The organism is Streptomyces sp. NPDC040545 (assembly GCF_055595065.1).
In genome coordinates this window covers 223017-270099 of sequence record NZ_JBVIWA010000008.1, presented here as the reverse complement: position 1 = coordinate 270099, position 47083 = coordinate 223017, and the positions used below count along the sequence as shown (strand labels likewise).

Below are 47083 nucleotides of genomic sequence, written 5' to 3'. Positions count from 1 at the left end.
CGTCGGGCTCAGGGCGTCGGGCTCAGGGCGTCGGGCTCAGGGCGTCGGGCTCAGGGCGTCGGGCTCAGGGCGTCGGGCTCAGGGCGTCGGGCTCAGGCGTACTTGCCCGCGAACCAGGACGCCGCCGCCTGGGTGTGCAGCGGGAAGGCCAGCGCCGACGGGGTGCGCAGGATGTGCCAGCCGGTGGTCTCGTCCGTCGGCCTCGAGGCGGGGAGGTCCGCGGCCGGGCGGACCGGGAGGAGGCCGAAGAGGAGGAGGTGGCCCGCCGGGGAGCTCAGGGCGTCGGCCAGGACGACCTCCGAGGCGGGGGCCGTGATGCCGGTCTCCTCGAAGAGTTCGCGGACGACCGCGTCGCGCCAGTCCTCGCCGAAGTCGATGAAGCCGCCGGGGAGTGCGACGCCGCCGAGGGCCGGTTCGATGGTGCGGGTGATGACCACGAGGCCGGTGCCGTCCGCGTCCTCGACGGGGAGGAGAGTGATGGCAACCGGGAGCGGATTGCGGTAGGCGGTCGCCCCGCAGGCCGCGCAGGTGCGGGGCCAGGCAGGGGTGGAGTACGGGGCTCCGCAGGTGGAGCAGTGCGAGTCCTTCAGCTGTGCCGGCATCCGGCGATGGTATGCCAAGGGGGGTGCGGGAGGCGGCTGTTGCGGGACCGCTGGCGGCCGCGGCGGGTTCGTACGCGGTGCGTGCGCCTTCCCGGGGGAGCGGTGGCGTTTCGCGTGCGGGCCCGAGGCGTGTCCCGGCGCGCATTTCGGCTCTCCGTGCCGCTGTCGCCGCCGTCCGGCCGTGAGTACGGTGCCCGCATGACTTTCACCTCGTACGAGGAATTCTGGCCGTACTACGTCGCGATGCACTCGCGCGCCGCCACCCGCTGGATCCATCTCACCGGCACCCTCACCGGTCTGGCCGTGACCGCCTACGGGCTGGCGCGCGGCCGCGGGCGTTACCTCGCGGCCCTCCCCCTGATCGGGTACGGGACCGCCTGGCCCGCGCACTTCCTGATCGAGGGGAACAACCCGGCCACCTTCGGCCATCCCGGATGGTCGCTGCGCGGGGACGCGCAGATGATCCGGATGATGCTGGCCGGGCGGGACGCGGAACTGGCCGAGATCGCGCAGAAGTGGCTTGCCGAGAACCCGTGTCAGGGCAGTTGACCCGTGGCAGACTTCTGACGATCCGTCAGATCACTGACCAGGGAGGGGCATCGTGGCACGCACACGCACACCCGTCGTGAGCGGGTGGTTCACCGAGGACGCGCCGGACGGCGGCGGCTTCCGGCTGCTCGGCACCCGCTGCTCGGCCTGTACCGCGGTGTTCTTCCCCCGCGAGGACGCCTACTGCCGCAATCCGCGGTGCCCCGGCGGCGGTGAACTCGCCGAGGTCCCCCTCTCCCCCCGCGGCCGGGTCTGGTCCTACACCGACGGGCGCTACCGGCCGCCCGCGCCGTACGTGTCCGACCCGGCCGCGCCCTGGGAGCCGTACACGCTGGTCGCGGTGGAGCTGGAGGCCGAGGGGATGGTGGTGCTGGGGCAGGCCGCGCCGGGGGTGGGGGTCGCCGATCTGGCCGTCGGCATGGAGGTCGAGGTGGTCGGAGGCGTGCTGAACGAGGACGCCGGGACCTCCGGGACCTCCGGGACCGACGGGTCCGACGGGTCCGACGGGACCGTCTGGACCACCTGGCAGTTCCGGCCGGTGGGGGGCGCCGAGTGAGCGCCGACGTCGCCGTCCTCGGGGCCGGTATGCACCCCTGGGGCAAGTGGGGCCGCAGTTTCGTCGAATACGGGCGGTCCGCCGCGCGGGCGGCACTCGCCGACGCCGGACTGGACTGGACGCAGGTGCAGTCGATCGTCGGCGCCGGCACCGTGCGTTCCGGCTACCCGGGCTACGTGGCGGGCGCCACCTTCGCCCAGGCGCTCGGCTGGCAGGGCGCGCGGGTCACCAGCGTGTACGCGGCCTGCGCGTCCGGCGCCCAGGCCATCGGAGCCGCCCGCGCGCAGATCCTGGCCGGCCTGGCCGACGTGGTGCTCGTGGTCGGCGCGGACGCCGCACCCAAGGGGTTCTTCGCCCCGGCGGGCGGCGACCGGCCCGACGATCCGGACTGGCTGCGGTTCCGCGTGCTCGGTGCCACCAACCCGGCCTATTTCGCGCTCTACGCCCGGCGCCGGATGGCCCTCCACGGGGACACTTTGGAGGACTTCGCCCAGGTCAAGGTGAAGAACGCGGCGGCCGGCCTGCTCAACCCGTACGCCCGCTACCGCAAGCGGGTCACCGCGGAGGAGGTCGCGGCCTCGGCGGTGGTCGCCGATCCGCTCCGGCTGCTCGACATCTGCGCCACCTCCGACGGGGGCGCCGCCCTGGTGCTCACCAGCATGGACTTCGCCCGGGCGCACGGGGTGGCCGATCCGGTACGGATCCGGGCCGTCTCGACGGTGACGCCCACCTATCCGCGGACGGTGCTGGACCTGCCGGACATCGCCACCGACTCGGCGGTGGCGGTGACCCCGGCGGCCGGCTCCTTCAGGTCCTCCATCGCGCGCGCCGCCTACGAGGAGGCGGGACTCGGTCCGGACGACCTCTCGCTCGCCGAGGTGTACGACCTGTCCACCGCCCTGGAGCTGGAGTGGTACGAGGACATCGGGCTGTGCGGGGAGGGCGAGGGGGCGAAGCTCGTACGGGAGGGGGCGACGGCGCTGGGCGGCCGGATCCCGGTCAACACCAGCGGCGGGCTGGCCTCCTTCGGGGAGGCGGTGCCGGCCCAGGCGATCGCGCAGGTGTGTGAGCTGACCTGGCAGTTGCGCGGTACGGCCGGGGAGCGGCAGGTGCCCGGCGCGCGGGCCGGGATCACCGCGAACCAGGGGCTGTTCGGGCACGGGTCGGCCGTCGTCGCCGTGCGCTGAACCGCCGGTGTCGTCCGAACGCTTGACGGCCCCCGGCGGCAGGTTCACACTCGCTCCACAGTCCCGCGCCGCGACCGGGACCCCGGTCCCCCCGTGAGAGCTGCGGCCCGTACCCCAGTCGGCGGGGGTACGGGCCGCCTCCGTGTCAGGCTCCGGCCGAGAGGCTCCGGCGCCGCTCGCGGGCCAGGGACATCGCGTGTTCCACGACGCCCACCAGCACGTCCTTCACGGATTCCCGGTCCCGTGCGTCGCACAGCAGCACCGGTACCCCGGGGTCGAGGTCCAGCGCCGTCCGTACGGTCACCACGGGGTGCCGGTCGGCTCCGTCGAAGCAGTTGACCGCGACGACGAACGGGATCGCGCGCCGCTCGAAGTAGTCGACGGCGGCGAAGCAGTCGGCGAGGCGGCGGGTGTCCGCGAGGACGACGGCGCCGAGCGAGCCCTGTGCGAGTTCGTCCCACAGGAACCAGAAGCGGTCCTGCCCGGGCGTGCCGAACAGGTACAGCACCAGGTCCTCGCGGAGCGTGATGCGCCCGAAGTCCATGGCCACGGTGGTGGTGCTCTTGCCCTCCACTCCCCCGGTGTCGTCGACACCGACGCCCGGCTCGGAGAGCCGTTCCTCGGTGCGCAGCGGTCTGATTTCGCTCACCGCGCTGACCAGGGTGGTCTTGCCCACCCCGAAGCCGCCCGCGACCAGGATCTTCAAGGTCAGCGGCTCGACCGGCGACACCGCGTGCATGGCACCGGTGCGGCTAAAGCGCCCGAAGGCCATCGATCACCTCACGCAGAATGGATTCATCGGGCAGTTCTGCCGGTGGTACCGGCCTGGTCACGTGGACCAGTTCCTCGTCGACCAGGTCGCCGATCAGGACGCGAACGACCCCGACGGCGAGGTCGAGATCGGCCGCGAGTTCGGCGACCGACTGCGGTCGGCCCCGGCACAGCCCGAGGATGTGGGCGTGTTCCGGGGAGAGGGTCATGTCCCAGACCGGATCGTCGGCCGCCGGTTCGGCGACGACGAGGGCGATCAGGTCGAGTCGGTGCTGGCCCGCGTGGCTGGTCCGGCCGCGGGTCATGGCGTACGGGCGGACGACGGGCCCCGCGTCGTCGTCGAACCAGTGCGCGTGGTCGGGGTCCAGGTGGTCGGGGTCGGAGGAGGACGGGTCGACGGTGAAGCCGGCCGGAATTCCGGTGGGGTGGTCCTGGCCTGAATCGCTCATGCCTTACGACTCACCCTCCGGCTGGCAGCCCGGTGCGCGGGGCGGTCGCCAGGTGGTCGCCGACGCGCTTGACCATCAGCGTCATCTCGTACGCCACCTGGCCGACGTCGGAGTCGGCGTCGGCCAGGACGGCCAGGCAGCTGCCGTCGCCCGCGGCCATGACGAAGAGGAAGGCCTCGTCGAGCTCGACCACGGTCTGGCGGACCCGGCCGGAGTCGAAGTGGCGGCCGACGCCCTTGGCCAGGCTGTGGAAGCCGGAGGCGACCGCCGCCAGGTGCTCGCTGTCCTCGCGGGTCAGGTCCTTGGAGCTGCCGGTGGGCAGGCCGTCGCCGGAGAGGACCACCGCCTTGCGGATGGAGCCGACCCGGTCGACGAGCTCGTCGAGGAGCCAGTTGAGCGGGCCGGAGCCGCGGCCCCTGGTGTCGTTGCCGGTCTGCGGTGCGGTCATCGACCGTCCCCTTCGTTCTCGTTCGCGGGACCGTCGGCGGCGGATGTGCCTGCCCCGGTCTCGGACTTCTGCTGTGCGTGCTGGTTGCGGCCCGCGGTCCAGCCGCGCTGGAGTGCGGACATGCGCGTACGTACGTCATCCGCGTCGCGGTCGGCCGCCTGGTCGGGGGCGGCGTCGGCGGGAGCGGCGGACGGGGACTTCTTGAGCTGGGGCGCCAGGCTGGCCTGGCGGACCCGGCGGGGCAGCCCGCCGATGGCGGGGCCGGGTGCGGCGGCCCCGGCATCGGCTCCGGGTTCGGATCCGGCCGTGGAGGCCGGGGAGGGCTGCGGGACCACGGACACCGGGCGGGGCTCCACCCGGCGGCCGTGCTCGGCGACCAGAGTCGGGGTCGGGCGGCGCCGCGGCAGCGGTACGGCGCCCTGGGAGCGGGGGCCGTCCGGACGCGGGGTCTCCACGCGCTGGGTGTCCAGCCGGACCGGGCCGGTGGGCGCGAGCGGCTCGCGGTCGCGGTCGCCCTTGCGGGAGCCGCCGCGGTCCGCGTGCCGGTCGGTGTGGGGCCGGTCCGCCGGGCGCAGGCCCAGGAGGGCGCTGCGCGGGATGCCGTTCGGCGGGGTCTCGTCGTCGAGCGTCGCCATGACCGGGCGGCCGGCGGCGCCGATGCGGCTCGTGATCGCCGTGGGGGCGTCATCGAGCGCGGCGGGGTCGTCGAGGCCGTCCAGCCGGTCCAGGCCGCCGGCCGGGAGCGGGGCTTCCAGCTCGACCGGTCCGCGCAGTTCGGCGGCGGGCAGCTGGCGGCCGGAGGACGCGCGCTCCATGGCGGCGGGGGTGGGCCGCTCGGACCCGGCGCGGCCGAGGTGGCCGACCTTGTCGGACCGGAGGGGCTTGGCGGCGGCGCGGGCGCCGTCGAACCGCGCGCCCGCGCCGTTGGTCTCGGGAGCCTCGGTCAGCAGGGCCGAGGGGAGGAAGAGCACCGCGGTGGTGCCTCCGTACGGGCTGGGCTGGAGGACGACCTTGACGCTGTGGCGCTGTGCGAGGCGGCTGACGACGAACAGGCCGAGGCGGTCGGTGTCGGAGAGCTCGAACTCGGGGGTCTCGGCGAGCCGGAGGTTCGCGTCGAGCAGCGCTTCCGGGGTCATGCCGAGGCCGCGGTCGTGGATCTCCAGGGTGAAGCCGTTGGCGACGCGCTCGCCGTGTACCTGGACCGCGGTGTGCGGCGGCGAGAACACGGTGGCGTTCTCCAGGAGTTCGGCGATGAGGTGGGTGATGTCGGCGACGGCCGGGCCGACGATGCCCAGGCGCGTGAGCCGGCGTACCTCGATGCGCTCGTAGTCCTCGACCTCGGCGACGGCGGCGCGTACGACGTCCATCAGCTGGACGGGCTTGCGCCACTGGCGGGAGGGCGCGGCGCCTGAGAGGATCACGAGGCCCTCGGCGTGCCGGCGCATGCGGGTGGTCATGTGGTCGAGGCGGAAGAGGTCGGCCAGTTCCTCGGTGTCCTCGGTACGGCGTTCCATGGTGTCGAGGAGGGTCAGCTGACGGTGCAGCAGCACCTGGTTGCGGCGGGCCAGGTTGACGAACACCTCGGAGACGCCGCGGCGCAGGTCGGCCTGCTTGACGGCGGCCTCGACGGCGGCGCGCTGGAGGGTGTTGAGGGCCTGGCCGACCTGGCCGACCTCGTCCTTCTCGTATTCGAGGTGCGGTGCCTCGGTCTCCACGTCCACGTGCTCGCCCGCGGCGAGGCGGCGCATCACGCTGGGCAGCCGGACGCCGGAGGCCTCGTGGGCCTCCTTGCGCAGCCGGGACAGGTCGCGGACGAGGTCGCGGCCGATGCGTACGGACAGCACCAGGGACACGATCAGGGCGAGGAAGCCGAGGACGCCGGCGGCGGCGGCCTGGACCATGACGTCCATGGCGACGGGCTCGATGCGCTCCTGGTAGCGGTTGCCGGCGTCGGTGTTCATGGCGGCCAGGTCTTCGAGGACCTTGGCGGAGGCCTCGTCCCACTGGGCGGCGGTGACGCTGCGCGGCTTGTTGACGGCGCCGCCGGCTATGAAGCGTTCCTCGGCGTCGCGCAGGGGCTGGGTGGCGGGGTCCTTCCAGTACTTCTCGAAGCGCTCCCGGTCGTCGGCGGGGAGGGTCACGAGGTTGAACTCGTAGAGCAGGCCGCGGTTGGCGGCGAAGTCGGAGACGCGGCGGACGTCGGGAGCGGTGACGTTGCGCGCGGCGAGGGCCGAGGCGATGACGGCGTCCTCGCGGGAGAGCAGTTCGCGGGCGCGGCTGATGCCGACGAGGGCGCGGCCTTCCTTGTCGACCTCCACGTTGTCCAGGCCGTGGAGGTTCATGAGGAAGTCGTAGCAGGGGTCGACCAGCCGGTTGTAGAGGTCCAGGGCCTGCGCGGGGTCCAGGGCGTTCTGGTCGACGGAGCGGCGCATGGTGCCGATGCCCTGGAAGGCGGCGACGATCGAGCGCAGGCGCCGGGCGCTCTGCGGGCTCAGCTCGTCGATGACCTTGGCGTCGCGGGCGCTGACGCTGATCTGCTCGACGGCCAGGTCGGTTTCGGCGCGGCGCTTGGTGAGTTCGGCCGTGGCGGTGGCGGCCCGGGGGTCGCCGAGGACGACCAGGGTCTGGCGCCGTTCCTTCTGGATGACGCGGGCTACGTCCTCGACGGGGTAGCCGACCTTGTCGATGATGTAGGCCACGTCGAAGAGTTGGACGGCCTCACGGCCGGTGATGACTGTCGCGAAGCCCCACAGGGCGGTCAGGGAGACGAGCGGCACAAGGAGCAACGCCACGATCTTCCGGCGGATGGACTTCCCGCGAAAGCGCATGGCCTCCCCAGCCTCCCCCAGGTCAACCCCGTTGCCGGGGGTCGGTGTTCCGTCATTTAAACGGCGTGAGCCTACTACTGCTGCGGGGCAGCTTCGAAGGCGTGTCCGGACGTTTTCGGCCTGACCCCGGTAGGAAGATCACCAGTTGTCCGACACTTCCGGTCAACTGCAGCCCGATATGTGGCAGATGACACTTGGTGGGGCGTCGGTTCCTGCAACCCGATGGATGGCTGGAATTATTCGTTCCGCGATCATTCCGGCCGGTGAAGGTATCCGCGATCCGGGAATCTCTCGGCACCGCCGAACGTCTGTCTGTTCGAGGGGGCGCGTCGCAGCGGACGTGAAGGGTGGACGTGGTGGGCAGACGTGGCAAGTAGGCAGGGCGAGCAGGCATGACGGACCGCGCGGTGGGGAGTGAGCGGACCATGAGCAGTGACGAGGGCGGCGGCGCGAGTGCAGGCCTGGGTGCCGGCGGGGCCGGGCGGGGACTGTGGGTCGAGGAGCCGGCCCGGCGGCGCCGGATGCCGGATTCGGTACGGACCTCCGCGGTACGGGCGGTGCTGATCGTGGCCGTGACCCTGACGCAGGCGACGATCACGTTCTTCCTGACCCTGGCGGGGTCCTGGCTGGCCCTCCCGATGGGGCTCGGCGCGATAGCGGGGACGATCGTGGCCACCTGGGGCGTGCTGGACGTGTGGATCACCCGGCAGACCTGGAACCAGCGGTACGGGGTCCTGTCGGAGCCGAGCAGCACGGCACGCAGCCGCCGCCGGGAGGCCCGTCGGGCGTCCCGGGCGGCCCGGGAGGCCCGGAAGGCCGCCGCGGGCCGAATACCCCGCGAGGACGGCCCTCTGGCGGCCTCCGGCCGCTATTCCGCGCGCTGACGCCCTGAGGGGTGTCTTGCCGATCAGGGCGGGCTCGCGCGTCAGGAAACGCCGCTGCGGCGGAACATGCGGGTCGCCGTGATCTCGCCGTGGATGGTCTCCGTCTCCGCGGACTGCTGCGGCAGCCCCGGGCGCAGGTGCTCCTCGACGCTGATGTACTTCAGGCCCGCCCGCAGGTCCGCGTCGTTGCGCAGGCGGATCACCAGCGGGAACTCGGCGAGGGCCGTGGTGTCGAACAGGCCGGTCGTGTAGAGCAGCTGGACGCCCAGCGCGTCGGAGACGGCCCGCTGGAGCTCCAGCAGGTACGTGGCGTTGGCACGGCCGATCGGGTTGTCGAGGAACAGCGTGCCCGCGTGCCGGTGCTTGTCGCGGCCGCGGTCGTTGCTGCGCAGCGCCGCCATCGTGCAGTACAGCGCGATCGCGGCGGTCAGCAGCTGCCCGCCGGAGAACACGTCACCCATCTGCCCGACCGGCACCCGCTCGGCGCGCAGCACCGCGTCGGGCTTGAGGATCTCCACGGAGATGCCCTTGGGCTCCAGGGCCGCCTGGACGCCCCTCAGCAGCAGGGACATGCCGTCACGGCGGCCTTCGCCGAAGGAGGCGCTGCTGTTCTTCTTCACGGCGGCGCGGGTGGCCTCGTCGATGACCTCGCCGAGCCGCTCCGTGAGCGTGGCCTGGTCCGGCTCCTCGAACCGGATCCGCAGGAACTCCTGGCCCGACCATTCGCCGAGGCCCTCCGGGAGCTGCGAGAGCCGCTGCGCGGAGCGGAGCGTGGCCAGGGCCGATTCGACGAGGCCGCGCAGGCGGTCGACGATGCTGTCGCGGTTGCGCTCCAGCTGGGCCAGTTCGTCGGTGAGGACGCGCAGCCGGGGTGCGAAGGCCGCGGCCCAGGCCGCCGCGTGCTCGGGCAGGGCGGAGGCGGGCAGTTCGCGGATCTGCTGGCGCGCGGGGGTGCGTACCTGCTCGTACCGGGTGGCGTTGGCGTGGCGGACCAGGATGTCGCTCGCCTCGCGCACCGCGGCCTCGGCGGCCGAGAGGTCGGCCGAGCAGCCGCGCAGGGAGCGGCGGGCCTCGGTGGCGGACTGGCGGGCCTCCTCCAGCGTGCCCGCGTGGGGCACCGGTTCCTGCTCGTCGTCCTGGTGGGCGTGGTCGCGCAGCAGGTCCCTGAGCATCGCCGCGGTCTCGTCGAAGCCGCCGGCGCCGTCCTCGGCGGTGCGGTGGGCGCGCAGCAGGTCCGCGTGGGCGGCCCGGGCGCTCTCCACGGCCGCGGTGTGGGCGGCGAGCTGGGCGCTGGCCGTACGCAGCAGGGCCTGGGCCTGTTCGACGTCCTCGGGGACGAGCTCCTTGGGGAGTTCGGTGTGCGCCTCCCCCTCGGTGGGAGCGTGCCGTTCGGCCTCGCCGCGCAGCCGGCCGAGCTGCTCGCTGGCGGTGGACGCGCGGGTCTCCAGCATCTGCACGAGGGACTCGGCGCGGGCGGCCGCGGCCTGCCGGGAGGGGCCGTCGGCACCGTCGGTGCCTTCGAGGAGCTGGGCGGCGCGGGTACGGACCTTGTTGGTGAGGCGGTCGAGTTCGGCCAGGGCGGCGCTCTCGTCGCTCTCGGCGCGGGCTTGTTCGGCGCGCAGGTCGGCGCCGACGCCGACCTTCTCGTAGAGCTGGGAGGCCGCGCGGTAGGCCTCGCGCAGGTCGGGCAGCGGCGCCCGGGGGCCGTCACCGCCGCCGTCGGGCAGCTGGTCGGGGGCGCCGGCGATCTCGGCGCGTTCGGCGCGCAGGGCGCGGGCGGTGCGGCGGGCGTCGTCGGCGGCGCGCTGGGCGGCGCGGCGGTCCTCGTCGGCGGCGCGGGCCCGGTCCAGGCACACCTCGGCGCGGGCCTCGGACTCGGCGGCGTCGTCGGCGAGTTCGCGGAGCCTGGCCTGCCAGCCGGCGCGCTCGCGCAGCCGGAAGGCGAGCCCGGCGAGGGCGTCGGCGGTGCGCCGGGCTCGCTGGGCGGCGTCCTGGCGCTCCTCGCGGACCCGGGCCGCGTCGGCGGCGGCCTCGTCGGCCTCGGCGCGTACGGTACGGGCCTCCGCGAGCTCGGCGTCGGTCTCCTCGGCGAACATCCGGGCGGCGGCAGCCGCTTCCGCGAGTTCGGTGAGGCGGCCGGGCGGACAGCCGGTGCGCCAGGAGCCGAGGCGGGCGGCGAGCTCGCGGTCACCGCCGAGGCGGGCTGCGAGGTCGCGGATCTCGGTGTCGCGGGCGGCGGCGCGGGCGCGCAGCGCCTGGCGCTCCTCGTCGGCGGCGTGCTCGTCGTGCATGGCCGGGTTCGGCGGTACGAGGAACACCCCGGAGTCGTCTCCGGCGTCGGCCGGCGGCAGCGGGGCCAGCAGGGCGGCGGCCGTGCCGACGGCGACGGTGGAGCGGGGCAGCAGGGCGGCGCCGGAGAGCACCTCGCGGGCCCGGCCGTGGGTGTCGGGGTCGGTGATGACGACGCCGTCGACGAGTTCGGGGCGGGCGGCGAGGACGGCGGCGTGGTCGGCGGGGTCCACGGACTGGGCGAGGTAGCGCCAGCCGGGGAGGGCGGGGATGCCGTGCTCGCCGAGGTACTCCACGGTGGCCAGGACGTCCGGGCCGGGCGGCAGCAGGCCGCCGTCGCCGAGGGCGCCGAGGATGCGGGCGTCGTCGGCGGCCGCGGTGCGCAGTTCGAAGAGCTGGCGTTCGGCCGCGGCGACCCCGTCGGTGAGCAGGGTGCGCAGGTCGTCGGCGTTGCGGTCGAGGTCGGCGACGGTGAGCCCGGCGCCTCCGGCGGCTTCGGGGCGGCCGGCGGGACCGGCCGGGGCGAGGCCGTGCCCGGCGGATCCGTGCGCGGCCCCGGCCGACGCGGCCTGCGCACCGGAGCCGGCGAGGGCGCCGGAGGTACCGCTCTGCGTGCGCGGGTGGGGAAGGAAGGAGGCGGGGACCGAGGGGAGGCCCAGCAGCTCGGCCAGGCGCGGGGCGGTGGCGAGGGAGGCCGCGGCCCGGTGCTCCGCGTCGTGGGCGGCCTCGGCCGCGTCGGCGGCGTCGGCCGCGCGGGCGGCGGTGAGCTCGGCGCGGGATTCCGCGGCGGCCGCCTCGCGGGCGGCCTCGGCGGTGGCGCGGGCGGCTTCCCGGGACTCGTCCCAGGCGGCCACGGCGGTCTTCTCGGCGTCGGTGGCGGCGAGGGCCGCGCGGGCCGGGTCTGCGTCGGGGGCGGTGTCGTCGAGCCAGCCGGCGCGCACGGCCTCGGCGGTCTCCTGCTGGACCTCGGCCAGCCGCGAGCGCAGGTGCTCGGCCTCGCTGCGGGCGCGCTGGGCGGCCGTGGCGGCGGCGGTGGCGTCGCGGTGGGCGTCCTCGCCGGTGGCCTGGAGGGCGGCGGAACGCTCCTCCTCCTCGTTGGCGAGCCGCTCGCCGTGCTCGGCGGCGGTGTGCAGGGCGCGGACCAGCTCACCGGCGGCGGTGGCGCGGGCGGCCAGGGCCGGGGCGGCGTCCCGCTCGGCCTCCAGGATCGCGGCGGCGACGCGCGCCGAGCGGTCGGCGGCGGCCCGGTGGCGCAGCACGTTCTCGGCGGCCTGCCACGCGGAGTGCAGGGTCCGGGCTTCGAGGAGTTCGCGGCGCTGGGCCGCGGCGGCCTTGTCGGCGACGGTCAGGGCCAGCGAGGCGTGCCGGTAGGCGAGTTCGGCGGCGACGGCGGCGCTGCGGGTGCGGGCGGACTCGGCGGCGGTGACCTGGTGGGCGGCGCCGGTGACCTGCTGGGCGAGGTCAGCGGCCCGGCCGCGCTCCTCGGCGGCGCGTGCGGACAGCCGCCGGGCGAGGGTGCGCGTACGGCGTTCCGCTCCCGCGTGCACGTCGCGCAGCCGGGAGCGGGCTCCGGCGGCCTCGACGATGCGGGTGAGCAGGTCCACCGAGCCTGCGGTGAAGTCCCGTTCGGCCATGAGCTCGGCGCGGCGGCCGAGCTTGTTGCCGAAGCCGTGGACGAGGTCGGCGAGGCCGTCCGTGTCGCGGGTGTCGGTGACGGCACGCAGCAGGAGGTCGGTGAAGTCGGAGTCCTTCTTGACCGCGAAGAGGCCGGCCGCCTCGCCCTCGTCGGCGTTCATCTCGCGCTGGTAGCGGAAGAGTTCGGGGTCGAGGCCGAGTTCGGTGAGGTGCTCGTTCCAGCGGTCGTGGATCTCCTCGAAGTACACCTCCAGGTGCGGGTACGCCTTGCCCGCCTCGGTGAGGGAGTCGCGGAAGCCCTTCATCGTGCGGCGGCGGCCCTGGGCCCCGGAGGCGCCTTCGACGGGCGGGCGCACGGAGGTGGCCTCGGCGACCGGCAGGCTGTCGAGGCTCAGGCCGGGCCCGGGGCGGAAGGAGTACCAGGCCTCGGCGAACTTGCGCGGGTCGTTGGAGACCTGGCGGCCCCGCCATTCGCTGACCTTGCCGACGACCACGCACTCGCCGGTCTGGGTGTGCTGCCACTCCAGGGCGACGTGGCCGCAGTCGTCGGCGAGCAGGAACTTGCGCAGGACGCCGGAGCTGGCGCCGCCGAGGGTGTTGCGGTGGCCGGGGAGCATCACCGAGAAGATCAGCTTGAGGAGGACGGACTTGCCGCCGCCGTTCTCCAGGAAGAGCACACCCGCGGGCGCGGGCCGGCGCGGCGGGCCGGTGGGCTCGTCCTCGAAGAACTCCGCCTGGGTCGGCGCCGGGTGGGGCACCGGCTCGCCGACTCCGCGCAGGTCGAGCACGGTGTCGGCGTAGCGCGCACCGGCGGGCCCGATGGAGTAGAGGCGGATCCGGGACAGCTCGTACATGGCGGCGGACTCTCGTGGTGTCTTGGTGAGGCAGGACGTACGGGGATCGGGGCGCGGGCCGCGGGCCCGGGGGCTCAGGCGTGGAACGGGAGTCCGGCGTCGGCGGCCAGTTCCAGGTCGTCGCCCTCGGGCGGCGGCAGCAGGGTGGCGGAACCGTCGCTGACGGGGACCACGCCGAGCTCCAGGAGCTCGGCCATCGCCGCGCTGCCCGCCATGTCACGGACCTGGAGCTGGTAGCGGGGGGTGGTGCGGTAGGTGCCGCCGGCGTCGTCCCCGGTGCGCTGGAGGAAACCGGAATCGGTCAGGAAGGCGGCCGCCTTGCCGACGATGCCGGTGGTGGAGCCCGCGAGGCGGCGGGCGTCCTTGGTGGCGCCGGTCGCGCTGCGGCGGGCGTAGACGCGCCAGGCGGCCTCCAGGCCGGGGGCGTCGGAGGCCGGGTCGGTGTTCTCGCCGAGCTCCTCGGCGCGCTCCTCCAGGCGGCGGCAGGTCTGCCGGACGAAGGCGTCGACGCCGTTGACGGTGACGCGGCCGATGTAGCCGTCGTCGGCGAGGTCCTCGGGGCGCGGGAAGGCCAGGGCGGCCACGGCGAGGTGCGCGAGGCCGTGCAGGAAGCGGTCGGCGGAGTCGGCGGCGGTGCGGCGGGCGTAGTCGCCCATCCGGACGGCGAAGACGGAGTCCTCACCGGCGGCCACGGCCATGCCGGCGCGCGGGGACACCTCCAGGACGACGAGGCCGAGACCGGTGGCGACGGCGTCGGCGAGCCGGGCGAAGGCGGGGTCCTCGCGGTAGCGGCGGAGCAGCTCCGCGTACTCGGCGTCACGGGCGGGGAGCAGCTTGGGCTGCAGCCCGAAGGCGACGAGCCGGGCCGCGTCGGCGGCGTCGGCGGGGGTCACCGGCGCGGCGGCCTGGACCGGCGCGGCCGGGGCCGCCTGCACGGGCTCGCTCCACGCGGGGTGCTCGGCGTGGTGGTCGCTCACGGGTGGGTCTCCTCGGCGGTGCGGGTCGTTCGGGCGGTGCGGGGTCCACTGCGTGGAGCCGGACATTCAAGCCTCGCCGGCGTTTGAGGCGCGGGGTCCGGGGCTGCGCCCCGGGAAACCCGGCTCCGCCGGGCACCGGGCTCCGCCCGGACCCTCCCCCAGCTACCGCTGGGAGGTGCCCCCTCCTCGAACGCCAGAGGGGCTGAATCGGGAGCCGGCGGGGCTGAAACGGCCGGGGCGACGGCGGTCACGACGCCTCCGCGCGGTCCGCCGCCATGCCGGCGGCGTCCAGGAGGGCGGTGCCGACGATGAGGTCGGCGCCGCCGAATTCGGGGTCGTCGAGCTGCGTGCCGTCGTCCACCGCGAAGAGGAGCCGCTCCTCCCCCTGCCGGTAGGCCGTGCCGACGGCAGGGCTCGCCGCGTGGACGGCCAGCAGCGCCACCAGGTACGGCAGTTCCGGATCGCTGCGTCGCGCCTGCGCCAGGAGCCCGGACAGCCGCCTCGGGGCGTCGTGCGGGAGGTCCAGCAGCTCCATCGCGGCGGCGAGCTGCTCCTCGCTGAAGCGGCTGTCGTCCGGGGTGGCGATGAGGTCCGGCTCGGGCATCTCCGCGCCGAGGTGCTCGCGCTCCACCGGCGGGGTGAGCAGGATCTCGACCAGGTCGGCCACCCGCACCGAGACGGGCGTGCGCAGCCCCGCGCCGGCGGCGAAGAAGGCGGCGGTCACCCGGCTCGCCTGCTCCAGCGGGAGCGGCAGGAGCGGGGCGACGAGCTGCCCGTACAGGTCGATGCCGGAGCGGGGTGCCGGGGCGGCGAAGGCCTGGCGGTCCTGTTCGGCACGGAACAGCGGGCCGGCGTCCAGCAGCCGGGACTGGAGCTGGGTGTGCCGGCGGATGCAGTCCTTGACGATGTCGACGAGTTCGGCCGCGCGCCGCTTGTTCTCCGGTTCCTCCGCCTCGTCGCGCGCCTTGCGGATGTTGGTCAGGATCGCGTTCTCGTGGCGGTAGCGGTCGGCGACGTGGTCCAGGGCCTCGGCGATCATGTCGGGCACGGCCTGGAGCCAGTCCACCGCCCGGACGTTGCGGCGCGTCGCGTCCAGCGTGCGGCGCAGGGTCTCGGCGTACTGGACGGTCCGGTAGCGGGCCTGCTCGGCGGCGAGCTGGGCGTCGGCCAGCCGGCCGCGGCTGATCAGCACCTCCAGCTTGACCTCGGCGGCGATCTGGGCGCTGGTGACGTCCGTGTCGAGGGCGCCGACCAGGACGTTGACGGCCTCGTCGGTGGTGCGCAGGTAGACGACGCCGCCGTAGCCGGGGACCTCTTCGATCAGCTTGAAGTCGTAGTCCCGGCGCACGTAGACGCCGTCGGGGCCGAAGGTGCCGTAGATCGCGCGGAAACCGCGGTCCACGCTGCCGACGTTGATCAGGTTCTCCAGCACCCAGCGGGCCACCCGCTCGTGCTCGGCCGCCGGGCGGGCGGGGGCCTGGGCCGCGACGCGGGGCAGCAGCCTGGCCACTATCTGCTCGTGGTCGGCGCCCGTGTCGAAGTCCATGTTGAGCGTGACCAGGTCGATCGCGGCCAGCGCGACCTCCGCCATCGCGTAGACCCCGTACTCGCCGGCCAGATTGGCCTTGCGTACGTCGAGGTCGTGGAGCGGGGCGGTGCAGGCGAGGGCGCGCAGCCGCCGGGCCAGGCCCTCGTCGGCGGCCGGGCCCGGCGCCGGGGACGGAAGGGTCTTCGCCGGGGCGGGGAGAGTCACGGACAAAGACTAGGTCCTGTTACTGACAACATCCCAAACGGCATGGTTCGGCCGGATCGTCCCGGCGTCCGCTGCGGCCGCCTGCTCTACGCTCGGCGCATGGATTCCATGATCGCATCCGTTCCCGTGATCGACCTCAACGCCGACCTCGGCGAGGGCTTCGGGCGCTGGACGCTCACCGATGACGAGGCCCTGCTCTCCGTCGTCACGAGCGCCAATGTGGCCTGCGGCTTCCACGCCGGTGACCCGTCCATCATGCGCCGCGTGTGCGAGCTGGCCGCGGAGCGGGGCGTACGGATCGGCGCGCAGGTGTCCTACCGCGATCTGGCCGGCTTCGGGCGGCGCTCCATGGACGTGCCGCCCGGCGAGCTCGCCGACGAGGTGGCCTACCAGATCGGGGCGCTGGAGGTGTTCGCGCGGGCGGCCGGCTCCCGGGTGTCCTACGTGAAACCGCACGGCGCGCTCTACAACCGGACCGTGCACGACGCGGGCCAGGCCGCCGCCGTGGTCGCGGGCGTCCGGCTGGCGGCCGGGTCGGGTGCCACCGGGGGGCTGCCGGTGCTGGGGCTGCCCGGGTCGCTGCTGCTCGCCGCGGCCGGGGAGGCCGGGCTGGCTCCCGTACCGGAGGCCTTCGCCGACCGCGCCTACACGCCGGCCGGGACGCTGGTCCCGCGCGGCGAGCCGGATGCCGTGCTGCACGACCCGGAGGCGGTCGTGGCGCGGGCCGTCCGGATGGCGGCCGAGGGGGCGGTGACGGCGGCCGACGGGTCGCCGGTCCGGGTGGCCGCGCGCTCGCTGTGCCTGCACGGGGACACCCCGGGGGCGGCCGGGCTCGCCCGCCGGGTCCGGGAGGCGCTGGGCGCGGCCGGGGTCCGGGTGGAGGCCTTCGCGTGAGGCCCCTGGTGGTGGGCGGCGAGGCGCTGCTGATCGAACTGGACTCGGCGGACGAGGTCGCCGCGCTCCACGCCGAGCTGCTGCGCCGCCGGGACGCGGGCGAGCTGGGGCCCGTACGGGACCTCGTGCCGGCCGCGCGGACCGTGCTGCTGGACGGCGTACGGGACCCGGCGGCGCTCGGCGCCAGGATCGCGCGGTGGGAGGTGCCGCCGCTCGCCCCGGCGCGGGGGCCGCAGGTCACCGTCCCGGTGCGCTACGACGGCCCGGACCTGGGGGAGGTGGCCCGGCTGTGGGGGGTCGCCCCGGACGCGGTCCCCGGGATCGTCGGCGCGACCGCCTTCCGGGTGGCCTTCTGCGGTTTCGCGCCGGGCTTCGGCTACCTGACGGGGCTGCCGGAGCGCTTCCACCTCCCCCGCCGCGAGACGCCCCGTACGGCCGTCCCGGCGGGCTCGCTGGCGCTGGCCGGGGAGTACGTGGGGGTGTACCCGCGCTCCTCCCCCGGCGGCTGGCAGCTGATCGGCTCCACGGACGCGGTGCTGTGGGACCCGCGGCGCGAACCCGCGGCGCTCTTCGCGCCCGGAGTCCGGGTGCGGTTCACGGAGGGGGACGGCCGTGGCTGAGGGGCTGCTGGTGGTGCGGCCGGGGGCGCTGACGACGGTCCAGGACCGGGGGCGTCCGGGGTACGCGCATCTGGGGGTCCCGCGCTCGGGAGCCCTCGACACGGCGGCGTATGCGCTGGCGAACCGGCTCGTCGGCAACGCGCCGGACGCGGCGGCGCTGGAGACGACCCTGGACGGGGTCGGGCTGCGGGCCCTGGCTGCGACCACCGTGGCGGTCACGGGCGCGCCCTGTCCGGTACGGATCTCCGGCCGCCCGGTGGCCTGGGGGGCGCCGGTCCGGCTCCCGGCGGGGGCGGAGCTGGAGGTGGGCCGGGCGGAGTCGGGAGTGCGCGGCTACGTCGCGGTGCGGGGAGGCCTGACGGTCCCGCCGGTCCTGGGCAGTCGCTCCACGGACCTGCTGTCCGGGCTGGGGCCGCCGGTCCTGTCGGCCGGGATGCTGCTGCCGGTGGGCCGGCCGGGCCCCGATCCGGCCCCCGGGGCGGATGCCTGCGGCCTGCCCGGGCCGCCTTCGGAGCTGCTGCTCCCGCTGCGGCCGGGGCCGCGGGCGGACTGGTTCACGGAGGCCTCGCTGGCCGGGCTGTGGCGGGCGGCGTTCAGGGTGTCGGCGAGGTCGAACCGGATCGGGCTGCGCACGGAGGCGGGCCCCCCGCTGGTCCGCGCCCGGGCGGGCGAACTGCCGAGCGAGGGCATGGTGCTGGGCGCGGTCCAGGTGCCGCCGGACGGGCTGCCGGTGGTGTTCCTGGCCGATCACCCGGTGACGGGCGGCTACCCGGTGGTGGGCGTGGTCCCGCCGGGCCCGGCCCTGGACGCGGCGGCGCAGGCCCGGCCGGGGACTCCCGTGCGCTTCCTCCCGTCCCGGTGAAACGTTTTCGGGGGCTCCGGCCAAGTACGCAGTGAGGGGGCCGACCGGGTCCCCGGCGCAGGGGAGGAACCAGGGTGCGAAGCCCAGGACAGAAGACCGGGCCACCGGATCTCACCACGCACGAGGGATTCGGCGCGTTCTACGAGGAGCACATCGACGCCGTGCTCCAAACCTGCCCCCGTTGCGCCCGATTCCACCCCGTGACGGCACACCGTCACAGCACTCGGCCCGGCCCCCCTCTTGTCAGGGGGCCGGGCCGAGGTGCGTCGCGGTGCGGGCCGGCGGGGCTACACGGCCGATTCCGGGGCGATGCGGCTGCGGACGGCCGACTGGACGTCCTCCTCCTCCGCCGGATCGGCGGCCAGGCGGCGCAGCCGGGGCGCCACGCGGGCGTCGGCCGTCTCGGCGTGGCGGGCCGCCACCTCGCGGGTGGTCTCCTCGCAGTCCCACAGGCATTCGACGGCGAAGCCCGCCGCGAAGGAGGGGTCGGTGCTGGCCAGGGCCCGAGCGGCCCGGCCGCGCAGGTGGGACGAAGCGGTCTCGCGGTAGATGTGGCGCAGCACGGGGGCCGCGCAGCCGATGGCGAGCCGGCCGGCCCCGTCCACCAGGGCGAACAGGCGCCGGGTGTCCGGGCCCGCACCGCGGACGGTGGAGCGCAGGGCGCCCAGCACCAGGCCCGCGTCCTCGGCTCCGCCGCGGGCGGCCAGGGTGGCCGCGGCGGCCTCGCCGAGCGCGTCGGGTCGGTGGACCCAGCGCCGGGCCCGCTCGACGGCCTCAGGGCCGCACATGCGCTCGTAGGCGGCCACGGCGGGCTCGTCGGCGGCGGCTTCGATGAGGTCCAGCACGGCCGGGTTGTCCGGCTCGGCGAGGACCAGGTGGTGCAGGGCGGTGGCCCGGGCGGCCTCCCCGTCGGCGCCGGCGGCGGCCGCGAGGATGGCGGAGCGGTCCTCGGGCTGGGCCACGGCGGCGAGGCAGCGGGCCGCGGGGACGTGCAGCGGGGTGCCGCGGCGCAGCCCGTCGGCGGCCCAGTCGAAGACGGCCTGGACGCCCCAGCCGGGCCGGGGCCCGCTCGGGGTCATCTGGCGCTGCCAGCGGTCGAAGGAGCCCTGCTGACGGGCGGCGCGCAGGCGCTCCCCGTACTGGGGGGTCTCCTCCCACAGGAACCACGGGCGGGGCTCGTAGGCGTCGCGGACGGCGGCGGCCAGCCGCGCCTCGCCCTCCGCCGTGGCGGGGAAGCGGGCGAGGACGGCCGGGGCCAGGGACCGCAGGCCTTCGTCGTCGTCGCGCAGGGCCAGCTCGTCGAGCGCCCAGGCCCAGTTCGCCCCGGAGGCGGCGTAGCGGCGCAGCAGCATGAGCGCGTCGTCGCGGCCGTAGGAGGCCAGGTGGCCCAGAACGGACAGGGCGAGGCCCGTGCGGTGGTCCTCTTCGTCGACGAGGTCGTCGGCGCTGAAGAGGTGGGCCTCGATCTCGCCCAGCGGACCGGCGAGGTCCAGGTAGAGCCGGGCGTAGTACAAGGAGCGGTTCTCGACCTGCCAGTCCTGGCGCGGGTCGCGGAGCACGCACTGGTTGAGGGCCTCGAGGGCCTCCGCCCTGGGTGCCGCGAGTGCGTGCAGCGTGCCGTCGCCACGGCCCCGCTGAAGGAGCCCGAGCAGGGTACCGCTCGGCGCTATGACTGGTTCGAACATGGGAATGGCCTCAAATCAAGCTGGGGACGCAACCGGGAATCGGGATTCACAGGGCCGCGTAACAGCATGTGAGGACGTCCGCCGTCATGTTCCGCTCGATGTAGACCATTGCCTTCTCACTCTCGTCGGTGCTTCGTGATCATGGAGGCCGGGCCGGCCTCGCACACCCTTCGTTTCTCGCTCGCCCGCTTCTGCCCGTCCCCCGTGCTCGCGAATCGAATCCGACGCCATGATGACCCAGGCGGTTTGTGCGCCGCGACCACATTTATGGCCGCCGTGACCAACCTGTGAGCTGGGGATGCGTCCGGGCCCGGCCAGATCCCCGGCAAAACCGGACTACTCGGCTCCGAAAAGTTCCAGCAGGTCGGCCTTGGCGAACATGCGCGCCGTGTCCACGGCGGAGGGGGTTCCGGCCTTCGGGTCGGCCCCGCCGGCGAGCAGCGCGCGGATGACGGCCTCCTCGCCCTTGAAGACCGCGCCGGCGAGCGGGGTCTGGCCGCGGTCGTTGGCGCGGTCGGCCTCGGCGCCGCGGGCCAGCAGGGCCGACACGGCGTCGGCGTGGCCGTGGTAGGCGGCGAGCATGACCAGGGTGTCGCCGCGGTCGTTGGTGAGGTTCGCCGGGACCCCGGCGTCCAGGTAGGCGGTGAGCGCCTCGGTCTCACCCTGGCGGGCGAGGTCGAAGATCTTGGTGGCCAGCTCGATGACGTCCTCGTCGGGGACGTCCTGGGAACCGGAGCCCTCGGCTGCGCGCTCGCTCATGGTTCGTACCGCCTTTCACTCGTTGCTGACATGGTCCGCCCGCCCGTCACGACGTCGAAGACCCGGTCGGGGTCCGGGCGGGCAGGGGGGTGCACGGCGCTGCGTCCGTACGGGTGAATCGCCAGAGTAGCGCCCTGGCCTGCACATGTCCGGGTCAGGCCGAGGCAATGATCACCTTCGGCCCCCTGCGCACCGGGCACGCCAGCCGGGCTGCGCCGGTCAAGTGAAAAACCCTGGAATTCACCCGTATGCACCTTTTGTCGCATTGATACTTCCTGTGAGCCTGGAAGAACTGATGGTGACTGTCCCCACCAACCAGGAGAAAACCTCATGGTCCTGTCCATCTCAGGCGTGGTCCTGCTCGGCATCATCTGCTTCCTCTTCTTCAAGAAGGACGGGATGAAGCTGACGCACGCGTTCGTCTGCTCGCTCTTCGGCTTCTTCCTCGCCGGCTCCGCCATCGCCCCGAGCATCACGGCGAGCACGGCGAGCCTCGCGAGCCTGCTCGGCGGGATCAAGCTTTAGCCCGGCCATCAGGCAGCCACACCAGCAGCACCCGGAACACCGTCACACCCACAACTCCAGGAGACGCCCGTGGCCCGGCGCCCACTTCCCCGCATCCTCAGCAGCGGCACCACGTCGCTGGCCCGGGGCCGCGACCTCGCTCGCACGGCCGCCGACAATGCCACGGACGTCCTCCATCCGCTCCTCGTCATCGGACGCGGCCTGCGCATCCTGGCCGCGGCCGGACGGCGCCGGTGGTCGCAGACCCCCAAGGACAAGCGTGGTCCCGCGCTGTTCCTCGGAGCCGCCTGCGTCCTGGTGGTCGCACTCGTCCCCTACGGCCCCCTCCTCGCCCTGATCACCCTCATGGCGGCGGCGGCCTGGCACGGACGCGGCCGCACCCCGGCGAAGACCGGACCCAGCGATGCCGAGACCGAACGGCTCGGCTCCCTCTACGAAGCCCTCGTGCCGTACTTCTCCATCCCGGAGGACCCGAGTCCGCTCTTCGCCCACGGCGGGGACTGGGACAAGGCCTTCAGCGGCTACGAGTTCGACGAGGCGGGCCGCATCACCCGGCTCCACATCCGCTACCCGGCCTACTTCACCGACGGCGAGGCCACCTCACGGGCCCGGATCGAGGTACTGCTGCACGCCAAGTCCGGGCGCGGACGGGAGTATCTCTTCGACTGGGACGAGGAGGGCAACCAGCTCGACCTCAGGGTGCTGGCGGCGCTGCCGACGGGCATCGCCGCCCAGCCGTTCGTCACCTCCCCCGGCGAGACCGTGCTCGGCTTCACCGACGCGGGCGGCGTGCGGCGCACCCTGCCCGTCCTGGAGGGCGACGAGCCCCGGGACGTGCCGCCGGTGATCTGGCGCACCGGCCCCCGCTCCACCGAGCCCCACCTGCTGGCCGTCGGCCAGCCCGGCAGCGGCACCTCGACCCTGCTGCGCTCCGTCGCCCTGCAGGCCTTGCGGCACGGGGGCGACGTACTGATCGTCGACGGCGGCGGCAGCGGCGAGTACTCCTGCCTGTCCGGCCGCAGCGGCGTCCTCGCCGTGGAATGCGGGCCGACCGGGGCACAGGCCACGCTGGAATGGGCCGCGCAGGAGACCGAACGGCGGCTCATCGCCACCCACCGGGCCCGCGAGGCCGGCCGGCCCGCGCCCGAGGACACCCGGCGGCCCCTGTGGATCCTGCTGGACCAGCCGAGCGTGCTGGCCCACCTCTCCGTCGCCGGGGGCGGCCCCGACCCGCTGGCCCAGCTGCAGGTGCCGCTGCGGCACGGACGGCCCGCGCACGTCACCGTGGTGGTGGCCGAGCAGTTCGGGCACCTGGAACTGCTGAACGACACCGTCTGGCAGCACACCCGCGCCCGCGTCGTGCTCGGGCCCGCCGCGGTCCAGCAGGTCGCCGACGTACTGGGGCTGCCGCCGCACACCACCCCGCCGGCCCAGGTGCCGCCGGGGCGCGGGTACGCCCGGCTCGGCACCGGGCCCGTGCACCGGCTCCAGGTGCCCGCCACCCCGGACCCCTACGACGAGGCCACGCACCCGGCGTTCCGCCAGGCCGTGCTGGAGCTGCTGCCGGACCGGGTCGTGCCCGGCGGGGGCGGCGGGGGCGGCGGGGGCGGCGGGCGGGACCGGAGCACGCTGGGCAAGCCGCTCCAGGGGCAGCCGCCCGCGCAGGGCTCGGCTCTGGACACCCCGGAGATTCCGGAAGTGCCGGCCGAGGCCGAGGCTTCGTAGGCCGGTCGATACGGGGCCGGGCGCGCGCCGGGGCATCTCCTCGGGCGCCGGACGTGGCGAGGGGTCGGAGCGTGAAGGGCGGTTGCGTTCGGCGCCCTGCGGGGACGGCCCGGCACACACCCGACCCCGTCACAGCGGGCAGCGGGGGCGGCCGGTTACGCCACGAAGGTGCGGGGCGGCTCCGCCCCGCTGCCGCCCGCGCCCGTGCCGACCAGCCGGGCCGCCGCCGCCAGCCGGGAGGCGGCCTCCTCGGCCACCGGCCCGCCCACGGTGAACGGCAGCCGGACGTAGCCCTCGAAGGCCCCGTCCACGCCGAACCTCGGGCCCGAGGGGACCCGTACGCCGACCCGCTCCCCCACCTCGGCCAGCCGCGAGCCGGAGAGCCCGCCCGCGCGGGCCCACAGGGTCAGCCCGCCCCGCGGCACCTCGAACTCCCAGTCCGGCAGCTCCCGGCGGACCGCCGCGACCAGCGCGTCGCGGTTCTCCCGGGCCTGCTCGCGGCGGATCCCGACGGCCTCCTGCCAGCCTCCGGTCCGCATCAGCCAGTTCACCGCGAGCTGTTCCAGCACCGGTGTGCCGAGGTCGGCGTAGGCGCGGGCGGCGACCAGGCTGCGGATCACGTCGGGGGCCGCGCGGACCCAGCCGATCCGCATGCCCGCCCAGAAGGCCTTGCTGGCGGAGCCGACCGTGATGACCGTGCTGCCGGCCGGGTCGAAGGAACACACCGGGCGGGGCATCGCCAGGTCCGGGTCCAGCTGGAGCTCCACCATCGTCTCGTCGGCCACCAGGACGGTGCCGGCCGAACGGGCGGCCTCCACCATCGCGCGGCGCTGGTCCTCGGAGGCCAGGGCCCCGGTCGGATTGTGGAAGTCGGCGACCACGTAGGCGAGGCGGGGGGCCGAATCGCGCAGCACCTGCCGCCAGACGTCCATGTCCCAGCCGCCGAGGCCCGCGGCCATGGCGACGGGCACGAGGCGGACCCCGGCGGCACGCATCAGCTGGAGGATGTTGGCGTAGGAGGGGGACTCGACGGCGATCCGCTCCCCGCGCCCGGCGAAGAGACTGCAGATGGCGTCGATGGCACCCATCGCACCGGTGGTGACCATGATCTGCTCGGGCATGGTCGGGATGCCCTGCTCGGTGTAGCGGTCGGCGAGCATCCGGCGCAGCGCGGGCAGGCCCGCCGGGTAGTCCCCGTGGGTGTGCGCGTACGGCGGCAGCTCCTCCAGGGCGCCCTGGACGGCCTTGGTGAGCCAGGGTTCCGGGGCCGGGAGCGCGGCGCAGCCGAGGTCGATCATCGAACCGAGGGACTCGGGCGGCAGCGGCTCCAGACCCCGGGCGGGCAGCGGGTTCCCGGCCGGGACGGAGGTCCAGCTGCCGGCTCCCCGGCGGGACTCCAGGAATCCCTCGCCCCGCAGGGCCTCGTAGGCGGCGGCGACGGTGGTGCGGCTGAGGGAGAGGGCGACGGCCAGTTCCCGCTCGGCGGGCAGGCGGGCGGCGACGGGGACGCGGCCTTCGAGGACGAGCAGGCGGATGCCGTCGGCGAGGGTCCGGTAGGCGGGCAGCTTGCGCGCCCCGGGGACGCTGGGCCGCTCCTGCTGGGAGGTGATGAGGCGGGCGAGCTGAGCGGCACCGACCGCTGAGGTCCATTCGGCCATGCTGTCCGGTCCACCTTCGTCGAATTGGCCCCGCCCGACCCCGGGCGCGGCCCGTATTGGATTGCTTCCGCCCCTACACCCTGTCACGCCGGGGGCCACCCGGACCAGGGGCGGGGGTACCTGAACGCCCGGCGGTGGGGGCCGCACGGCTGTGGCGGCGCGCCGTTCACCACGCAGCCATCGGGCCGCACCCTCCCCACGGGTAACAAGAGGCATACTGCCGCCGTGACGCACGTACGCCTTCGCCATCCGTATCTGGACCACCCGGCTCCGATCCCCTTCGCGCACCGGGGCGGTGCCGCGGACGGGCTGGAGAACACCGCCGCCGCCTTCCGCCGGGCCGCCGAAGCGGGCTACCGGTACTTCGAGACCGATGTGCACGCCACGGTCGACGGGAAACTCGTCGCCTTCCACGACTCCACGCTGGACCGGGTCACCGACGGCCGGGGCCGGATCGCCGAACTGCCCTGGAAGCGGGTCCGTGAGGCCCGGGTGGGGGGCACCGAGCCGCTGCCGCTCTTCGAGGAGCTGCTGGAGGAGTTCCCGGACGCCCGCTGGAACATCGACATCAAGGCCGAGTCGGCGCTCCACCCGCTGGTCAACCTGATCGCCCGGGCCGGGATCTGGGACCGGGTCTGCGTGAGCTCCTTCTCGGAGAGCCGGGTGGCCCGCGCCCAGAAGATCGCCGGGCCCCGGCTGGCGACCTCCTACGGCGTGCGCGGGGTGCTCGGCCTGCGGCTGCGCTCGTACGCCATTCCCGCGGCGCTGCGCGTGGGCGCGGTGGCGGCGCAGGTTCCGGAGACCCAAGCCGGCATCCGCGTGGTCGACCGCCGGTTCGTACGGACCGCGCACGAGCGGGGACTCCAGGTGCACGTCTGGACCGTGAACGAACCGGAACGTATGGAGGCTCTCCTCGACCTGGGTGTCGATGGCATCATGACCGACCGGATCGACATCTTGCGCACGGTGCTGGACCGGCGCGGGGCCTGGGCCTGACTCGCCCTTCACCCCGCGCCCGGGCCGGGATGCCGCTGCGGAACGGGACCAGCGAGGGGGACACCGCATGAGTGCGGAAGAGAGCAGCAGGACCGAGGAAGCGGAACCCGGGGCGGAGGACGGCAGAGCCGCGGCCGCCACGACGGCCGAGGCCGACAGGACCGCCAAGGCCGACACGGCCACCGCGTCCGCCGCGTCCGCCGAGCGCAGGCGCGAGCAGCGCGGCTGGTACTTCTACGACTTCGCCGTCTCCGTCTACTCGGCGAGCGTGCTGACCGTGTTCCTCGGGCCCTACCTGACCGCGGTGGCCAAGGCCGCCGCGGACGCCGAGGGCTTCGTGCACCCACTGGGCATCCCGGTGCGCGCCGGATCCTTCTTCGCCTACTCCGTCTCGGCCTCGGTGATCCTGGCCGTCCTGCTGATGCCGCTGGTGGGGGCCGTCGCCGACCGGACCGGCCGCAAGAAGCCGCTGCTGGCGGCGGCGGCCTACACGGGCGCCGCGGCGACCGCCGCCATGTTCTTCCTGGGCGGTGAGCGCTATCTGCTGGGCGGCCTGCTGCTCGTCGTGGCGAACGCCTCCCTGTCCGTCTCGATGGTGCTCTACAACGCCTACCTGCCGCAGATCTCCACCCCCGACGAACGGGACACCGTCTCCTCGCGGGGCTGGGCCTTCGGCTACACCGCCGGCTCGGTGATGCTGGTGGTGAACCTGGTGCTCTACATGGGGCACGACTCCTTCGGCCTCTCCGAGGGCATGGCGATCCGGATCTGCCTGGCCTCCGCCGGTCTGTGGTGGGGGGCCTTCGCCCTGATCCCGCTGCGCCGGCTGCGGGACCGGGCCGTGGTGCGGGAGCCGGGGGCGGCTCCGGCCGTCAGTGGCTGGAAGCAGCTCGTCGCCACCCTGAAGGACATGCGGCGCTATCCGCTGACCCTGTCGTTCCTGCTGGCGTACCTGATCTACAACGACGGCGTGCAGACCGTGATCTCCCAGGCCTCCGTCTACGGCTCGGAGGAGCTGAAGCTGGAGCAGTCCACCCTGATCGGGGCGGTGCTGCTGGTGCAGATCCTGGCGGTGGCGGGCGCCCTGGGCATGGGCCGCCTCGCCCGGATCCACGGAGCCAAGCGGACGATCCTCGGCTCGCTGGCCGCGTGGGCGGTGACGCTGGCGGCCGGATACTTCCTGCCGGCGCGGACGCCGGTGTGGTTCTTCGCGCTCGCCGCGATGATCGGGCTGGTGCTGGGAGGGAGCCAGGCGCTGTCGCGCTCGCTGTTCTCGCACCTGGTGCCGGCGGGCAAGGAGGCCGAGTACTTCTCGGCGTACGAGATGAGCGACCGGGGCCTGAGCTGGGTGGGGCCGCTGGTGTTCGGCCTGACGTACCAGCTCACGGGCAGCTACCGGGACGCGATCATCTCGCTGGTGGTCTTCTTCGCACTGGGATTCGTGCTCCTGGCGCGAGTGCCGGTGCGGCGCGCGGTGGAGGCGGCAGGCAATCCTGTACCGGAGCGGATCTGAGCGTGGGTCCGCGGGTGCGCCCCGCCCGGATCTGCGAACGAATTCCGAACGAATTTAGACGTTGAAGCAAAGGGCCGGTAGTGTACGCCTTTGGCCTGCCAGGCGGACCGTTACTGCGCGCTCAAGAAGCGTGGACGTTGGGTGACATCTGCTGCCAGATGTGACAAAACGGGCACTGGTGGGTACAACAAGGGGCGGCACGACGGGCGACGCACGACCCGGAGCGGGAATCTATACCGCCGACCGGACGTTGACCGGATGACGACGACAGCGACACCTGTCCTGTGGGCGACAAGCCCGGGAGGCACGATTCATGAGTGAGCGAGCTCTCCGCGGTACGCGCCTCGTGGTTACCAGCTACGAGACGGACCGCGGCATCGATCTGGCCCCGCGCCAGGCGGTGGAGTACGCATGCCAGAACGGACATCGATTTGAGATGCCGTTCTCGGTTGAGGCAGAAATTCCGCCGGAGTGGGAGTGCAAGGCGTGCGGCGCCATGGCACTCCTGGTGGACGGGGATGGGCCCGAAGAGAAGAAGGGCAAGCCTGCGCGAACGCACTGGGACATGCTCATGGAGCGACGCACCCGCGAGGAGCTGGAGGAAGTGCTGGCCGAAAGGCTCGCAGTCCTGCGTTCCGGCGCCATGAACATTGCCGTGCATCCGCGGGACAGCCGCAAGTCCGCCTGACAGCCGGACGGATACACAAGCCGAGGGGCCCCGCCACACATCGTGTGGCGGGGCCCCTCGGCTTTTCCGTGTTCTCCTCGCCCCACGGGCGGCTCCGCGGGCGCCCTACGGGGCCAGCGGCGGGCGGTACGCCGCGTCCGGGCCGTCCTGGTGGCCGGGCCGGTCCTCGCGGATGATCTCACCCTGGACGACCTTGCCGTCGGGGTAGTGGATGCGGGCCTGCTGGAAGGCGTCACCGAAGCTGCCGGCGGGGGCCGAGGCCATCTTCCGCTCCAGCGAACGGGCCGCCCTGCGGCCGATCCAGGCCCGGACGGGCGGCAGCAGCAGGACCAGACCCGCCACGTCGGAGATCAGGCCGGGCAGCATCAGGAGCAGGCCCGCCAGCATTGTGAGGCCGTTGCCCTGGCCGGGCTGCTGCGGAGTGGGCTGCAGCCCCTGCTGGGCCTGCTGGGCCTGCTGGGCCTGCTGGAAGGTGCTCGCCAGGTTCTTGAAGGCACGCCGCCCGGCCCGCTTGATGACCACCGCGCCCAGGACGATGCCGCCCACGAGCAGCGCGGCCACGGCGAGCCCGCCGGCCACGTCCGCGACCACGGTGAGCAGCCAGATCTCCAGGATCAGCCAGGCGGCGATCGCCAGGGGAAGGAACGTACGGGCGGGCGAGCGCCGCCGGGGGGCCGTGGAAATGCCGGTCGTCATAGCATCCAGTGTGCCTGGGGCCGCATAAAAGCGGCCTCAGCCGGAGGTACCGGACACCCCCTAGGGGGTGTCCGTCAGGTCCCGCTGCCCGGCTTGCCGGTCTCCGGGCCGCCGCCCTTGCCCAGCAGCTTGGAGGCCTGGGCCTTGATGCCCCACTGAGTGACCCGCCACAGCGCCTCGACCAGGATGTCCTTGCTCATTTTGCTGTCGCCGAACTCACGCTCGACGAACGTGATGGGGACCTCCACCACACGGAAGCCCTTCTGCACGGCCCTGCGCGCCAGGTCGACCTGGAAGCAGTAGCCCGCCGAGGCCACCTCGTCCAGCCCCAGCCCCTCCAGGGTCTCCCGGCGGAACGCCCGGTAGCCGCCGGTCACGTCCCTCATCGGGAGGTTCAGCATCAGACGGGAGTACGTCGAACCGCCGCGCGAGATGAACTCACGGCTCTTCGGCCAGTTCACCACCCGCCCGCCCGGCACCCAGCGGGAGCCGAGGACCAGGTCCGCGCCGGCCAGCGCGGTCAGCAGACGGGGCAGCTCCTCGGGCTGGTGGGAGCCGTCGGCGTCCATTTCGACGATCACCCCGTAGCCCTGTTCCAGGGCCCAGACGAAGCCCGCCAGGTAGGCGGCGCCCAGCCCCTCCTTGCCCCTGCGGTGGAGCACGTGGACGTGGTCGTCGCCGGCCGCCAGCTCGTCGGCGAGCTTGCCGGTACCGTCCGGACTGTTGTCGTCCGCGACGAGAATGTGGGCCTCGGGCACGGCCGCGCGCACACGCCCGACGATCAGCCCGATGTTCTCCGCCTCGTTGTAGGTCGGAATGATCACCAAGGCCGTACCGAGCGGTCCGTAGGTCCGCTGTCCGCCGTCGCTCACTGAGTCCCCTTTTGTGCGCTTGCACGTCCTGTACGTCTGGTCGCAGAGGATGACTTTAGAACAGTGGCCGGGGCCCGCGGTCCTTCGGGCCGGTCAGACGCCCGCTGGCTGCAGGCCGCCGTGACCGTTGTCTACTGGACCGCGGACCCCGACCCGGGGCCACCCGCCGCCCGGCGAAACCTCCCTCGCCCCCGAGGCGCGGGCGCGCTGCGCAGACGGAGTCGTCCGGCACGGACTTCCTGTGGTGGACCCGGCCGAACCTATCCGGGTCCGACCGCCCGTACCGAACCGAGGCCCACCGGATCACCCCTGTGGGCGTACGAATACCTCCCGGCCGCCGACGACGGTGGCGAGACACACCGGCAGTGCGGATCCGGGGGTCAGGTCGGGCAGCCCGGGGGTGCCCGAGCGGGGGTCGGTGGACCAGCGGGCGACCCGGTCGTCGGGGGCCTGGACGACCAGGTCACCCGTCTGCCAGACCGCGTAGTCGGCCGGTGCGCCGGGGACGAGGACGCCCGCGTCGTCGCGGCCCAGGGCCCGCCAGCCGCCCCGCGTGTGCGCGGTGAAGGCGGCCCGTACGGAGATCCGGTGCTCGGGGGTCCGGTGGAAGGCGGCCGCGCGAACGGTGCCCCACGGGTCGAGCGGCGTGACCGGCGCGTCCGAGCCGAAGGCCAGCGGGACACCGGCCTTGAGCATGGCGGCGTACGGGTTGAGGGTGCGGGCCCGCCCGGCGCCGAGCCGGTCGGCGTACATGCCGTCCTCGCCGCCCCAGGCCGCGTCGAACGCGGGCTGCACGGAGGCGGTCAGCCCCAGCTCCGCGAAGGCCGCGATGGTGGCCGGGGTCATCATCTCCGCGTGCTCCACCCGGTGCCGGGCGGCGCGGACCCGGGCCAGGCCGACCTTCTCGGCGGCCGCCCGGACGCCCTCGACGACGGCGGTGATCGCGGCGTCCCCGATGGCGTGGAATCCGGCCTGGAGACCCGCCTCGGTGCAGGCGGCCACGTGCTCGGTGACGGCGTGCACGTCGAGGTACTCGGTGCCGGTGTGCGCGGCGTCCGCGTACGGGGCGTGCAGGCAGGCCGTGTGCGAGCCGAGGGCGCCGTCGACGAACAGGTCTCCGGCGGCTCCGACGGCCCCGAGCTGCCCGGCCAGTTCCAGGTCCCGGTCGGCCCAGTACCCGAAGACGCGCGGCCCTGGCCGCTCGGCGGCCAGGGCGAGCAGGCCGGTGAAGTCCTCGGCGGAGGAGATCTCGGGACCGCCGCACTCGTGGACGGAACCGATGCCCAGGGAGGCGGCCCGGTCGAGGGCGGCCCGCTGGGCCTCGGCGCGCTGGGCCGGGGTGACGGCGGCCAGCGCGGACCGCCGTACGGCGTGGTGGTCGTCGCCGGTCAGCGGCCGGTCGCCCTCGGGCCGCACCCCCGGGACGAGGGCGAGCAGGGCGGTGGTGACCACGGCCGAGTGCACGTCGACGCGGCTGAGGTAGAGCGGGCGGCCGCCGGTGGCCTCGTCGAGCTCGGCGCGGTACGGGGCCCGGCGCTCGGGCCAGCGGGCGGCGTCCCAGCCGTGCCCGAGGAGCACCCGGTCGGCCGGGCGGCTCGCGGCGTACGTGCGTACGAGGTCCAGTGCGGCGGGCAGGGTGCGCGCCCCGGAGAGGTCCAGCCCGGTGAGGGCCAGGCCCGCGGAGGTGGTGTGGACGTGGGCGTCGGTGAAGGCCGGCGTGACGAGCGCGCCGCCGAGGTCGACGACCTCGTCCACGCCCTGCGCGAAGGCATCGGCGGCACCCTCGGAACCGACCCAGGCGATGCGGCCGCGCTCGACGACCATCGCGGTGGCGAACGGGTCGGCGGGGCTGTGCACCTCGCCCCCGCGGAGGAGAACGGTCCTGGTCGGTGCTCCGGCGGCGTCGGCGGAGTGGGCGGTGCGGTCAGTCATGCCGACCAGTGTCCCGCGTCGCCCACCCCGGCCCGACCACCGGGTCCCCGCTCGGGCGCGGGTCAGACGCGGGGCGGGCGCGCCTCGTAGGGGGTGGACAGGACGACCGTCGTGCGCGTCGAGACATGGGCGAGGGCGCGCAGGCGGCCCAGGAGGTCTTCCAGCTCCAGGGGGGTGGCGACGCGCACCTTCAGGATGTAGTTCTCGTCGCCCGCGACGCTGTGGCAGGCCTCGATCTCGGGGACGCCGGCCAGCCGGTCGGCGATGTCGTCCGGGGCGCTCGGGTCGAAGGGCTTGACCGAGATGAACGCGGTCAGCGGCAGGCCGACGGCCTCCGGATCGACCACGGCCGCATAGCCGCGGATGACCCCGCGCTGCTCCAGACGTCGTACTCGCTGATGGACTGCCGACGTGGACAGTCCCGTGGCCTTGCCCAGATCCGTGTAGCTCATCCGCCCGTCCCGCACGAGCAGATCAACGATCTGGCGGTCCAGCTCCTCCATTGCGCTCATAGCCGCTCAACTTACGGCCCAAGGGCGCTCCAGGCCCAGTGCTGTCCGCCCACTGGAGGCATCTGCGGCAGGCATGTGACCAAGGCCACAGGGGTATGCAGGTGGAGGCCTGTCTGTTGTGGTTACTCGTGACGCTCGACGGGAATTGGTTGCTGTGGCCGAGGCCGAAGAACCTGCCCGCCCGGCCCACCCAAGGGGGAGTACATCCATGCTGAACACCAAGCGCGCCGGTCGCACCGAACCGGAGCCCCTGGAACCGCTCGATTCCGGGGACGGACCGTACCCGGACGACGGCGGGGACGGCGATTACCTCGACGAGATCGAGGGATTCGAGATCCACCACGCGATCTGCCCCGACTGCGGCCAGTCGATCGCCCTTGTCGCGGACGAGGAGTTCCTGCCGCAGCACGCCCTCTGCCTGACCCCGTGGAACCCCTTCGGCCTCACCGTGTGCGCGGGCACCGGCCGGCCCGCGAGCGACGCCCTGCCCACCGTCGGCACGATCCAGCCGGTGGAGGCGCAGGAGCCCGAAACCGTCGTCCTGTCGGCCCTGCCCCAGGGCCTGGACTGGCGTACGCAGCCCTTCTCGCACGTCGGCGGGCCGGGCTCGCGCCCGGTCCGTGTGGTGAGCCCCGTGCTGCCGCGGCCGCAGGCGCAGACGCGGCAGCAGCACGCGCAGGCGGCCTGACGGCCGCTCCGTTCCTCTACCAGTACGTTCCCTGCACCATGGCGGCCAGGCTGGCATGGTGCAGGATCAGGCTGTCCGGGTCCGCCGGGACCTCGACCTCCCCGAAGTGGGCCTGCCGGTAGGCGATGCGCAGCATCACGATCCCGTGCCGCAGGGCCGCGTAGAGGGTGTGGAACTCCATGTCCCGCGGGGTGTGGCCGGTGAGCTCGGCGTACCGGCGCTCCAGGTCCTCGCGGCGCAGGAAGTCCGGCAGGCCGGGCTGGCCGAAGCCGACCGTGAGGTCCTGGAAGAACCGGTGCAGGTAGACGGTCCAGCCGAGGTCCACCTCGCGCGGGGCGTACGCCGCCATCTCCCAGTCCAGTACGGCCACCGGCGCGAAGCCGTCGTAGATGACGTTGCCGATGCGGGCGTCGCCCCAGTTGAGGACGGCGGGGCCCTCGTCCTGCGGCCACAGCTCCTCCAGGCGGGCGAACGCCCGCTCGATGAGCGGGGACGGTGCGAGCCCGCCCACCACCCAGGAGTAGTAGGCGCGTTGGGCGTCCACGTGCCGGCGCAGCGGCGTGCCCTCGCCGTCGGGGAGGAGGAACTCGGCCTCCTTGGAGGGGAACTGGTCGTGCAGCCGGGCCAGCAGCGAGATGCTCGCCTCCTGGAGGGCGGCGCGCTCGGCGTCGGTGGCGGCGTGCAGCCAGTTGCCCTCATAGGTGTAGGGCATGACATCGGGCGGGACCCGGCCCTCGGCACGGGCCATCACGAAGAACGGCGCCCCCAGCGGTCCCGGGTCCTCCTCCAGCCACTGCACGCGCGGAACGGGCAGGTCCGTGTGCTGGGCGACCAGGCTCATCACGCGGTGCTGGCGCGGCATGTCGTACGTCGGGAAGACGGTGTAGGCGGCCGGGTCGGCGGCGAGCCGCAGCGCGCAGGCGCGCAGCGGGGTGTCGGGGTGCTCTATGTCGAAGAGCAGGGTCTCGCTGGACATCCCGTTGGATCCGGGGACGGAGACGCCCGTGACCTGCGCGCCGGGGAGCCTGGTGTCCAGCCAGGCGGCGAGACGGCGACCGAGCTCCTCGGGCTCCCGGGTGGAGGTGCGCGGACGTGGTGCGGTGGCCATGATCGATCCCCTTTCCTACTGGGCGACGGAGGAGTGGTCGGCGAATCCGCTCGGGTCGTGACGGCCGAAGCTGCCGTGTTCGAAGATGCCGTGGCCGATCCGCCCGTCGAGGGTGAAGCGGGCCGAGTGGTCCGTCACCCCGAAGGCGGCCATCGGGTGGGCCGCGGGGTCGGAGAGGTCGTAGACGCGGCGATCGCTCCAGCCGCGCCCCTGCCAGGTGCCGTGCTGCCAGTCACCGGCCGGCGGATATCCGGCGCCGACGGCGAGCGGGGAGGAGTTCAGGATCTCCACGCCCAGTTCGAGGGGCTTGCGGGAGGGGTCGGTGAGGTGGACGACCGCCCGCTCGGGGTGCCGGGTGCCGGGCCGGTAGCGGATCTCGGTGTGCGGCCAGCCGAGTTGGACGTCGTGGCGGCCGCTGCCCTCGGGGAAGACCTGCACGGCCTCGTTCAGGGTGCGGTGGCCGTCGGCGTCCTCCTGGGCGATGACCATGACGAAGCGGTCCTCGAAACGGACCGGGATCCACAGCCAGTGGAAGCCCTCGGGCCGGTACTCCTCGGCCGCGCGGCCCCCCTCCTCCCCCGGGATCGGCCGCACGCCCCAACTCCGGTCGCGGGTGCCGGTCCACTCCCCCGGCGTGAGGGTGAACTCCTCCCCCTTGGCCCGGATGGTTCCGGTCACCTGGCCGGCCTGCACGAAGCGGCGGCCTTCCAGCATGAGGCGGTCGCCGCGCCGCTGGACGTGGTGCGGCTCCCAGACGGCGGGGAACTCGGCGGTCCAGGTGATGTCGTACGAGAGCCCGTCCGGGTCTGCCGGATCGGCGGCGCAGCGCAGCGTGAGCTGCTTGAGCGGCACGTCGACGGTGATGGACAGGGGCCCCACCGAGAGGTTCATCCGGTCGTCGGTGAGGGCGTCGGAGGCCCGGACGGCGAGCAGCTCGTCGCCGACGCGGAGGGTGGCATAGGCGTCGATGACCCCGGCGTTGGGGTAGACGCCGAGGCCGAGTATCAGGACGGCGCGGCCGGCGTGGTCGAAGACGTGGAAGATGCACCGGTCGTAGGCGTTGCGGTCACCGCTGACGACGTGCTTCATCGACAAGGGCGCCTGGTGGATGGGGTATTCGTCGAGCGCGACGGGCCGGTCGGCGGGCATGGCGAACCTCCTGGACGTACGGCTTCGGGGCAGCGCGGGGCGGCTACGGGGGGCTACGGGGACTACGGGGGGCTACGGGGGGGGAGCGCGGGCGGATATGACGGTACGTCAGAAACTGGCTCGGGGGCCACCCTTCTGGCACGCTCTGACAGAGCGGCGCGATGTGCCGGGAGTGGGGCGGGGGGCGCGGGTCGGGCGGGCGGAATCGAGAAGCGCGGCGGGGGTGTGGGTGGGCGGGAGCCGCTCGGGCGGAATCAGAGTGGCGTATGGGGGTTTCCCGTCAGCCTCATCGTCTCTCCGTGTCGGGCCGGTCCCTCAAGGGCGCTCGTTCCTCGCGTCGCTTCGCGATGTCGCTGCGCTCCACCTTGACCGACCGACCCGCCCCGGACATACGAAGACTGCCGGGAAACCCCCAAAGGAACGGGCCGGTCCATGCCTTCAAGGACGGGGACATCAGAGATGCGCGGGGAGTCCCGGTGAGCACGGTCCAGAGACGGGTCCCATCACAGCCGCCCTGCCATGTCGGGGGAGGCGCGCCAAATCGCTACGCGCTCCTCATCTCTTAGCGTCGCCACTCCGTCCTGGGCTGGACACAGGCCGCCCCAGATCGCTACGCGCTTCTCCACGACCGCGACCGACGGCCGCCAGGGGCTGAATGCTCGCTATTCCGTCGTGAAGCCGGGCCAACGCGAGCATCACCCCACAAGCTCCCAGCCAAACAGGGGTAATTGGGGCAAACGGTCAGCCCTTCTGGCTGCCCACCTGCGCTGACCCGCATCCACGACGAAATAGCCGCAGTTTCACGCCTTCCCACCCCGGTCAGCCGCCGGACGCCTCCCACGAGGAGCGCCTACGGGTCGTGGGCGGCCTATGCCCAGCCCAGGACGGTCGTCGGACGCTGAGAGATGAGAAGCACGTAGCGATCGGACGCGCCTCCCCCGACACGGGCCATGATCTGTGATGGGCCCCGCCTCTCGGTCGTGCTCGCCGGGATCTCCTCGCGCATCTCTGACCGGCCCGTCCTGATCCTTGAGTGCCCGGCCCGTTCCTTTGGGGGCTTCCCGGCAGTCTTCGTATGTCCGGGGCGGGCCGGTCGGTCAAGGGTGGAGCGCAGCGACATCACGCAGTGACGCGACGAAGGAGCGCCCTTGAGGGACCGGCCCGACACGGAGAGACGATGAGACTGACGGGAAACCTCCATACGCCTCTCTGATTCCGCCCGAGTGGCTCCCGCACGCCGAAGCCGCCCCGCCCTCTACAGGACCGGGCCCGCCAGCGTTTCCACGGGCAGAGCCGCCGAGGCGGCCTCTTTCCGGGTCAGGCTCGCCAGCTCCTCCGGCGGTTCGGCGCCGTCCCGGACGGTCGCTACGTAGGCCTTCGACTGCTGCAGGCTCAGCCGCGGGGCCTGCTTGCGCAGGTGGCTCATGGCGGCCACGAGGCCGGCCGAGTTCGCGAGCTCACGAACGGCGGCGGCCAGTGCATCGGGCGGTCTGACGCCCTTGGTCTGCAGGAGGTATTGCTCCTCCCAGCCCTCGTCCAACCACCAGGCGGCGGGGACGTAGTGGATGCTCCCGTCGTGCCGGTCCACCAGGCAGTGACCCCCGCCACCCATGAGGCTGTCGCTCGCGTCACGGGTGCGGGCGTACTCCGCCGTGTCCCAGAAGGCGAGCCAGCCGACCGCGTATTCCTCCACGTAACAGACGGCCAGCTCGGGTGCCGGCCCCCTCCACGGCCATGTCAGCCGGTCCCTGGCCAGGTAGGAATCGACGAGCTCGACGGCGCGCTCCTTGGAGATCACCGTTTCATTCTTCACCATCGCCCTCAGGCGGTGGCCGGACGCCGACCGCCCCACCCCGCCCCGACCGCCCCGACCGCCCCCGGCGACACCTCGAACGGATAGCCGCACCCCGGGGGCGATTACCCGGTCCTTCGGTTCGGCGTTGGCCGGGTATGACCATGCTTCAGTCTTCAACGGGCCGAAGGCGTCGCCCGGCGGCGCCGGGTTTCGAAGAATCGGTTCAGCGTCCGCGTGAGCAGGCGCAGCAGGTGCCCGATCCGCCGATCTACCTGGATCTGCTGGCACGGTGGGCCGATGCCGGCCGGACGCTGCCCGGCCGGCGTGACCCGGAGTGGTCGCGGCTCACGTCCTCCCCGGTCTGGCCCGCCACCAGCAGCGGGTTGTACTGACCGCGGTCAGCGCGTCTCCGGGCCCGCCAGGTGGCGGGCGATGACCATGCGCTGGATCTGGTTGGTGCCCTCGACGATCTGGAGCACCTTCGCCTCCCGCATCAGCCGCTCGACGGGGAAGTCCGCCGTGTAGCCGTATCCGCCGAGGACCTGCACCGCGTCCGTGGTGACGGCCATCGCCGCGTCCGTGCAGAACAGCTTGGCCATGGCCGCCTGGCGGGAGAACGGCTTGCCCGCGTCCCGCAGCCGTGCCGCCGCGAGGTAGAGCGCCCGGCCCGCCTCGATCTTGGTGGCCATGTCGGCCAGCATGAAGCGCAGCCCCTGGAAGTCCGCGATCGGGTGCCCGAACTGCTTGCGGTCCAGCGCGTACGTCAGGGCCTCGTCCAGTGCGGCCTGGGCGACGCCGATGGCGCAGGCGGCGATGCCCAGGCGCCCGGCGTCCAGTGCGGCCAGTGCGATGGTGAAGCCCTGGCCCTCCTCGCCGATGCGGCGGGCGTCGGGGACCCGTACGCCGTCGAAGTGCAGCTGGGCGGTGGGCGAGCCCTTCATGCCCATCTTCTTCTCGGGCACGGCCGCGGTCAGGCCCTCCGCGTCCCCGGGGACCAGGAAGGCCGTGATGCCCTTGGGGCCCTGGGCGCCGGTGCGAGCGAGGACGGTGTAGAAGTCGGCGACGCCGCCGTGGGTGATCCAGGCCTTGGTGCCGGTGATGATCCAGTCGTCGCCGTCGCGCACCGCCTTGGTGGAGAGCGAGGCGGCGTCGGAGCCGGCGGCCGGCTCGGAGAGGCAGTAGGCGCCCAGCAGGCCGCCGCCGAGCATCGCGGGCAGGTGGGCGCTCTGCTGCTCCTTGGTGCCGTAGCCGGCGAGGCCGTGGCAGGCCAGGGAGTGCACGCTGACGCCGAGGCCGACGGTCAGGCGGGCTGCGGCCAGCTCCTCCAGGACCTGGAGGTAGACCTCGTACGGCTGCTCGCCGCCGCCGAATTCCCCGGGGTACGGAAGACCGAGCAAGCCGGCCTCGGAGAGCAGGGTGAAGACCTCCCGCGGGAACCGGCCGGAGTCCTCCTCCTCGGCCGCCTTGGGGCGGATCTCCCGCTGCGCGATCTCGCGTACGAGGGCGAGGAGGTCCCGGGACTCCTCGGTGGGCAGCTGTCGGTCCACCGGCTGCGGGGCGCGGTCAGTCATGGCGGCGCTCTCCTCCCTGGTCGGGCACGGCGGCGACGCGTGAGGTGTGGGACGCGCCGCCGGGTCTCGGTAATCTCACAGCCGATGTTGCCCTCCGGGTTGCGGAAGGGGCGGTTCAGCGGCTGCGGCGGCTTGAGTATGCCCGATCAGGGGCTTCCCGTCACCGGGGCAAGATCACCGAGTGGATCGAGCGGCTCTTCGGTGCCGGGAGGTGCCGGACACTCCGGGACGAACTCCTCGATCACCTCCAGTGTCGCGCGCAGCTGGCGCACCAGCAGGGCTCCGAGCTCGGTGCGATCGGGCCGGTCGGACCGGTCGGGGGCGCTCAGTGCCCCGATCCAGTCCAGGGTGGTTCCTTCGACCCCGGAGAGCCAGCCCACGAGGGCGAGCCGGGCGATCGGCGGGAGGGTGCGGCGTCCGTACGCGCCTTCGGCGATGGTGGCGACGAGCTCCTCGCGGACGGAGTCGCGGATGGCGAGGACCTCGGCGTCGGAGCCGACGCCGCCGGTGACGATGGTGCGGTAGGCGGCGTGGTGGTGCTCGGCGTAGTGCAGGTAGGCGTCGATGGTGCGGCGGACGCGCTCCGCGCCGGGGAGGCCGGTGTCGCCGCCGGCCCGGGCGACGAGCTCGGCCACGGAGTCCTCGACGATGGCGAGGTAGTAGCCGCGCTTGCTGTCGAAGTAGTAGTAGATCAGCCCCTTGGCGACGCCCGCATGTTTGGCGATGTCGTCCATGGAGAGCGCGTCGTACGCGGTGTCGGCGAACAACTTGCGCCCGGTGGCTATGAGTTCGGCCCTGCGCGCCTGCGATCGGCCGGTCGTTCCACGCTGTTGACCATTATTCAAGTTCAGCCCTAGCCTCGAACTGCCACGAGACGCCCACCCTAGGGCAGATCTCGCGGTCGGGTCCGACGCCTCGTGATCCCGGAGCGGGAGGGGCTCAGAGCCAGCCGACCTGGGTGACGAACATGGCGACGACGACCACGAGGGTCCAGCCGAGCACGTGCTCCAGCCAGCTGGAGTCGTCCTTGGGGCCTCCGGTCCGGACGAGGTCCCGGGGCACGGCGATGGGGGCGGCGCTGTCGGCAGTCATGACGTCCATTGTGCCAGCGTTCGCGGCTTTCGCGGTAGGGACGTCACGGGTGGCATGCGTCACGCAAACCCCGACATACAGGGACAGGGACAGAGGCAGAGGCAGGGACAGTGGCGGGGGCCGATCCGGGCAGCACCGCCCCGGCGGCGGACGGCCGGGCCCCGACCTCCTCGGACGGGACCCGGCGCGCTCATTCATCCGGCGCCTCCTCCGGCGCCCCGGTCAGGCGCGGGACCCCCGGTCGCGGCTCGCCATGCCCGCCATCGCCAGGCCGAGGCACAGGGCGACACCTCCGGCGATCACGTTGCTGACCACCGTTCGCGTCGTGTCCATCTCACCGGCGATGGCCCACGGGGCGATGATCGTCCACGCACCGAGGGCGACCGCCGTCCACGCCATCGCGTGGGTGCGCTCATAGGCGGAACCCAGACCGCTCATGCACAGGCAGAAGGCCAGGCCGGCGATCAGGTTGTTGATGGCCAGCGGGGTGAGGCCGCTGAATCCGACGATCCAGGGCGAGGCAGCCAGGTACAGGCCCGTGATCAGGGCCAGTGCTTCGACGGCCTGTGCCCGGGGAGTGCTGGTCACCCGCTCGAACCGGGTGCGCATCTCGGCGAGATCGGGGTGGTGCTCGATGCTGGGATGGGTGGTCATGGCCGGCCGCCTCCTACTGAGAAGCCTTTATCTGCCATTTACCCCACTATGTTCCGCTTATCCATACCCCTTGGTCAACGGGAAACTTCGCGGCATTCTCACAGCACCCCCACCGCCCGCAGCGCCCGGAACCGCGTCCGGCTCAGGCGGGCCGGCGCGTAGAGGTAGCAGATCCCGCCGGAGCCCGAGGTGACCTTGCCGGAGGCCCCCACGCGCTTGGTGCGCAGCCAGATGTTCTCCCACTCGGCGCGCTTGTAGACGCGGCGCACGGCGGGGTTGTCCCGTGAGTGGGGGTCGTTCGCGATCACGTCCCCGGCGGCGGTGAAGCCGATGACGGTCATCAGGTGGCCGGCGGTGCCGTAGCCCGCGCCCGTGAGCTCGTCGGGGCGGAAGGACTGGGAGGTGATGGCCGGGATGCCGGACCGGACCAGGGTTTCCAGGTCGGCCAGGGAGGTGAGGCGGGTGACGACCCCGGCCAGCCCGCGGTAGGTGGCGGCGTACGCGGCGTTGAAGGGCCAGTTGCCGCAGCCCTTGTAGGCGGCGTCGTAGGTGGAGCGGGCCGCGTGGCAGATCTGCGGGTCGGAGTATTTCGGGTCGACCCAGGTCAGGGCCGACGGGGCGGCCTTGCCGCCCCAGTACTCGATGATCATCTGCGAGGAGGTGGGGCTGCACCAGGCCTCGCCGCCGTTGTCGTACTCGGGGTAGCGGCCCGCGTGGACCTCCTGCGAGTAGCGCGGGACCTTCAGCTCGTGGGCCGTACCGGACGGGGCGGAGGCCGGGACGGTGAAGCGGTCCGGGACGTCGGAGACCATGGCGCCCGCGAGCCGTACGGTGGGACCGCGCTCGGCGCCGGGCCTGCGGTGGAGGGTCAGGCGCAGTTGCCAGGCCGCGATCCGCAGGCCTGCGGTGGCGGCCGGGGCGTCGAGGGCCAGGGTGTCGGTCCAGACGGTGGACCTGCCGTCGCTCTGGCCGTCCACCGAGGTGCGGCGGATGTCCGTGTCACCGGAGGCCCAGCGGCCCATCACGTACCAGGGGGTGGCGGTGCCGTCGGTGTAGGTGCCGCGCAGTTCGATCTGGATCCAGGTCCCGGCCGGGGTGCGGGCGTTCCAGGAGGCGATGGCCTCGGTGGCGGGCACGGTGGAGCGGTGCACGGGGGAGGTCCAGGTGGCGTACTCCCAGGTGCTCTTGCGGCCGGTGTGCGGGTCGGCGTATTCGGTGCGGCCGACGGCCGTGGCGATCTCCAGGCCGGGGCGGGCGCCGCCGACGGCGGTGGTGCCCCGGTGGGTGCCGGCGAGCCAGTGGCCGTAGGAGTACCAGAAGCGGTTGTCGACGGTACGGCCCGGGGGCCGTGGGGCGGGAGGGGCGGGAGGAGTGGGAGGGGCCGCCGAGGCGCTGCCGCCGGATACGGTGGCGGCGGTGGCCGCGGTGGCGACCGCGAGTGCGGCGACGAGTACGGCCCTGCGCGGCGTGGGTTCGGTCATCGCGTGTTCCCCCAGGGTGGGTCGGTACTTCGGCAGCTCTTCGGCGGCTCTCGGGTGGCATCCGGCATCACCCTTCCAGTTCCCGGCGGCGGCGGCCCGAAGCCACGGGTCGTGTCGGGCCTGTCTACGCTGGTCGGGTGGAGTCACAGCAGTCACTTGAGTCACTCGCCCGGGAGCTCGCCGCCCTGCCGCCCTCCCTCGGTCCGGTGCGCCTGATCGGGATCGACGGGCACGCCGGATCCGGGAAGAGCACCTTCGCGGGGCGGCTCGCCGAGGCGCTGGGGGCGCCCGTACTGCACCTGGACGACGTGGCCACCCACGAGGAACTGTTCGACTGGGAGGAGCGGCTGCGCGCGCAGGTGCTGGAGCCGCTCGCCGCCGGACGGCCCGCGCACTGGGCCCCGTACGACTGGGTGGAGCGCCGGTTCGGGCCGGAGCGGGTGCTGGAGCCGGCGCCGGTGCTCCTGGTCGAGGGGGTCGGAGCGGGGCGGGCGGCGCTGCGGCCGCGGCTGGCGCGGCTGCTGTGGATGGAGACGCCGCGCGAGCAGTCCTGGCAGCGGGGGCGAAACCGGGACGGGCGTGAACTTTCCGACTTCTGGGACGGATGGGAGCGCGCGGAGCGCGCGCACTTCTCCAACGACCCTTCGCGCCCCTTCGCCGACACCCTGGTACGCCAGAGCGGTACGGGATACGAGTGGTCTTCCGGGGCCCGTGCGACCGCAGGAACCTCCGCTTCCGTCACCGGGAGTGACGGCCTCCCCCGGGCCTGAACGCCCCTGGAAATCCGCTCCGCCGGGGCCCCGGCCGACCCGCTTGACCTCGGGCCCGCAGCGGCCTTACGTTCTCAATGCGAGGCCTTTACCGGCCGCCGCGGACACGAAGCCCCCGGTTGTTCCCCCGTGATCGGGGGCTTCGTTCTGCCCGCGAACCCCCTCCCCGGCGGTGTCACGCGAGGCCGATCCGCCCCAGTTCTTCACCCTGAGTCACCGGCCGCCCCGGGGGCGCACGCCGGAACCGTGCCTGTCGCGCCCTACGTAAGGTGCGTGAGCGCAGGTACGATGCAGCCCTGATTTCATCGGCGCAGTGGGCAACTCATGTGCTCGTCACGGAGGTTGCCGCGCACCACGGGGGCAGGCTTGTGGGGGACGTGATGGATTTCGGCACGCCGGGCAGCATGCACGCCCCGGCCGAACTCGCCTGGCTGCGCGGGGTCGACGCCTGCACCATGGGCGCCTATCCGCAGGCCGAGGAGGAGTTCCGGGCGGCCGTACGACTCGACCCCACCATGGCTGACGCATGGCTGGGCCTGCACGCGCTCCGGGTCGACACCGGCAACGCGTTACTTCGGATGTACGCCCACCGGGACCGGTTCGGCGAACAGCGCGCCCGGCATCGGCGGACGCTGAACTCCTGGTACTGGCTGGGCTGGTGGGTGCAGCCGGTGCTGGAGAGCCGGCGCGACCTGCTCCTCGCCCACGCCTCGCACTGGCTGGACGGCCGCCACGTGCCCGAGCTGGACCAGGCGCTGGCCGCGCTGCCGCCGGTGGACACCGACGCGCAGGTGCGGTTCCTGCACGCCTGCCGGGCCTATCTGGTCAAGGACTGGGAGCAGCTGGTCCGGCACACCGAGCCGCTGGTCGACGATCCGCTGCTGGGCATCGAGGCGGGGCTGTTCGGCGGGATGGCCCGGGTCCGGCTGGAGATGTACGGGCAGGCGGAGCCGATGCTGGCGGCGGCGCTGATGCGGTGTCGCAGCGAGCAGCCCCAGCGCAAGGAGCTGCGGTACTGGCTGGCGCGGGCGCGGGAGGGCACCGGGCGCAGTGCGGCCGCGCTGCCGCTGTACCGGGCGGTGCACCGGGTGGATCCCTCGTTCATGGACACCGCGGCCCGGCTGACGGCCATCGAGGACAGCGACGACACCGACAACGTGGCCGATCTGGCGGGACTGGCGGGGTACGCCGCGTACGGGGGCTACAGCGGGCACGGCCCGTCCCCGGCCGGCGGGGACTTCGCGGCGGTCGCGCTGGGCGGCGGGCCCGTCCAGGACATCGCGGCGGACGGCCAGGCCGAGGCCGATCCGCTGGCTCCGCCCACTCCCCCGGCGGGACGCGTGGAGGGGGCTCGGCGCAAGGCGCCGGTCCCGCCGCAGGGCACGCCCGAGGGGCTGCCGGCCGGGCCGGCGGACCCGGCGGCGCTCGCCGAGGCGCTGGCGGAGCTGGAGCGGATGGTGGGCCTGGAGCCGGTCAAGCGGCAGGTGAAGGCCCTTTCTGCGCAGCTGCACATGGCGCGGCTGCGGGCGGGTCAGGGGCTGCCGGTGCAGCCGCCGAAGCGGCACTTCGTGTTCTCCGGCCCCTCCGGGACGGGCAAGACGACGGTGGCCCGGATCCTGGGCCGGGTCTTCTACGCGCTGGGGCTGCTCGGCGGCGACCATCTGGTGGAGGCCCAGCGGGCCGACCTCGTGGGCGAGTTCCTCGGGCAGACGGCGGTGAAGGCGAACGAGCTGATCGATTCGGCGATCGGCGGGGTGCTGTTCGTGGACGAGGCCTATTCGCTGTCGAACTCGGGCTACAGCAAGGGTGACGCGTACGGCGACGAGGCCCTGCAGGTGCTGCTGAAGCGGGCCGAGGACAACCGGGACCACCTGGTGGTGATCCTGGCGGGCTACCCGGCCGGGATGGACCGGCTGCTGGCCGCCAATCCGGGGCTGTCCTCGCGCTTCACCACCCGGGTGGACTTCCCCAGCTACCGGCCGCTGGAACTGACCGCGATCGGCGGGGTGCTGGCGGACGCGAACGGGGACCACTGGGACGAGGAGGCGCTGGAGGAGCTGCGCAGCATCAGCGCCCACGTGGTGGAGCAGGGGTGGATCGACGAGCTCGGCAACGGCCGCTTCCTGCGGACCTTGTACGAGAAGAGCTGCGCCTACCGGGACCTGCGGCTGGCGGGCTTCGCCGGTGAGCCGTCGCGGGACGACCTGGCGACGCTCCGGCTGCCGGACCTGATGCAGGCGTACGGGGAGGTCCTGTCGGGCCGCGGCCCCCAGGAGCGGCCGGAGCCCCCGGCCCTGTGAGCGTGTGAGGCGGACACGCCGCCGGGGCCCGTCGTGACGGGCCCCGGCGGCGTGCGGACCTGAGCGGTCACTTCTTCGGCTGGCGGCCGCAGACGAGGTCGTGGTTCTTGGCGGTGGTGTTGGCGCAGAAGAGGCTGGGCCGCTCCGGCGGCACGAAGACGTACTCGTGCAGCTCCATGTTGACCGGCTGGCACTCCTGCTTGCCCTTGTACGGCGAGTACTTGGGGCACTTCCCGTTCGGCAGCTGCTGCAGGTGCGCGCGGAGCGCGTCCAGGCCGAGGTCCTCGATGCCCGGGTTGGTGGACGGCATGAAGCGGTTGGCCGACCAGGAGCCGCCCATGGCGGCGAACAGGGCGGTCACGCAGATCAGGCCGGCGGCCACCTGGGACAGCAGGCGCGGGGAGATCCGGGCGGCCCGGGCCGGGGCGACCTCCTCGAGCGTGCCGCGGATCCAGCCGAAGACGCGCTCGTAGGTGAGCATCAGGCCGAGCACGGCCAGGATGATCAGGCAGTAGAAGATGATCCAGGTGGTGCGCGGGTAGAGCTGGACGGCCTGGTCGTGCGCCATGTGGGAGGCGAACCAGAAGCGCAGCAGCCAGGCGCCGGCGAGGACGAAGCCGGCGGTGCGGACCACGACGTTGCGCATGCCGAGGCCCACGCCGATGGCCACGCCCAGGAGCAGCAGGATGCCGAAGCCGGTCTGGCCGGCCAGCTCGCCGGACACCGGGAAGTTGTGGTAGCTCAGCTCGCCGGCGCGGTCGGACGCCCAGCCCATCACGTAGGCCGGGTCGAGGTAGGTGTTGATGTAGGCGTAGCGGTCCACCGTCGAGGCGCCCAGGCGGGCCAGCTGGTACAGCAGCGGCGCGCCGATGACGGCCGCGGTGGCCAGCATGGCGCCGAGGAAGGTCAGCGCGCGCTTGACGACGACCCGGCCGCCGCGCCACGGGAACAGCAGCAGGCCGAGGACGAACGCGCCCGGCGCGGCCCACAGGTACCAGCCGGAGTACCAGAGGAACATGACGCCGAACACGACGCCGAAGCCGAGGCCGCGCAGCACCGCCGAGCGCGTGGTGAGCCGGTCGGCCCGGCGGATCTCGCGGAAGGCGGCGGCCAGCAGCGGCAGCAGGACGAGCATGGAGCCGTGGCTGTAGGGGCGGATCGGGTCGAGGAAGACGATCGACGCCGGCACGGCGATGGCCATCGCCCAGAACGGACGCAGCATCAGTCGCCACGCGAGGTAGGCCATCGGTCCGACCAGTGCGCTGAGGATCAGCTGCAGGTCCTTGAGCGCGTGGCCGACGCCGGCGATGCCGTTGTGGAAGACCTTGGCCCAGAGCGCGAGGAGGGCGGGGAACAGGGGCGGGTAGACCCCCGGCAGGCCCTTGTGGCGCATCATGTCGTTGGCCATGCCCATGAGGTTGCCGGGGTCGCCCTCCTGGCCGCCCAGGCCCCACGGGGTGCCGTTCAGGGCGACCGCGATGCCGCCCGCGACGATACCGGTGGCCAGGCCCGCGAGGGCGGCGCACACCAGCCGCTGCGCGACCTGGTAGTGGCGCAGCGTGCCCCGGTAGGCGAGGAACAGCAGGACCGCGAGGACCGGTATGCCGATCAGCGCCAGGTACTGCTGGACCTTGGCGAGGCCGCTGACCTGACCGATCCGGGTGACGGGGTTGACGCTGATGTGCGTGCAGAGCAGCATGAAACCGAGAGCCGCGACGACACTGACCACGACCTCCCCCAGCGGGAGGAACCAGCGTTTCTGCGTCCAGCGGTCGAAGCGGCCGCCCGACCGGGCCGTCGACTTCCCGTCGGACGGGGCGCCGTCGGCGCCGTCCGGCGTGCTGGAGGGGGCGCCGATGATGTTCGGTGCCAAATCCGTCATGTCACATCGCTTCCGTGAAGCGGCACTCTGCCGCAGGTCGGGCCGGCTCGACAGGGCGAGCGAGGCCGGCGGGCGGCGGCCGGGACACCCGGCCGACACGCGTCCCCGGCATGCCGACGGGACTCCACGCCGGACACGCTAGCAAACCGGCATCATGCCCCCGCCGACCCACTGGTCGAACAGGAGCCCGATCGATCGCGAGGCGGCCGACGTACGGTGACCAGGCCCCTCGGCAACCCGGGGGTACCACAGTCGGAGCCGGACCGGGAAACCGGAAGATCCCCAGGGCCGTAGTGTTCCGTGTCGCGACCCGTGAAGTCCAACTCAAGTACCCGAACCGACGATCCGGCCAACAAGACGGCCGGGAGCCGATCGAGGTTCACCGAGACGCGCACGAATCGGCTCCGGGTGACCTACTTCACACCCGGCTCCGCCCCCGGAACCCTCACGGGCCCGGGGGCGGAGCGGCCGGCGGCTAGCCGCGGGCGAACGCCACGCGGTGGGCCGGGTCGCGGACCTCACCGACCAGCATCTCGAGGACGTCCTCGAGGGCGACCAGGCCGAGGACGCGGCCCCCCGGGTCCGCGACCTGCGCGAGGTGCGTGGCGTCCCGGCGCATGACGCTGAGGGCGTCGTCCAGCGGGACGGTGGAGCACAGCGTGGTCATCCGGCGCCAGACCCGCTGCGGGACGGCCCGCTCCCGGTCCTCCAGGTCCAGTACGTCCTTGACATGCAGGTAGCCCATGAAGGCGCCGCTGTCGGCACGGACGGGGAAACGGGAGTAGCCGGTGCGCACGGTCAGCTGCTCGATCTGCCGCGGGGTCACCGCCGGGCCGACCGTGACCAGCCGGTCCGGGCCGAGGAGGACGTCGGT

41 protein-coding genes (1 of these 41 running past the window's edge) are annotated in these 47083 nt (G+C 73.5%); 16 read left to right on the top strand and 25 right to left on the bottom strand.

What is annotated here, in order from left to right; all coding sequences use genetic code 11:
* Positions 1 to 92: 92 nt before the first annotated feature.
* Positions 93 to 602 carry an NUDIX domain-containing protein gene (locus ACZ573_RS18625; RefSeq protein ID WP_471305118.1) on the bottom strand — a complete coding sequence of 170 codons (510 nt, stop codon included), beginning with the start codon at positions 600 to 602 and terminating at the stop codon, positions 93 to 95.
* Between the two features lie 198 nt (positions 603 to 800).
* Here ACZ573_RS18625 and ACZ573_RS18620 point away from each other — a divergent pair, with 198 nt between their 5' ends.
* Genes ACZ573_RS18620 through ACZ573_RS18610 form a run of 3 tightly spaced genes read left to right on the top strand, consistent with a single transcriptional unit; the run spans position 801 to position 2894 of the window.
* Complete coding sequence (locus ACZ573_RS18620; protein WP_471305116.1) at positions 801 to 1151, top strand: Mpo1-like protein; 351 nt, start codon at positions 801 to 803, stop codon at positions 1149 to 1151.
* Positions 1152 to 1203: 52 nt separating this feature from the next.
* Positions 1204 to 1707 (top strand): Zn-ribbon domain-containing OB-fold protein, encoded by a 504-nt coding sequence (locus ACZ573_RS18615; protein ID WP_471305113.1) that lies wholly within the window; start codon positions 1204 to 1206, stop codon positions 1705 to 1707.
* Positions 1704 to 2894, top strand: coding sequence for a lipid-transfer protein (locus ACZ573_RS18610; protein WP_471305111.1), 1191 nt, complete (start codon positions 1704 to 1706; stop codon positions 2892 to 2894). Before ACZ573_RS18615 ends, ACZ573_RS18610 begins: the two co-directional genes overlap by 4 nt.
* A gap of 145 nt (positions 2895 to 3039) precedes the next feature.
* On the opposite strand, the gene ACZ573_RS18605 is transcribed toward ACZ573_RS18610, so the two are convergent.
* From ACZ573_RS18605 to ACZ573_RS18590, 4 genes are read right to left on the bottom strand one after another with little or no spacing between them, the layout of a single operon-like run.
* Positions 3040 to 3666, bottom strand: a complete 627-nt coding sequence (locus tag ACZ573_RS18605) for a GTP-binding protein (RefSeq protein WP_453703122.1) — start codon at positions 3664 to 3666, stop codon at positions 3040 to 3042.
* Positions 3647 to 4114: a DUF742 domain-containing protein gene (locus tag ACZ573_RS18600; RefSeq protein WP_471305108.1), complete on the bottom strand. Its 468-nt coding sequence runs from the start codon at positions 4112 to 4114 to the stop codon at positions 3647 to 3649. The genes ACZ573_RS18605 and ACZ573_RS18600 overlap by 20 nt, the downstream gene beginning before the upstream one ends.
* Before the next feature lie 10 nt (positions 4115 to 4124).
* A complete protein-coding gene (locus ACZ573_RS18595; protein WP_030016314.1) occupies positions 4125 to 4562 on the bottom strand; it encodes a roadblock/LC7 domain-containing protein in 438 nt (145 codons plus the stop codon).
* The gene (locus ACZ573_RS18590) at positions 4559 to 7390 is read right to left on the bottom strand and encodes a sensor histidine kinase (protein ID WP_471305106.1); all 2832 of its coding nucleotides are present in this window, start codon (positions 7388 to 7390) and stop codon (positions 4559 to 4561) included. The genes ACZ573_RS18595 and ACZ573_RS18590 overlap by 4 nt, the downstream gene beginning before the upstream one ends.
* A 425-nt stretch (positions 7391 to 7815) precedes the next feature.
* On the opposite strand from ACZ573_RS18590, the gene ACZ573_RS18585 reads away from it, so the two are divergent.
* Entirely contained in the window at positions 7816 to 8274 is a 459-nt protein-coding gene (locus tag ACZ573_RS18585; RefSeq protein WP_471305103.1) for a hypothetical protein, read from the top strand.
* A 41-nt stretch (positions 8275 to 8315) separates the two neighbouring features.
* Here ACZ573_RS18585 and ACZ573_RS18580 read toward each other — a convergent pair whose 3' ends face one another.
* From ACZ573_RS18580 to ACZ573_RS18570, 3 genes are all read right to left on the bottom strand, one after another.
* Complete coding sequence (locus tag ACZ573_RS18580; RefSeq protein WP_471305100.1) at positions 8316 to 13052, bottom strand: hypothetical protein; 4737 nt, start codon at positions 13050 to 13052, stop codon at positions 8316 to 8318.
* 74 nt (positions 13053 to 13126) lie between these two features.
* On the bottom strand, positions 13127 to 14029 hold the full coding sequence (locus ACZ573_RS18575; protein WP_471305098.1) for a hypothetical protein: 903 nt from the start codon (positions 14027 to 14029) through the stop codon (positions 13127 to 13129).
* A 247-nt stretch (positions 14030 to 14276) separates the two neighbouring features.
* Positions 14277 to 15782, bottom strand: a complete 1506-nt coding sequence (locus ACZ573_RS18570) for a hypothetical protein (RefSeq protein WP_471305096.1) — start codon at positions 15780 to 15782, stop codon at positions 14277 to 14279.
* A gap of 99 nt (positions 15783 to 15881) precedes the next feature.
* On the opposite strand from ACZ573_RS18570, the gene ACZ573_RS18565 reads away from it, so the two are divergent.
* The 3 genes from ACZ573_RS18565 to ACZ573_RS18555 are packed head-to-tail and all read left to right on the top strand — an operon-like array spanning position 15882 to position 18158.
* A complete protein-coding gene (locus tag ACZ573_RS18565; RefSeq protein ID WP_351162368.1) occupies positions 15882 to 16676 on the top strand; it encodes a LamB/YcsF family protein in 795 nt (264 codons plus the stop codon).
* Positions 16673 to 17296: a 5-oxoprolinase subunit B family protein gene (locus ACZ573_RS18560; RefSeq protein WP_471305093.1), complete on the top strand. Its 624-nt coding sequence runs from the start codon at positions 16673 to 16675 to the stop codon at positions 17294 to 17296. The genes ACZ573_RS18565 and ACZ573_RS18560 overlap by 4 nt, the downstream gene beginning before the upstream one ends.
* The gene (locus ACZ573_RS18555; RefSeq protein WP_471305091.1) at positions 17289 to 18158 is read left to right on the top strand and encodes a 5-oxoprolinase subunit C family protein; all 870 of its coding nucleotides are present in this window, start codon (positions 17289 to 17291) and stop codon (positions 18156 to 18158) included. Before ACZ573_RS18560 ends, ACZ573_RS18555 begins: the two co-directional genes overlap by 8 nt.
* Before the next feature lie 287 nt (positions 18159 to 18445).
* Here the strand turns inward: ACZ573_RS18555 and ACZ573_RS18550 are convergent, their stop codons facing one another.
* Positions 18446 to 19843: a HEAT repeat domain-containing protein gene (locus ACZ573_RS18550; RefSeq protein WP_471305088.1), complete on the bottom strand. Its 1398-nt coding sequence runs from the start codon at positions 19841 to 19843 to the stop codon at positions 18446 to 18448.
* A gap of 336 nt (positions 19844 to 20179) precedes the next feature.
* Positions 20180 to 20602, bottom strand: a complete 423-nt coding sequence (locus ACZ573_RS18545) for an ankyrin repeat domain-containing protein (RefSeq protein ID WP_351162379.1) — start codon at positions 20600 to 20602, stop codon at positions 20180 to 20182.
* A 330-nt stretch (positions 20603 to 20932) separates the two neighbouring features.
* Here ACZ573_RS18545 and ACZ573_RS18540 point away from each other — a divergent pair, with 330 nt between their 5' ends.
* A complete protein-coding gene (locus ACZ573_RS18540; RefSeq protein WP_030031218.1) occupies positions 20933 to 21127 on the top strand; it encodes a hypothetical protein in 195 nt (64 codons plus the stop codon).
* Between the two features lie 69 nt (positions 21128 to 21196).
* Positions 21197 to 22852, top strand: a complete 1656-nt coding sequence (locus tag ACZ573_RS18535) for a hypothetical protein (RefSeq protein ID WP_471305084.1) — start codon at positions 21197 to 21199, stop codon at positions 22850 to 22852.
* A gap of 155 nt (positions 22853 to 23007) precedes the next feature.
* On the opposite strand, the gene ACZ573_RS18530 is transcribed toward ACZ573_RS18535, so the two are convergent.
* Positions 23008 to 24510, bottom strand: coding sequence for an SCO1417 family PLP biosynthesis transcription factor (locus ACZ573_RS18530; RefSeq protein ID WP_471305082.1), 1503 nt, complete (start codon positions 24508 to 24510; stop codon positions 23008 to 23010).
* A gap of 225 nt (positions 24511 to 24735) precedes the next feature.
* Here ACZ573_RS18530 and ACZ573_RS18525 point away from each other — a divergent pair, with 225 nt between their 5' ends.
* The 3 genes from ACZ573_RS18525 to ACZ573_RS18515 all read left to right on the top strand — a co-directional run bounded on the left by ACZ573_RS18525 (position 24736) and on the right by ACZ573_RS18515 (position 27707).
* Complete coding sequence (locus ACZ573_RS18525) at positions 24736 to 25506, top strand: glycerophosphodiester phosphodiesterase family protein (protein ID WP_393782097.1); 771 nt, start codon at positions 24736 to 24738, stop codon at positions 25504 to 25506.
* A 67-nt stretch (positions 25507 to 25573) separates the two neighbouring features.
* Positions 25574 to 27019: an MFS transporter gene (locus ACZ573_RS18520; protein WP_471305079.1), complete on the top strand. Its 1446-nt coding sequence runs from the start codon at positions 25574 to 25576 to the stop codon at positions 27017 to 27019.
* A gap of 313 nt (positions 27020 to 27332) precedes the next feature.
* Positions 27333 to 27707 (top strand): RNA polymerase-binding protein RbpA, encoded by a 375-nt coding sequence (locus tag ACZ573_RS18515; RefSeq protein ID WP_007262928.1) that lies wholly within the window; start codon positions 27333 to 27335, stop codon positions 27705 to 27707.
* A gap of 105 nt (positions 27708 to 27812) precedes the next feature.
* On the opposite strand, the gene fxsA is transcribed toward ACZ573_RS18515, so the two are convergent.
* From fxsA to ACZ573_RS18495, 4 genes are all read right to left on the bottom strand, one after another.
* Positions 27813 to 28403 (bottom strand): FxsA family membrane protein, encoded by a 591-nt coding sequence (fxsA, locus tag ACZ573_RS18510; protein ID WP_471305076.1) that lies wholly within the window; start codon positions 28401 to 28403, stop codon positions 27813 to 27815.
* Positions 28404 to 28477: 74 nt separating this feature from the next.
* On the bottom strand, positions 28478 to 29275 hold the full coding sequence (locus ACZ573_RS18505) for a polyprenol monophosphomannose synthase (protein WP_471305074.1): 798 nt from the start codon (positions 29273 to 29275) through the stop codon (positions 28478 to 28480).
* A 303-nt stretch (positions 29276 to 29578) separates the two neighbouring features.
* Complete coding sequence (locus tag ACZ573_RS18500; RefSeq protein WP_471305073.1) at positions 29579 to 31207, bottom strand: amidohydrolase; 1629 nt, start codon at positions 31205 to 31207, stop codon at positions 29579 to 29581.
* A gap of 62 nt (positions 31208 to 31269) precedes the next feature.
* Positions 31270 to 31710, bottom strand: coding sequence for an Lrp/AsnC family transcriptional regulator (locus tag ACZ573_RS18495; protein WP_030011705.1), 441 nt, complete (start codon positions 31708 to 31710; stop codon positions 31270 to 31272).
* Positions 31711 to 31927: 217 nt separating this feature from the next.
* On the opposite strand from ACZ573_RS18495, the gene ACZ573_RS18490 reads away from it, so the two are divergent.
* The gene (locus ACZ573_RS18490; RefSeq protein WP_471305070.1) at positions 31928 to 32407 is read left to right on the top strand and encodes a hypothetical protein; all 480 of its coding nucleotides are present in this window, start codon (positions 31928 to 31930) and stop codon (positions 32405 to 32407) included.
* Between the two features lie 16 nt (positions 32408 to 32423).
* Here the strand turns inward: ACZ573_RS18490 and ACZ573_RS18485 are convergent, their stop codons facing one another.
* The 3 genes from ACZ573_RS18485 to ACZ573_RS18475 all read right to left on the bottom strand — a co-directional run bounded on the left by ACZ573_RS18485 (position 32424) and on the right by ACZ573_RS18475 (position 36480).
* Positions 32424 to 33515, bottom strand: coding sequence for a phosphotransferase family protein (locus ACZ573_RS18485; protein ID WP_382546226.1), 1092 nt, complete (start codon positions 33513 to 33515; stop codon positions 32424 to 32426).
* A 15-nt stretch (positions 33516 to 33530) separates the two neighbouring features.
* Positions 33531 to 34664 (bottom strand): Rv3169 family protein, encoded by a 1134-nt coding sequence (locus ACZ573_RS18480; RefSeq protein WP_471305066.1) that lies wholly within the window; start codon positions 34662 to 34664, stop codon positions 33531 to 33533.
* A gap of 1255 nt (positions 34665 to 35919) precedes the next feature.
* A complete protein-coding gene (locus ACZ573_RS18475) occupies positions 35920 to 36480 on the bottom strand; it encodes a YrhB domain-containing protein (RefSeq protein WP_471305064.1) in 561 nt (186 codons plus the stop codon).
* Positions 36481 to 36614: 134 nt separating this feature from the next.
* On the opposite strand from ACZ573_RS18475, the gene ACZ573_RS18470 reads away from it, so the two are divergent.
* Positions 36615 to 36851 (top strand): hypothetical protein, encoded by a 237-nt coding sequence (locus ACZ573_RS18470; RefSeq protein WP_471305061.1) that lies wholly within the window; start codon positions 36615 to 36617, stop codon positions 36849 to 36851.
* 6 nt (positions 36852 to 36857) lie between these two features.
* Here ACZ573_RS18470 and ACZ573_RS18465 read toward each other — a convergent pair whose 3' ends face one another.
* The 5 genes from ACZ573_RS18465 to ACZ573_RS18445 form a co-directional block, all read right to left on the bottom strand.
* Positions 36858 to 38030: an acyl-CoA dehydrogenase gene (locus ACZ573_RS18465; protein ID WP_382546234.1), complete on the bottom strand. Its 1173-nt coding sequence runs from the start codon at positions 38028 to 38030 to the stop codon at positions 36858 to 36860.
* Positions 38031 to 38176: 146 nt separating this feature from the next.
* On the bottom strand, positions 38177 to 38875 hold the full coding sequence (locus ACZ573_RS18460; RefSeq protein WP_471305059.1) for a TetR/AcrR family transcriptional regulator: 699 nt from the start codon (positions 38873 to 38875) through the stop codon (positions 38177 to 38179).
* Positions 38876 to 38969: 94 nt separating this feature from the next.
* Positions 38970 to 39122, bottom strand: a complete 153-nt coding sequence (locus ACZ573_RS18455; RefSeq protein ID WP_301372466.1) for an SCO1431 family membrane protein — start codon at positions 39120 to 39122, stop codon at positions 38970 to 38972.
* A gap of 222 nt (positions 39123 to 39344) precedes the next feature.
* On the bottom strand, positions 39345 to 39776 hold the full coding sequence (locus tag ACZ573_RS18450) for an SPW repeat protein (protein WP_471305057.1): 432 nt from the start codon (positions 39774 to 39776) through the stop codon (positions 39345 to 39347).
* 98 nt (positions 39777 to 39874) lie between these two features.
* Positions 39875 to 41257, bottom strand: a complete 1383-nt coding sequence (locus tag ACZ573_RS18445) for a peptidase C39 family protein (protein WP_471305055.1) — start codon at positions 41255 to 41257, stop codon at positions 39875 to 39877.
* Positions 41258 to 41394: 137 nt separating this feature from the next.
* On the opposite strand from ACZ573_RS18445, the gene ACZ573_RS18440 reads away from it, so the two are divergent.
* Together ACZ573_RS18440 and ACZ573_RS18435 are read left to right on the top strand one after the other, a co-directional pair.
* A complete protein-coding gene (locus ACZ573_RS18440) occupies positions 41395 to 42027 on the top strand; it encodes a uridine kinase family protein (RefSeq protein ID WP_471305052.1) in 633 nt (210 codons plus the stop codon).
* Positions 42028 to 42407: 380 nt separating this feature from the next.
* Positions 42408 to 44327, top strand: coding sequence for an AAA family ATPase (locus ACZ573_RS18435; protein ID WP_471305049.1), 1920 nt, complete (start codon positions 42408 to 42410; stop codon positions 44325 to 44327).
* 67 nt (positions 44328 to 44394) lie between these two features.
* Here the strand turns inward: ACZ573_RS18435 and ACZ573_RS18430 are convergent, their stop codons facing one another.
* Positions 44395 to 46209 (bottom strand): hypothetical protein, encoded by a 1815-nt coding sequence (locus ACZ573_RS18430; RefSeq protein WP_471305046.1) that lies wholly within the window; start codon positions 46207 to 46209, stop codon positions 44395 to 44397.
* Positions 46210 to 46684: 475 nt separating this feature from the next.
* On the bottom strand, positions 46685 to 47083 hold the 3' portion of the coding sequence (locus tag ACZ573_RS18425; protein ID WP_471305044.1) for a hemolysin family protein. It continues 645 nt past the right edge of the window; 399 of the gene's 1044 nt are visible here — the last part of the coding sequence; its start codon lies beyond the right edge, outside the window; its stop codon occupies positions 46685 to 46687.

Coding starts and splice junctions, on each gene's coding strand:
- ACZ573_RS18450 (WP_471305057.1), bottom strand. CDS start 39,776: ATGACCACCCATCCCAGCATCGAGCACCACCCCGATCTCGCCGAGATG.
- ACZ573_RS18475 (WP_471305064.1), bottom strand. CDS start 36,480: ATGGTGAAGAATGAAACGGTGATCTCCAAGGAGCGCGCCGTCGAGCTC.
- ACZ573_RS18625 (WP_471305118.1), bottom strand. CDS start 602: ATGCCGGCACAGCTGAAGGACTCGCACTGCTCCACCTGCGGAGCCCCG.
- ACZ573_RS18530 (WP_471305082.1), bottom strand. CDS start 24,510: ATGGCCGAATGGACCTCAGCGGTCGGTGCCGCTCAGCTCGCCCGCCTC.
- ACZ573_RS18585 (WP_471305103.1), top strand. CDS start 7,816: ATGAGCAGTGACGAGGGCGGCGGCGCGAGTGCAGGCCTGGGTGCCGGC.
- ACZ573_RS18590 (WP_471305106.1), bottom strand. CDS start 7,390: ATGCGCTTTCGCGGGAAGTCCATCCGCCGGAAGATCGTGGCGTTGCTC.
- ACZ573_RS18565 (WP_351162368.1), top strand. CDS start 15,882: ATGGATTCCATGATCGCATCCGTTCCCGTGATCGACCTCAACGCCGAC.
- ACZ573_RS18540 (WP_030031218.1), top strand. CDS start 20,933: ATGGTCCTGTCCATCTCAGGCGTGGTCCTGCTCGGCATCATCTGCTTC.
- ACZ573_RS18520 (WP_471305079.1), top strand. CDS start 25,574: ATGAGTGCGGAAGAGAGCAGCAGGACCGAGGAAGCGGAACCCGGGGCG.
- ACZ573_RS18490 (WP_471305070.1), top strand. CDS start 31,928: ATGCTGAACACCAAGCGCGCCGGTCGCACCGAACCGGAGCCCCTGGAA.
- ACZ573_RS18595 (WP_030016314.1), bottom strand. CDS start 4,562: ATGACCGCACCGCAGACCGGCAACGACACCAGGGGCCGCGGCTCCGGC.
- ACZ573_RS18485 (WP_382546226.1), bottom strand. CDS start 33,515: ATGGCCACCGCACCACGTCCGCGCACCTCCACCCGGGAGCCCGAGGAG.
- ACZ573_RS18435 (WP_471305049.1), top strand. CDS start 42,408: ATGGATTTCGGCACGCCGGGCAGCATGCACGCCCCGGCCGAACTCGCC.
- ACZ573_RS18600 (WP_471305108.1), bottom strand. CDS start 4,114: ATGAGCGATTCAGGCCAGGACCACCCCACCGGAATTCCGGCCGGCTTC.
- ACZ573_RS18580 (WP_471305100.1), bottom strand. CDS start 13,052: ATGTACGAGCTGTCCCGGATCCGCCTCTACTCCATCGGGCCCGCCGGT.
- ACZ573_RS18470 (WP_471305061.1), top strand. CDS start 36,615: ATGACCATGCTTCAGTCTTCAACGGGCCGAAGGCGTCGCCCGGCGGCG.
- ACZ573_RS18480 (WP_471305066.1), bottom strand. CDS start 34,664: ATGCCCGCCGACCGGCCCGTCGCGCTCGACGAATACCCCATCCACCAG.
- ACZ573_RS18605 (WP_453703122.1), bottom strand. CDS start 3,666: ATGGCCTTCGGGCGCTTTAGCCGCACCGGTGCCATGCACGCGGTGTCG.
- ACZ573_RS18430 (WP_471305046.1), bottom strand. CDS start 46,209: ATGACGGATTTGGCACCGAACATCATCGGCGCCCCCTCCAGCACGCCG.
- ACZ573_RS18500 (WP_471305073.1), bottom strand. CDS start 31,207: ATGACTGACCGCACCGCCCACTCCGCCGACGCCGCCGGAGCACCGACC.
- ACZ573_RS18445 (WP_471305055.1), bottom strand. CDS start 41,257: ATGACCGAACCCACGCCGCGCAGGGCCGTACTCGTCGCCGCACTCGCG.
- ACZ573_RS18465 (WP_382546234.1), bottom strand. CDS start 38,030: ATGACTGACCGCGCCCCGCAGCCGGTGGACCGACAGCTGCCCACCGAG.
- ACZ573_RS18550 (WP_471305088.1), bottom strand. CDS start 19,843: ATGTTCGAACCAGTCATAGCGCCGAGCGGTACCCTGCTCGGGCTCCTT.
- ACZ573_RS18455 (WP_301372466.1), bottom strand. CDS start 39,122: ATGACTGCCGACAGCGCCGCCCCCATCGCCGTGCCCCGGGACCTCGTC.
- ACZ573_RS18495 (WP_030011705.1), bottom strand. CDS start 31,710: ATGGAGGAGCTGGACCGCCAGATCGTTGATCTGCTCGTGCGGGACGGG.
- ACZ573_RS18620 (WP_471305116.1), top strand. CDS start 801: ATGACTTTCACCTCGTACGAGGAATTCTGGCCGTACTACGTCGCGATG.
- fxsA (WP_471305076.1), bottom strand. CDS start 28,403: ATGACGACCGGCATTTCCACGGCCCCCCGGCGGCGCTCGCCCGCCCGT.
- ACZ573_RS18545 (WP_351162379.1), bottom strand. CDS start 20,602: ATGAGCGAGCGCGCAGCCGAGGGCTCCGGTTCCCAGGACGTCCCCGAC.
- ACZ573_RS18515 (WP_007262928.1), top strand. CDS start 27,333: ATGAGTGAGCGAGCTCTCCGCGGTACGCGCCTCGTGGTTACCAGCTAC.